The organism is Psychrobacter sp. Rd 27.2, assembly GCF_001921755.1.
GTDB classification, from domain to species: domain Bacteria; phylum Pseudomonadota; class Gammaproteobacteria; order Pseudomonadales; family Moraxellaceae; genus Psychrobacter; species Psychrobacter celer.
On the sequence record NZ_MRYB01000002.1, the window covers coordinates 1 to 57671 of the forward strand.

Sequence of the window (57671 nt, forward strand, 5' to 3'; positions counted from 1 at the left end):
TTAGAGAGCCATGTGGTAAATAGTCTCTTTATTTTAAAGGCTTTATACTTACTTTTCCAGATTAGGGACACGCCCTAGATATAGTCAGTTCAAATTAAAATTGTTATAAATCTAAATGCGCTACTGGTATAAATTTTACTTGCGTGCTGTTATCACAGAGGCTGCGCAAAATTCATCCCAGCAGCGCTATGTCATTTTTAGAATGAATTGACTATAGTTATCTAAACGGGCTAAAAATGACCAAATTTTGCCAACCATCGTCAAATATCTGGTCAATATCCCAATATTAACGGCGCTACTTTCCTTGTTTGACCGGCAATGTATCTCATTCTTATCACCATTTTTACAATAAAGACACGCCTTAGTGTTTTAATATGATTCCCACCGTTTTTTTGCTTATTAGCAACCTATCTTATAAAAGCTTTCATGGCTAAAGTAGAAAACTAATTTCGATGCTTGCCAGTGAAAAATATAAAAAGTAGACATCTAGATCCTGTCTAAAACTATGAAATAGTCAAAAAAAACCAACATTTATAAGTATTTTGGTGTATACCTGTCAGGTGACAGTAGTCTGGGTAAGAAGTGTTACAAACAGTAAAATACTAAAATATGTCTGATGAGTGGTCGTAAATATAGCATCAACGGAGATATTTGTTAAATTATGATGTTATTAAGTATAAATATAGAATAAAAACCATCGCACAATGAGCGTAGTCGGTGAAAAAATAATTATTACCGAATAAGGTATACAAAAGATTGTAAATTTTATTGAAATATTGTCAGGTATATGTATACTTAGGGTCACATTTCAGTAATACAAAATTACATTACAAACGCCCGTTATTAGTGTCGAATCGATATCGAGGCGTAAACGTAACGTTTATTGCTGTCGTACAAAATGCCAATTATTGTTTTAGCGATGTTTTATCTATGATACCGATATCTTTTGTTCAATACCGAAACATTTGTTGGTTATGCATTGGCTTGACCACCTCAGTGTTGTTAGCAGGGTGTACTTCTAGTATGAAAAAAGATACGTCATACGCACCTTCTGCTGCTAGAAGTGTGTTGACATCACCTTCTTTAGCGTATTTAACCAACGAAAAAAATAGTGAAAAAGTGACAGCCGCCCAATGGCAGTTTATGGCTAAAAAGTATTACCAATCAAAAAGTTATGCTAGGGCGTTAAGAGCTGCCAATCAAGCACTTGGTAAAAACAATCAACTGGTAACTGCCCGAGAAATAGCGATGATGTCTGCGTTAAAACTCTCAAAAAACAACGTGAGTGTTTATCATAATAATGAAGTGATGGCTGAGCCCGAAAAAGCGAAAATAAAAGAAACTTTGGATGATGTGATCACGTTGGTCAATACAGAAAACAAGCTGTAGAGACACTACAGTCTTGGCGTGTAGGCTGAAGAGCATGCGCTCTTTTAAAGCTCGTCTTTAGTTTGAAGAAGCGCTTTAGTAGTAATTCTTTTTTATACTCAACAATTAAGTAGTAGGGTGATGAAACACAGTATCAATATAAGGGCTGCAAAAGCCATCATAACAGGCCTTATCATAATGGGGGCAGGCTTTAGCGTTGCTCATGGCGACGATACATTCTCAACGTCTAGTATCATGAAACAGTATGAGGCTATCAAGTCATCAGAGAAGCGGCAGTCCTCTCAGCTATATCCGCTCGTTGAGGCGCTAAATCAAACCGTTACTGCTAATCCTAAAGATCGCTTTGCTTGGGAAGCCTTGGCAAAAATATATTATGACAATGGTTATTACACTTATGCGCTTTACTCGGTAAGCGAAGCTACGAAGTTAGGGGAAAGTACCGCTTATCTTCAAAAGACACTACTAGATAGCAGCGTGCAAGTGGTTGGTAGTCAATTAGAAGCAGGTTATCTAAATGGTAGCAGTGATAAGTTTATCAATGAATACAAAATGACGTTAAGCCAAATATATGGCAACGTTCATGGATTTAACTATGACGAGTCGCTACCCACACCTGTTGTACGTACTAAGAAGTTGACAAATACCAAGCCCGCCCGTGCAAGATCTGCCCATAAAAAAGAGCGTACTAGGAAAAAAAAGTCAGCGCCTCGCCGCACAACCAAAACAGTGATACCGAAACAAAAAGCACCGACCAAACGCACCCCAGTTAAACCCAGCTCTTCAGCACCAACCGATCCATTTGGTATTTTACGTTGATTCGTTTCGTATTTATGGTAATAGGGCTAATTACTAGATTTATTCGCATCAACAACCATCAGAGACTATCAGTAATTGTTAGATAAAAATCCAAACAGCTTAGGTAACGCATATGGCAAATAACGACAGTGTTCAAAAGAAACTGGGTAAAGTACGGGCACCCCGTGTACATCTTACTTATGATGTGGAAGTAGGAGACGCTATTGAGACAAAGGAGATTCCTTTTGTCGTTGGTGTTTTAGGAGAGTTTTCTGGGGATTCAACGCTTGAGCAGCCTCGACTCAAAGATAAGAAGTTCGTTGAAATTGACTTGGATACTTTTGACGAAGTAATGTCAGGGTTAGCGCCCCGCGCAACGTTTAGAGTCAAAAACGAGCTTAGCGAAAAAGGCGGGGAGTTTGCCGTTGACTTAGCGTTCGATGCTATCGATGACTTTCGCCCTGAATCAGTTGCCAATCAGATTGAACCTTTGAAGCAATTGGTCGCTGCCCGTGATCGATTGGCTGATCTGCGCAATAAGATATCTGCAAATGAAAAACTTGAAGATTTATTAGATGAAGTTCTAAAAAATACCGAACAAGTCAAAAACATGGCAGGCAATAATATATCTGATGATGGGAAGTAAGTATGAGCGCTCAATTAATAGCAAACCCTACGGTAACAGATGAGTATGATTTACTCGAAGATATAGTTAATAAAAGTAATATTGCAAAGTCTGATGATGAAAAAATGCGGGCAAAGTCACAAATTGCTGAGTTAGCTAACGAGGTGATGCAAGGCACGGTGACATTGTCAGATAATCTGGCAGCTTCTATTGATAGTCGTATTGCTCAGATCGATGCGCTGATTTCAAAGCAGCTAACCACCGTTATGCATGCCCCAGAGTTTCAAAAGCTGGAATCAAGTTGGCGCGGCTTACATTACTTATGTAGCCAAACACCCTCTGAGTCTATGTTAAAGATTCGTATGCTCAACACGACCAAACGTGAGCTGACCAAGGATTTTCAGTCTTCTATAGATTTTGATCAAAGTACATTGTTTAAGAAAGTCTATGAAGAAGAGTTTGGTAGCTTTGGTGGTGAGCCTTATGCTGCCTTGGTTGGCGATTTTGAGTTTACTCGTCAAAATGCTGATATGTACTTATTAGAACAAATCTCACATGTGGCAGCCTCAGCACATGCACCCTTTGTGTCTGCTGCATCGGCTGAGATGTTTGGGTTGGATTCATTTACTGATATTGGTCGACCAAGAGACTTATCTAAAATATTTGAAACAGCAGAGTATATTCGATGGCGTGCCTTTAGGCAGTCTGATGATGCTCGCTATGTCGCATTGACAGTGCCTAGTTTTTTAGGCCGCCTACCTTACAACCCTAAGGATGGCACAGTGGTTGATGGATTTAACTTTGTTGAAGGTGTTTCAGGATCCAATCATGATGATTACTTATGGGTAAATGCCGCCTATGCTTTTGCATCACGCTTGACCTCAGCATTTTCTGATTACCGCTGGTGTGCAGCGATACGCGGCGTAGAAGGGGGTGGCTTGGTTGAAGGCTTGCCTGTTCATACCTTTAAAACAGATGAAGGTGATTTGGCGCTCAAATGTCCAACCGAGATATCTATTACAGATCGACGTGAAAAAGAGTTAAGCGACTTGGGTTTTATTCCGTTAGTCCATTGCAAAAACACCAACTATGCGGCTTTTTTTGGCGCTCAATCTGTGCAAAAGGCCAAAACCTATCAGAATGATGATGCCAATGCGAATGCTATGTTGTCTACGCAGCTGCAATATATTATGGCAACCTCTCGTATTGCTCACTACCTAAAAGCGATGATGCGCGATAAAGTCGGCAGTTTTTTAGCACCAGGTAACGTGGAATCCTTTTTGAATGATTGGATCTCGCGTTATGTCTTACTCGATGATGGCGCCTCACAAGAAGCAAAAGCGCAGTATCCGCTACGTGAGGCATCAGTACAAGTTGTGGAAGTGCCAGGAAAGCCTGGAGTCTACAAATCTGTGGTTTTTTTAAGACCACACTTTCAGCTCGATGAGTTGTCAGTTTCTTTGCGTCTGGTCACACAACTGCCGCAAACCAGCAACAGCTGATCGTGTCAAACCAGTAGTAAATAAGAACCACTAAAACACATTAATTGTTATTAAAGGGTATGCAATATGAAGGATATTTACATTCAGTTCCGTGGTAAATATAAGATTGATGGCGAGTCTCGTGATAGTGAGCATAAAGGTTGGCTTGAGGTAAATGCTTGGGATCATTTAATTCGCCAACCAAAATCAGCGACAGCGAGTAGTGTCGGTGGTCATACCTCTGAGCGCTGCGAACATGCAGATATGTCATTTGTCAAAGACCTAGACTCAACAAGTCCAAAGCTCTGGGAAGCGTGTTCTGCTGGTTATACATTTGACGAGATCCAAATTGATTTTTATCGTGCAAATGGCGATAAGCGCGTTAAATACCTTGAAATTAAATTAAAGCATGCGCTCATTTCAAGTGTTGAGCCAATGGTGCGTGCAGAAGGCGTACCAACAGAGAAGGTAGGTATCAAATACGCGGCAGTTGAGTGGACTTATACTCAGCAAGATATCGATGGTACGGCAAAAGGTGCGGTGACTAAGAAATGGTCACTTGCCAACAACACTGCGACTTATACGGCCTAACATAGATAAATCGATAGCATCCATATTAGGGCGTGTTCAACACGCCCTAATTGCTCATAAAAAGAAAGGTCATTTTTGAGCCTTTCTTTTTTGTCATAAGAGCACATGGATGAAAAGTGAGAAGTATGAGTTATAGCGATACGAAAAGTGGGTTTCGTCTTAATCTGTTTGAGCAGCTGTTTGATGATCAGCCGCGCTATCATGAGCAGCAAATGGTAGTGCGCCGTCTGAATATTAATGAGCTTAAGGCTTCTGTTGCAAAAGACTTGGAGGCGCTGCTTAACACGCGCTGTGTGATGTCAGATCGTCTACAAGAGTATCCAACTGTCAGTGCCTCTGTGCTTAACTTTGGCATTTTAGACTTTGTCGGTTTGAGTAGTGCCAACCCAGCAGACTGTGACTATATCTGCTGCCAGATTGCAAAAACTATAGAACAGCAAGATCTTCGACTTAGAAATGTTCGAGTATCACTAGATATTGGCGCAGTTGACGTCAACCAGCTTTGTTTTTCTATTGAAGCATTACTTAAGGTTTATCCTGCTCGTGAGTTGGTCAGCTTTGATGCGTTTTTTGAACCCAGCTTTCAGCGTTATTATGTTAAGTGAATACGGCAAGCTCAGTCATATATGCAGATGTTAGAGCCATGGTTATCGATATATTGAGGCGTTATGGATAGTTTACTTCCTTACTTTGAGCATGAGTTGACACTTTTTAATAAGCAATCTAAAGAATTTGCAAAAAAGTATCCTAAAATTGCCAATCGCTTGTTGATGGCACATGATACGGTGGACGATCCTCATATCGAACGCCTGATTCAAGCTTTTTCACTCATCAGCGCACGCATCAATAAAAAATTAGATGACTCTTATGCTGATTTTACAGAGTCGCTTTTATCAGTATTGTATCCTGATTATATCAAGCCATTTCCATCGGTCTCTATTGCTCAGTTTAATTTAGGTGTACACGCACATAATTTAAGCGAACCTATTACTGTGGACAAACACCACAAGTTTTTTACTCAAAAAATAAATGGTACTGCGTGCCAGTTCCAATCTACCCAAGCGGTGACATTGCTTCCCCTTATCGTCAGTGATGTTCGGTTTGAAACACATCAAGAAGTCAGCGACCCTCAGCATGGGTTGCTAAATGGTTGTATCAGCATTCAGTTTAAAGGGCTAAATGCAGGATTTGACTACCAGCAGCTACTACATCTTGGTGTTGATTTATATATAGATCAAGATGCTAGCCAAGGCACGAGCCTTTGGGACTTACTATGGTGTGATGTTAAGCAGACTCACATCATTACTCATAAAAAATATGTTATTGCTGGCAGTCCGTTCAAACCTTTGGGGTTTGAGCCTGAGCAGCAATTACTGCCCAACCATCGCGCTCCCAACTCATCAGCCGCGCTTTTAAAAGAGTATTTTTATTTTCCAGAGAAGTTTAACTTTTTACAACTAGACCTAAGTGATCACAGCTCACAGTTCACTATAGATAGTAGTGGGTTTGAGTTGCGCTGTTATTTTAAATTCGATAAAAAAAACACCATACGTCTTAAAAATTTACAGCAGCTCGACAGCAGCAGTCTTAAGTTGTTTTGTACGCCTGTAGTTAACTTGTTTAAAACCGCTGCTAAGCCTATTTTGGTCACACAGCAGTCGATGTATTATGATTTGGTTCCAGATGCACGTGCACTCTTTCAACACGAAGTTTATGATGTTGAGAAGGTAATTGAGTCAAAGCAGATTAATAACCGACAAGTCCAGCAGGTTTATCATCCTTTTTACGCGCTTACGCACTATGAACAAAAAAACGATGGTCGTTATTATCATGTCAAACGTGACAAAGATATGGCGGACTTTCAGCAAGGGTTTGAGTATCAAATCTTATTCACAGATAAGTCGTCTGTAGCGACAACAGGGTCAGTTAGTATGAGTGCGGTTTTGACCTGCACTAATAGAGACTTACCCTCTCAAATTGTATTTGGTCAGAGCCGCGGAGATCTGTTTTGCGATAGCATGACAGGCTTTAGTAGCGTGTCCTTACTCAAACAGCCATCGCGAACCGCACGGTTTGAGTACACTGGCGATGAGCGCTGGCGGCTGATTTCGATGCTGAGTCTCAACTTTTTATCGCTCGCGTCAAAAGATGCTAAGCTCATTAAAGAGTATTTATCGCTTTATGATATTACTCAGTCAGCTTCTAATGCGCTACTAATAGACGGTATCGTATCAGTTGAGACACGAATTGAAGCACGAAGAATTCAGCGCACTCCGCAGCCAGGATTTGTTCGTGGCACCATTATTGATATTTGTATCAATCGCAGTCATTTTTCTGGAGTAAGTATTCGTCAGTTTGCACAGTTATTGTCTTATGTGCTTGGGTATCATGCCAGCTTAAATAGCTTTGTAGAAGTAATCATATTAGATGCCGTGACCAAAGAGGAGGTTTGTCGATGCCAGCCAAGAAGTGGTCTGACACCTCTTATATAGATATAGCGCCACTGTTTGATGAGCCGCAGCGATTTGATTTGCTGCAAGCGGTCAGATTGCTGCACCGTCAAGCTCAAATTGGAAATGTGCCGATTGAGATACGCTTTCGTTCCTCATTATCCTTGGCCTATCCGCTTGCTGAGATTGAGTCGATGACATTAGTATCTCAAGAGTCGATGGATAACTGTGTTAGACAGGTCGAGATCTATCCTGCGCACATTGGCTTGACAGGCCCTATGTCTGCGCTGCCAGCTTTTTATACTAATCAGCTTGCGATGCGTGTGCGTCATATCAAAGACGGTGCTGCGCCTGAGTTTTTAGATTTATTTAACCATAGATTGACCAGTTTGTACGTAAAAGCCAGCTGGTTTTATAACCTGCCTATACAGTATGAGCTAGATGACAATCAAGACAAGTATTTACTAAGTTTACGGGCTCTAGCACGCCAGCCTACTAGACTCACCAGTATCGACAGTTTGATCGCCTATGCAGGTAGGATTTCGCCTGGTCGGTTGAGCGCTGATCAGCTGGCACATGTGCTGTCTCACTTTTTGAAAATCAAGGTCAGTGTTGAGCAATTCATACCTGAGTGGTTTGATCTACCTGCTACAGAGCAGACAGCTCTCGGCACGCAGCATGTGCAGCTAGGGGTCTCAGCGTTTTGCGGAGCGAGGGTAATTCAGTTTGATAGTAAAATCAAAATTATCTTTCATCAATTAGATGCCGAGCGTTATATTCGTCTGCTGCCGCAGGGCGATATTCATCAAGTTATTACAGAGTTTATACGCAAATGGTGTGGGGTGTGTTTGGCGATTGATGTGCAGCTTGAGCTTGACAAAAAGGAAGTAAAGCCGTTGTCACTATCAGAAAGTGAGTTTGGCGGATTGGGCCGTGGAGGATTTTTGGTATCTCAGCCTGCCTATACAGACTTTAAAGACACTTATTATGCATTACCTGTTCAATAAAAAAGGAAGAGTTTTATGAGTCAATTAAAAGCAGTAATCACAAGGTTGACGCCCAGCTGCCGCAAATGCTTACAACAAGCGGCCCGCTTATGTATCGAACAGGGTAATCGTGATGTAGATGTGCTGCATTTTTTATATGAGCTAAGTCGTTCGCCTTATAATGATTTTAGCCAAATTCTAAAAACCAATAAAATTGACTCTACTTTTTTAAAAGAAGCGTTATTAAATAAGATAGAAGAATTGCCATCTGCTATGGGTGTGACCCCTGTGTTTAGTGTACAGCTCATCACCCTGCTAGAGGACGCTTGGATGCTTGCTAGCAGTCAATATACTGATAAACATGAGCATACTAAGCCTCAAATCGAGATTCGCTCAGGGCATATTTTGCTAGTGTTGCTGGGTTATGATAGTTATCAGGCGCTATTACATGCTTTGCCTGATTCATTATGTTTGATCGATCGTCACGTTTTAAAAAACGACTATGAAAAACAATGCGCTGGCAGTACAGAAAGCAGTGAGGTGGCGAGTTATGCTCATGTAGAGGGCGCTCATCCCTCTCAGTCGCTGGATAATACTCAAGAGCGCTTTGGGGTGGATGATGATAGGGTGTCTACTGAAACGACCACCCCTGCACTGGATAAGTATACCCATGATTTGACAGCGAAAGCCTGTGCTGACGAGATCGATCCTGTCATTGGACGTGAGTTTGAGATACATCAATTAATTGATATATTGATTCGGCGACGCCAAAACAATCCTATTTTGACGGGTGAAGCAGGCGTTGGTAAAACTGCTGTGGTAGAAGGGTTGGCACAAAAGATAGTCTTAGAGCAAGTGCCCGACCAACTAAAAAATATCGTAATCCGCACCCTTGATTTAGGGCTGCTGCAAGCCGGTGCAAGTGTTAAAGGAGAGTTTGAAAACCGCTTAAAACAAGTCATTGAAGAAGTGCAGTCATCGACGCAGCCTATCATATTGTTTATTGATGAAGCGCATACCTTAATTGGTGCTGGCGGGCAGGCTGGTCAAAATGACGCGGCTAATTTACTAAAGCCAGCATTGGCAAGAGGTGAGCTTAGAACCATCGCCGCAACGACGTGGTCTGAGTACAAAAAATACTTTGAAAAAGACGCCGCCTTATCTCGCCGCTTTCAAGTCGTCAAAGTCGATGAGCCTGACATCGAAACGGCGATTGCTATGATTCGCGGGTTACGTCAAAAGATGCAAGCACACTTTGCTGTCTCCATTGATGATGACGCTTTGCAGGCCGCCGTTGAGCTGTCAGCGCGTTATCTGAGTGATCGACAACTGCCTGATAAAGCGGTGAGTTTGTTAGATACCGCTGCTGCTCGAGTGAGCTTGTCTAAAACTGCCTTACCCAACCAACTCGATCAGTTGCATGCTACCGAGCAGCAGATACAGCAGCACATCAGTAGCCTCAACCAACAGCTTGAACGTATCGGTTTGATGGAAGACAAACACAAGGTTAGTCAAAAAATTGCAGTATTAGACGAACAGCGTCAGCTAAACCAGCAGAAAATCCATGAGATGACAGCGTGCTGGCAAGAGCAGTTGGCGCTGAACGCGCAGCTAGATCAACTTGGGCGAGTATTAAATGACAGTATAGACGATGACGGTCAGCCGTTGAGTGCTCAGGCACGGCTGGACACGCAGTCGGATTATCAAGAAGTCGCCCAAGCATTAGAGCGTGCTCAAAAAAAGTATCGATTAGTGCACCCAACTCTGGATCGTCAGGTTATCAAGCAGATTGTCTCTGATTGGACAGGAATACCCCTCAATGACATGGCAGGTGACGAAAAACACCGTCTTTTGAATTTGCAAAACACGCTACAAGCACGGCTGATCGGCCAAGACCATGCTATTGACGCTATCGCTAAGCGCATCCATACAGCCAAAGCACGCCTTGATGATCCCAATCGTCCTCAAGGTATATTTATGCTGGTAGGGCCAAGCGGGGTGGGTAAGACAGAAACAGCGCTGGCATTGTCCGATGTGCTCTACGGCGGCGCACGTAACTTAATCACCATCAACTTATCAGAATATCAAGAAGCACATAGTGTGGCTTCCTTAAAAGGTTCGCCGCCGGGCTATGTAGGGTATGGTGAGGGCGGAGTGCTGACAGAAGCGGTCAGACGTCGTCCTTATAGTGTGCTATTACTTGACGAGGTCGAAAAAGCCCATCCCGACGTTTTAGATTTGTTTTATCAGGTGTTTGACAAAGGGGTCATGGAAGATAGCGAAGGGCGTTTAATCGACTTTAAAAACACGCTTATTATGCTGACTAGCAATGTCGGCTCCTCTACTATTATGCAGCAATGTATCAATACTGATCCTACCGTTACTGACTTTTGCTTACCTGGCAGTGATCATCTAAAACAAGCGATTAATCCGCAGTTGTATAAGGCCTTTAAGCCCGCGTTTTTGGGTCGACTGACAGTGATTCCATATTATCCATTGACAGATGATGCACTTGCGGAAATTATTCGCCTTAAGCTAGACAAAGTCACGAGTCGTATTCGTGCTCATTATGATGTGCCGTGTATCGTCGATTCGGAGGTTATTGAGCTGATATTGTCACGTTGTCATGAAGTGGACTCAGGGGCACGTAATGCCGATGCGATTATTAGCCAAACGTTACTGCCAAAGATTGCCACTCAACTGCTCGCTCATGATGAAACAAAAAGGATGCTCAATCAAATTACCGTCTTTGTTAATGATGAGGATCACATCGATTGCCGTTTAGTTAGTGACTCTATTGTAGCACTCAGTCAAATGGCGCAAGAAAGTCAGAATCAGGAAGCATCATGATGAATGATACGAATATGACGCCCATAAGTACACTTATCGCGCCTATTATGGACTCCCATCACGGTGTAGGCGAGGATTTGACTTTTGATATGAGTCTCGAGGCTATTGCCGCTGCTCGTCAAGAGGACGATCCACTGCTGGCGCAAGGAACTTGGGTGACCGAGCTTAAGGTTGCTGATTGGGAGTTTGTAAAAAAAGAGTGTGCCAGACTTTTGGTGAATAAAAGTAAAGACTTAAAGTTGGCACTCTGGTACGTTGATGCGCTTAGTCACACCAATCATTTGGCAGGTGTTGGTCACGGATTACAGCTATTGCAAGCTCTCAATGATGAATACTGGCTGACGATGTATCCGCCGTTAGATGGTGAAGAAGATAGCATGGATATTAGGGCAGGCCTGCTATCATGGTTCGTCAAAGCGTTGACAGATGATCTTAAGCAGCTGCCTCTTTCTGATAGTAAGAGTAATATTTATAACTATAACTATTATTTAACTGCTCGCGAACACGATAAACAGCGGCAAAAAAACCCAGATGATGATAGTGGTCAGTTGAGCTTAGATGAGTACAACCAAGCCATTAAAGACAGTCATGATAGCTGGCAACGAACCCTTATCACAGAGCTGAGTCTGGTCAAAACGCAGTGGCAACGCCTAACCGATCAGCTAAATGATCTGATGGGAATGGACGCCCCCGTCTTTGCGCCTGTCACTGATCTATTAGACGCGTTAATACAGCATTTAACGCCGCTGATTCCTGAGCAAGTGATGTTAGACGATACATCGACAGAAGCGATGACTGATGATAATCATGAAACAGTACAGGTTCGCGCTAAGACATCCAGTACTGCCGTATCGCAAGGTTTTGAGCCAAACAGTGGTGATCATCAAAGCAACCGCCGGCAAGCACTCAAACTATTAAGGCAAATCCAAGACTATTTTGCGACCAATGAGCCACACAGTCCTGTGACGTTTTTACTTGGCCGTGCCATTGATTGGGCAGATATGCCACTGGACCAATGGCTTTCGCATATCATCAAGAGCGAAGATCAGCTTGCCAGTATTTCTGACATGATTGGTATTCAGCCAAAACGAGAATCTTCTAACGATGGTTATTGATGGGTTTTTCAATTAGACAGTTGTTTGAGCGGTAAGTAAGGTTTGAGCAATTTATGTATTTTATGTAGACAGCATCCCTAAATTTTATCATTTTAAACTTTCAACTTTTGGACTTAGAGAGAAGGGCGCATCATGGTATGGACTCAAACTAAGCGGCACGTGCAACTTACTAGCGCCCATCCTGATATCTCCATGAGTCTGATACAGCAAGCAGACCTTGTTGAGAGTCTGCTCGGCATGCCATTGCCTGATAGCGTCTGGGATAAGCCTGTCTTGATGCCAGCGCCCACCGCCTATCCAAGTCCCTACCACCAAGACCAACGTCAGCTATCTTATCAGCAGCGCCAGCTCGCCCTCTATTGTGGCTACCGTATCAGCCTCACCTTGCTACATCCCCAAGCAGGGCTGGATACCAAAGGCTGGCTAGGGCAAAGTCTTGCTATTCACTGGCATACGGCTGATACGCTACTGCCGAGCCAAATTCGCCACGGTATCATCACCGAAGTCATCGCTTTAGGTAGCAACAGTGGTATGGCCGCGTATCGCATCATCTGTGAACCAGCTCTTAGTCAGCTACGCTTAAGCAGTCACAACCGCCGTCACCATCATTTAAGTCTAAGTGAGCTTATCAAAGATATTATTAGCCCATATAACATAAACGTTGAGATTGACGAGCGCTTAAGTAGCGCTGGCGACTATCATATTCAGCATAGTGTGCAATATAATCAAACCGATCTGGCTTACTTAACTCAGTATTTGGCACTTTTTGGTGTTACTGGCTACTACCGTCATGATACAGACCGTCATACCTTGGTTTTATTACCGCATGATGCCGAAGCCTTGCGCCCAGACGCCAGTGATATTCACAGTACCTTAAGCCAAAACCCGGCCAGTCTTGCTGATAGACAAGATCGTATCACTGCCATACGCCCACAAATAGGCCAGCACATCCAAAACAGCGAGTTTTACCGCTACGACAACCGCCTCGTTGGACTATATAGTGGACATAGTAGTACAGAGCAAACGATAGAATCCGCCAGTCCGAGCATACATAAACGCTTCATCCACAGCCATAGCTATCTAAACGACGACGGACTGGACAAACTTGCGACTCGCTATCAGAAAAGCAAAGTGCAATTGGCTAATATAGGTAGTCTTACAGGCAATATCCGTCACTTGAGTCTACCCAGCGTCCACGACATTGCAGGCAATCCTTATGTCACTGAACCAATAAGCCTAGTCTCCATTCACCACAGTATCAACAACCACATACCAGCGGACTGGCTTGGACATGCGCCCTTTGACCCGATAACCTTGCAGCCCAATACAAACCATGCACATGATAATGAAAACATCCACCATATCAGCGCTTGCTATCTGCCATTTCCGCATCATCACCATATCCCCTTTGGTGAACAGCTGGACAAACTTGGCGCACCGCATCCCAGTCTCACAGGACTCATGAGTGCCAGTATCGTTGATACCGCCAGTGGCAGCGCCGTAGACACTGACCGCAACCACCGCGCTCATATCCGTTACCACTGGCAAAGTGAAGATAGTAGCAACGATAGCAGCCACTGGATACCCATCGCCAGCCACCTCGTCGGCGATCACATGGGACACACCCAGCCTTTGCGTCACGGACAGCATGTCCTCATTGACTTTATTGGTGGTGACATCGCCCATCCGATCATCATCGGCAGCACTCATAATGGGCAGGGTAACGACGACGCCCAGCACAATAGCATTGCCAGCGATACCGACTTCATCGACGCCACCAGCCCCGTTTGGTTTATCAACCAAAGCCATGCGTATCCCATCGACGGCATCAAAACCCAAAGCATTGATAGCAGTCGCACCGGAGAAGCGACTAAAGACCACGCTATCAACGGCTACAACCAGCTGATGTTTGACGCTCATCCTGACAGTCCACAAATCAATCTCTATAGCAGCAGCTACCAGTCGAGTCTCATCCTCGGTCACCTGTACCAACATAGCGACCATACTCGCAGTCAAGCGCGTGGACAGGGCATCAGTGTAGAGACTGAGGCCGCCGCCAATGTACAAGGTAGCACAGGCATACATATCAGCAGTCAGCAAGCTGACAGTCAATCAAAGCAGCATATGAGCCATAACAGCCATAATAAACTACAGACTGCCGACCAACACCAGCAAGCACATATACAATTGGCGAAAACGCATCAACCAGTCGGGATAGAGAGTACCAATAATAAAGGTAAAGATAAGAGTAACCAGCAAGACGTACAAACCCCCTTTGCCGAATTTAGCCAAGACACCAACGACAACAACTTAAATGAATCTGGACAATGGCAACAGCCGCATATACTGATCGACTCCCAGCGTCATCTAGCCTTATTAAGTGGACAACACAGCCAGCAGACCAGCACCAAGAATACACATAGCCACGCCACTGATAACACCCATTATCACAGTCAAACCCAGATGAATCAATTGGTGGCAGGGGATATTCACTACTACAGCAATAAAGCCCAAACTCATACCGCAGCGCATGGTGATGTGACCATACAAGCGCATCAGAACGAGATGCGACTTGATAGTGAACAAGTACTGCGCCTGCACAGTCGAGACAGTGTTGAGATTATCGCGCCTGATACGCTGTTGCTAAAAGCGGCAGGGAGTGGCATTGAGATATCAGGTGGCAATGTGACCTTTATCACGCCAAAGCAGGTCGGGTATAAGGCGAGTAAGGTGGATTGGGGTAGTGGGGGTGGAAGTAATCGAGACGTAAAACTAAAAAAAAGCAATATGAAAAAAGAAGATATGGAAATTCAATATGTGGATGCCTATGGTAATTATCCAAAAAATGAAACTATACGAGTTCGGTTAAATAATGAGGAAATAATTACAAAAGCACTAGATGATAATGGGAAAACTATTATTGAAGCTGCACCCTACGGTTCTATAATTGCAAAACAGACAAGACATAAATAAAAGGTGCTATTATGAGCAATACTCAAACTACATATATTGATTTGCCTGGCGAAAATGTCGTAACAAATCGTCAAAAATCCAAGTTAAAAGTAATATTGAGAAACCATCGCGACATTATCCTAGATATAGATACTGGAAGTGGAGGAAAATTAACTGCACAGTGTGATTCACTAGAAGGTATTTTACCGAAAGATAGTAAGTTTGACAGGAAAACTAGTTTCTACTCTAGAGATAATGAGCGGATAATCAATAGAGGTAAAGCGTTGATTTTTAAAGATGGAAATTCGCAACACTTGTATGTATCAAGAGAATTTGAAGGTGTTTTGACTATATACAAAGGAAGAAAAATCGTTATAAGGATTCCTGTTAAAAAGTTTGATAATACTTCATTCAGTAACGATCCCTTAGAAAAGCCAGCGCCAATTCTGATAAGAATAAATAAAAATAGTGGATTAAGCATACGTGACTGGTCAAATGGTACAGATCGTTCACATGCATATATAAGTCAAATATTCGATACTAGTAACCTAGTCAAAGATATTAGAGCAGATAAAAGTATGACAGGTTGGGAGGACTATGGTAAAGGAAGTCTTATGATTCCAACTATAGAAATACTTACACCAAATGATATACAGAACATTCCAGAAGATATCTGGAAATATTTAGGTGAAGGTAATAAATCTGTATTAAGTGCGGATGTTGATCAATATGGAATCATAACTCAAAACTTGCTTTATAATCAAATTGGGGCATCGGTTGCTTTTACAGCTGATAATTGGAAATGGTTGAAGGAAACTATAAAAAAGAAAAAAAAGGGAGGTTTTGAAATTGTGAAGGTGCACTTCAAACGGGGCACAGTAAAATCAGGTGAAAGGAGACTTTATGCATATTTTTCTGGATATACTAAAAGTAATAACTACTTTAAAACAGGTGTAAGACAACTCTCAAGTAATCCAGTTGTCATGCCTTTTACATCAGGAGCAGGATCAGTATCGGGTATAAAGCAAGCTCTTAAACAAAATTTATCAGGTACCTTTAAGAACAATGCACTAGTATATTTCGTACTAAGTTCTGCAATATCTTTAGCAGAGTGGAAAGCAGATCAGAGTGCTGATGGCTACGACTTAGCTGGAGCTCTTATTTCCAATATCATTAAAGCTATAATAATATCAGCAGCTGTCACTATTCTTGCTGGTACGTTAGTAGCTGTAATTGCCGCCATAGTAGCAGGGGGGTCTGCAGTAGCAATACCAGCAATCGTTATAGGTGCAATATATGTAGGTTTAGGTATTCTAGTAGGATTAGCAGTAGAATATTTCGAGAAGAAATTGACTAATGGAAAAGGGATTAGTAGTTTTATGAGTGTTATGTTGAGAAATATTGGCGAATGGTTAAAAGATACTTTCAAAGAATTGAATACAAAAAGTAATCACTCATACGAAAAATTTGATTACGATTTTTGTAGGGCGTGCTAGAATTATGATAAGTCAAAAGTATGAAAGAATATCCGCAATCAACGAAATATACTCTAAAACTATAATTGGTCTAGGCGTGCTTATAGCTATCATTGGATATATGATTCATGGTATATATAATGTTAGTATATATAATTATCTTGCTGAACTATTAATAGTTTTTATCTTAGCGATATTTGCATATATAAATAGAAAGGGTTTTTATAAAAAAATATTAATATATAGTCTTTTTGTATTACTATTTATTTATAATCTCATATTATTTGGTCTGAGTATAACTTTTATAAATTATTATCTAATACAATTTATTATTTCTTTGTTTATCATTGTTGTAACTTTATACTCATTATTTTCTATAAAATATATAGATTTTAGTTATTTGAAAGAAGAAGGGTTTGATAATAACTATCTATTTTCTATTTTTTATAGAAAAAACCTTCTTTTTAATAGAAAAATATGGTATGTAATGTCAAGTGTCTTATTTCTCTCTACGCTAACTTATTTTTTTAATAGTACCTTAGCATCTTTTATGTACGCATCTTTTCTAATATTGTGCTTGTTAAGTTTCTACTCTTTTATTATTTTTACGGTAGTATATACTTATAAGTTAGATGAATATTATCCAGACTGATTATTTTGTATGGACTAGAAGTTAAAAATGACTAGGATAAAAAGTTTTGTGATTGATGTTTTTAGACTATAGTAAAGCCCGCCCAAAAGTGTTATAAACTAATTATAGTCAGTCTTTTATAAATAAGATACAATGCTTTTAAAATAAAGAGAAAGATATAATCATTATGACTTACTCAGCAGACTTTCGAACGCAAGTTATAAAAAGCGTCAAAGACAAAGACATGAGCATTCGTCAAGCTTGTATTTTCTATGACATCAGCAAAACCACTTTACAGCGTTGGCTGAAAAATCCAAGTATCAAACAAACTCGGGATAAGCCACCCAGTAAAATACCAAATGAAGCACTTCTCAAAGACGTCGCGCAGTATCCAGACGATTACATGTACGAGCGAGCTCAACGTTTAGGCTGTAGCAAGTCAGGCATTGATATTGCCCTAAAGCGCCTTGGTATCAGTCAAAAAAAAGACCTTAGAGCATCCAAAAGTGTGTCCAATAAAAAGAGCAGCGTATCAGAGTAAGCTCAATAGTTTTATGCAGCAAGGCTATCCCATTGTGTACATGGATGAAAGCGGCTTTGAGGCTGAAACCATTCGTTCTCATGGCTATGCACCGATAGGTAAACCCTGTATCGACAGCTATAACTGGCAAGCAAGAAAGCGCACTAACGTTATTGATGCGCTCTATGAAAAAATGTTATTTGCCTTAGATTACTTTGAGCAAAATATTAACAGCAGCATATTCTACCACTGGTGCAAACACACGCTAATACCAAGTCTTAAAACAAAATGTGTGATCGTGATGGACAATGCTAGATTTCATAAGAACAAATGCATTCAAAAACTACTGAACAGACATGGCCATCGTATTCTTTGGTTGCCACCCTACAGCCCTGATCTAAACCCCATTGAAAAGAAGTGGGCACAGGCAAAATTTCTACGTCAAGGCTGGATGGAGAATAATCTACCTAAGCTGTTTCATGATATGGGTTGTATCTCTTTTATTCTAGACTGACTATAACGGTAGGCTTTTTATATCTTGGAAAGTCATATCCTTGAAAGGTAACTCCCATAGGTTGAACATCACCTTCTTGAAACGCTTTGTATTCAGGATTAGCGTTATATAACTCTTCGGCCGTCATATTCAAAGCAATTTCTAAAGGTTTATCAGGCATAACAACCTTTGTTTTAGTTTGGCAAGAAGTAGCTATTAATATGATAAAAAAAGAAGTAATGAACCTTAATCGCTTCAATATATCTATCTACTCATTCAGATCAAACATCAAAGTGCACTGCTTCTTACTATTCTAATTTCTATCATTAAGTCAATCGATTTTTTGGCTGTTATAAGATTTTAAAGCATCATATGTTTTAACCGCATCAAAGCTTGTATTTAAATAACCGATTGACTTTAGTTGTAACATTTCTTCTGATGTTAAATTTGAAATATTATTTACTTTATCTATTATATGACTGCTGACTATTTCTTCAGAAATTAAACGTGCTCTTTTTCGTACTGCGGAGCTTTTTGCCTTATCTGTTGATAAAGCTACAAAATATTCAAGTGGAGCTGCACCATTTTTAAGCATACATATCTTATAGTTGATATCTGAACGATATAATATGTAATCTTTAACTTTTTTTATGTCAATTTCACTTATCTTCTTTAAAGTACTTTCATTAGGTAAAGCTCTGTTTTTTTCTTCAGCAGTGCATAGATCTATAGTGTTCTCGTACTGTTCTATTGCTGATTCTAGAGTAATTTTATCCTCTAATTGTGTCTCTGTTTTAGCACAAGCCGATACTGAAAATATGATTAATATTAATGAAAAGAATATAGTTTTTTTCATGGTATACATCCATCGTAAATAGATTTAAAGAATTTAATTTCATCGTTACTTGCTCCATCATTTTGAAGGTCAATGACAGCCATACCTGCTATGTCTTCAACTTTTCGTCGAGTTATCTTACTCACGTCTCTCATACCTTCTGCAAGCATTGTCCAGTCTGTTGATTTTACTGCAACTTCTGCATTTAAAGTTGTTCCGCCTATAAAGACAGTAGCTACTCCTCCTATACCTAAAAATCTTGTTAGCCAGCTACCAAGTTTAAGACGAGAGTTAATGTCATCTAAATATTCAGATCCCTTTGCACTGAGCACCAAATTATCAAATACAGGACAAGCTTTTAAATTTTTGTTCCCCTTTGTAATCTTCACCTGTTTAGTTTCACCATCTAAGGTAGTTTTATCTGTAGAATATTGAGGCGGTTTTTGCATAACTAATAATCTCCATTCGTTGATAGGTAAAGGTGAACATTAAAGTTTTCCTCAAGTGATGATACAAGGTTTTCAGTTTCACCCTCAGCATTAGTGATTCCAAAATAAATTAACTCTTTTACCTCAGATATTGCACGATAATGAACATGGCTATAAGGGTTACCATCATCATCAGTAAATTTAAATTTAACTTTATAAAGTTCAATAGATCCCCAAGGGTCTTCATTTCTTAGATGCACTTTAATCTTATTGGAGTTAGAGCTAAAGAAAGTTTCCGTATTTCCCTCAGTATCAGTTATGCCTTCAAAAGTCTCTTTTGTATTTTCATTAATAGCAATATACGGTGTATTGGCATAAGCAATATCATTATCGTCAGCAAATCTAAATTGTGCCTTGTACATTGCTCCCGCTATCAAACTCGGCAATACCCCAAGCCCCAGCCCATCCATTCCACCTCCCGCCTTACTATGCTTACCCCCTTTCTCCGTCACCTCTTTGGCGGCGATAGTGATATTGCTACCATCAAGAGTAATACTCGCACCGCCTGCCGTTATCGTCACTTTATTGGTTGCCACGACTTCTACCTCTTTAGTTGAGGAGGCGATGTTCACATCTTGCTTGGCGGTTGCTTCCAGTTTCCCTGTATGGGCGGATAGGGTGATATTGTCTTTGGCATTGGTCATGCTAAATTGACCATCGGCTACTATATTGAGTGATTCGCTGCTGATTTGATTATGGCTATCGCCACTACTGATCATCATGTTCGCTTGAGTCGTAGTAATCATTTCACCCATTGAACGTTGAATGAGCGTGTCTTCACTGACATAGCTGCTATCAGCCGCACTATCAATCAGCGTGAATGGCGTGGATTGATGGGTTTTGGTTTGCTGTTCCTCTGCAATAGTCTCAAGCTGGGCTTTAATCGCTTTATGGTCGTTCACATTACGACCAAGTCCCGTTGCCAGTTGCGTCAAACGCTCAGTTAAATGCTGACCACCTAATGCAGTTTGGGCCAGAGTCGGGGTGTGGTGCTGGTAGTTATGCTGTCCTGTTTGCGCGTGGGTCTGCGGCTGAGTGGATAGAACAAGTGCTTCCCCTGATTTGATACTGATCTGCGCGTTGGTGGCCGCATTGATCCCTTGACGTTTGGCGGTGTCTGATGGATTGATCACGCCCATTTTTAGACTGGCGGATATCCCAGCACTGTCTACTTGTAGCTGAGAGTAAGCTTGCTCTGTACGGTGGTCAGTCACCCATTCAGATAGGCCGTTTTCAGTGTTGCGATAGCCGCTCTCGACCGCTTGCTCATTGTCAGTGGCAAACAGGCTAGGGCGACTTGATGATAATAAGCTACCGGTATTCGTCAGATGCTCACTATCACCGATAGCTTGCATCAGAGTTTGGTCATCTGCTCTATGGGTAAAGTGGCTGCCATAATTGCTTCCTGCTTGGGCCTCAATACGGTTAATTGCTTGGGCGGGGTTATCTAATAAGTAGTTGCTTGTTGGGGTGATAAGATTATAGCAAAACAGTTTGTAGCCACTCCTGCTTTCCGCTGCTATTTTAACTGCCCACAGGAGCAGGCACTAAAGACCGTGCCGTTCCTGCTTTGCGATAACGTCTCTGCCTGAGTTCCTGTAATCCTGGGATCAGCCAAGGATATCCTCTGCAATCAGGGCTAGCGGTGGCATCTGACGTTCGCAGAGGGTGGTCGTGGTTGGAGTTTTTATGCTGAGTAATGCCTATAATTTGAAGTTAAGTTGAATGCTTTGAGTTTGAGATGTTTCTTATTTAACGAACGACAAAAAAACCACCCGAAGGTGGCTTAAATAATTACTTATATTAAGTCATCTAAATCAAGTAAGTTTGAATCATCATCAACGCCAAATGCTGTTTGTCCTAATCTCTTAAAGTCGATGTACTGAATCTCAATCAAGTCGGGTAAAAGATTGAGATGGACAAAGATATTCATCTTATCTATATTTTTGATAGAAGCATTATCACTAATCGCAAGGGCAGGGACAAAGCCAAACATTTCATCGTATTCAAGTGCTCCAAATTTTTTCACACAACGCTTGAATAGAGGTTTGCTATTGTTATCAACCATATCAACATATTTTGTCTCTTTAAAAGCAAAAAATAATTCAATTTTTCTATCTGCTAGGCCTTTTGCAATATCTTTCGCTTCCCCTTTTTCTTGATAAACCCAACCAAGAGTTGGAGTAATTGTATAGGCATGACCTATTTTTTCACCCCAAACGTATAACTTGCCAAAGCCACTACGAGCGATAACATAGTAGTTATCTTGTTTTAGAACGTCCTCACCTAACCAAAGGGCTAGTTCATCTTCATAATCAGTTGGATTGACTATCCAAAACAAGCCTTGCTTAAAGCGGCAGAAGCCCATTTTCTCCCAATAGAAAAGAAGCTTATCAGGCAATTTACCTTTATAATAATCTAGAATTGCCTGATCGGCAGGCTGTTGCCAGTCAGGTTGTCCAAAATCTTCCATAAACAAGTCAAATCCTTCATCAATAATAAAATTATTCATTACAATTTCCTATTTTAATTATCTACAACGGTTTAATTCTACCTTCATTTTGGTTTGCCCGCCTTGAGACTTTTGTGCTTCTTTAGCGGCCTTATCCATCTGTGCAACTCTACTATTTGCTTCAACTTTATTAGACCATTGTCCACCTATGGACTTATTCACATCAGCACGACCCAGTCGATTAATTTTATCTTTACCACCTGCAATCATATCAGGATCATGTAAAGCATTCAGGTCTTTCATTATTTCAGGAGTGCGTTTGTTCGCCAACCGTTTAGCTTCTCTAGGAGATTTTCCTTGTTTCTCATAGCTATTTTTTAAAGACTCATTGATCTTATCTTCATACTCTGTTCTAGCGTTTGCCTGCGCCCCATTACTTTTCGGTCTGCCATGCGTTTTAAAGGCATCACGACCTGTCAAATACTCATCAACAGTTAAGTTGTTCAGTCCAGCTTCTTGGTCTTTTAATTGACGATAGTACTCTTTTTCAAACTTTGCATTTGCTTTACTGTCTTTAGCAAACCTACTCTTTAAGCTTTTACTTGGCTTAAAGCATTTAGGGGTATGTTTTTTCATAACGCCTTTTCTAGCAGGTCTCGACGTGATACTGCTATTATGACTGACTGTTTCGCCAGAAGCTTTTCGGTTGGTTGATGCCAATGCTGTGCTGGGTTTATTACCAGCTGTCCGACCCACACCTGCGCTATTAACACTCGCCGTAGCCGGTGTCATCTTTGACCATCCATCAATCTCATTGATAATTTGCTGACCGAAACGATCAAAGTCCTTTTGAATCTGTATCAGCTTTTGCTTATTAGACTTACTTAAACTGTTTAGAAACTTAGGGGTCAAGATACTATTCAGTAACCCTTTTAGCTTACTAACATCTAACGCTTTCTTTAGCGCTTGCTCTGCATTACCTTTACCAAATTTTCTGATAAAGGCAAATAAATCAGCAGGATTTTTACCGCCAATTTTCACTGCTTTAATGGCACTTTTGACCGCATCACCAACGACAGGGATCAGCCCTATTAATGCTGCTATGAGTAAAAACCACAAAGTAGTATCAGAGGGCTTGTCTTTTAGGTTCATGACTGCCTTGATGATGTCTCGCGCATCAATAAGCTGTCCTGCAATAGGAACTGCACCGATCACAATTTCAGCGAATAGTGCCCAAGACGAGGTGTTTTCACCTGCTAGAAACGAACCTGTCTCTTCTTTTAATGCTTTAAACCAGCCTGTGGGCTTTTCTTGTTTGGCTTTCTTATATTTTTGAGGAGTGTAATCCTTCCCTATGTTACTAATCCCTAGTGCGCCGCCGCCAAAGCCATTACTACTCATATACCATCCTCCATATCTATATCAGGCTTGAAGTCAGCAGGGTCTTCACCATAATAAACATGAGCTTGACCCTTAGGCACACCTTCTAAACGAGCAAAGCCATTTTCATCTAAAATGCCTTCTCTGACAGAGCCATCTGCGAACTCAACTCTATAAGGCGCACTGCTTACTGGAGTCTCATCATCGTGTAGATAATTAAGCTCGATAAAGGTTGGTGGTTCGTCCAAGATATTAGAAGGTAAGCCTGAAACAAATTGACCATCAACACCGCCCCCAGCCTTACTATGCTTCCCAGCTTTCTCCGTAAACTGCTTAGCCGTAATGGTAATATCACCACCATCCAAAGTGATACTGGCTCCACCAGCCGTCAGCGTAATCTTATTCGTTGCTACTATCTCAACTTCCTTAGTCGAGGAGGCGATATTCACATCTTGTTTTGCCGTGGCTTCCAGTTTTCCTGTATGCGCTGAGAGGGTGATATTGTCTTTGGCATTGGTCATGCTAAATTGACCATCGGCTACTATATTGAGTGACTCGCTGCTGACTTGGTTATGGCTATCACCACTACTAGTTAACATATCTTGCTGCGAGGTCATTATCATTTCACCCATTGACCGGTGAATGAGTAGGTCATCACTGACATAACCGGTATCAGCCGCACTATCAATGAGCGTGAATGGCGTTGTTTGATGGGTTTTGGTTTGCTGTTCTTCTGCGATAGTTTCAAGTTGGGTCTTAATCGCGTTATGGTCATTAACCTGTCTACCAAGTCCCGTTGCTAACTGCGTTAAACGCTCCGCTAAGTGCTGACCGCCAAGACTAGTTTGGGTGAGGGTCGGGGTGTGGTGTTGGTAATTATGTTGTCCTGTTTGCGCGTGGGTTTGCGGTTGAGTGGAAAGGGCTAAGGCTTCACCTGACTTGATATTGATTTGGGCATTGGTAGTGGCGCTAATACCTTCGCGCTTAGTGCCATTATCTGCAGGGTTAATGACGCCCATCTTTATCGTGGCACTAACCTTGCCACTATCGACTTGTAGCTGTGAATAAGCTTGCTCTGTACGATGGTCAGTCACCCATTCAGATAGGCCGTTATCCGTGTTGCGATAACCGCTCTCGACCGCTTGCTCATTGTCAGTGGCAAACAGGCTAGGGCGACTTGATGATAATAAGCTACCGGTATTCGTCAGATGCTCACTATCACCGATAGCTTGCATCAGAGTTTGATCATCTGCTCTATGGGTAAAGTGGCTACCATAATTGCTTCCTGCTTGGGCTTCTAATCGATTGATAGGTTGAGCAGGGCTGTCTAATAAATAGTGGCGTGTCGGCGTCATATGATTGCGACTGTCCGTGTCAGACTGGCTATCTGTGAGCCCCGTCGCTGGCGGGAGTGCTTGTCTGCTGTATAGCGCACCTACCCAAGGCGTATCAGCGGTGATCAGTCTGAGCTGGGTTAAGTGAGTACCTGCTTTTAGATCTGAGGCATGGCGCTGCTGATGACGACGGCTGATCGTGAGTCCTGTGACATGAGCGAGGCTATTGCGTGCTAAATGCACGATATGAGTGGCGCGGTAATGCTGATTAAGATGGTTATGACCTACTAGAGTAAAAGTGTCCGCAACGTTTAAATCAGTACAGTGAGCAAGCGCATGGTAGACGCTGTAGCGACTGTGGTGACTATTTGCCATGATAGTAGCGTCATCAATCGTCTCGGTATCAGTCACTGGAGCAAAGGCGGCTGGAGTGTCGATCGTAAGGGTAGACGTATTGGTTTGGCTATCTGCCTCACTATCACTGATAGCTATATTTGCTGACTGGACCGGGTGGGCCACGCTAGCGCTATTAAAGCGTTGCACCGTGACGGTACTCGGCTGGGTGATGATTTGTTCACTAAGGGCTAAGATTGGCGCGTGAGCGCGATCATGTAGCACTTGCTGATAACGTACTGAGCCGATGCTTTGACTGATACCATCTTCATCACTAGGATGAGCTGAAGTAATAATAAGGGTGGGCGGTGCGTGCTCCTCGGTTTGCGCGTGCCTGAGGTAAGCGGTGAGTCCTTGGCGTGAGAGGCGTTCGCAGATATGACTCCAGTCACTGCTTTGCCACTGGGTCATGCGTGCTGGGGTCCAACTGGCGTTTTTCTCACTACTGCTATCAGTACCACTATCATCGATCACGTCTATCTCTTGCATGGCGACGCGTTCTGTTACCATGGCTTGTACCGACAGGTCGGTATCTATCTGGCTGCGCAGATGCTGATGCAAGCGATAAGTGGCGGGCTGTGCGATGAGTCGATAGTAGCCATAGCTGCCATCATGATCGAGCTGGCAAAGGGCGGTGATATATAGATGACGATAGGCATGCCCACTTGGGGTGTCAAAGCTTAGGGTTAAAGAGCTACCAACAAACGCATCTAGCGACATAAATGGTGGGTGATGACGTTCATGAATGTAGATATGCAGCACATAGGTGTCAATACCGTGTTGCTGGCTGTTATTGGCGTTGAGGAGTGCAAGGAGACCGGCTTCATTAGTCGTTCTAATGAGATTCTGCAGCCAATTTTTATGCTGTTTTAGTTGCTGTTTAGCGCTTGCATAAGCAGCTTGGGTATTGCCTTCACTGGCATATAGCCTATCGGCATGCATGGGTACGATAGTGTTGGTTAGGCGTAGCATGGGTACGGTGCTCCTTATCGGTTGTCCCGACTCCTATTATTCGGCCAGAGTGAATTCAATACGGCGATTGCGTCGGCGTCCCTCGTCGCTGTCATTACTAGCGATAGGATCCTTATCGCCTTTTCCCGCGGTACTCAATCTTGTGGCATCAATATTACGACCAATTAGATACTGCTTAACTGCTTCAGCACGTTCGTTTGAAAGCAATAAGTTGGCCTCTGGGTTACCTGTATTGTCAGTATGGCCAGTAATGACAACCGATTTATCACCAATACGCGTAAGCACGCCTGCCATATCATCTAAGATACCCAGCCCTAAAGGTGTCAAGTTGGCACTACCGGACTCAAACTCTACGATACGATTACCCAAGGTGTCATCGATCAAGCGTTGCTCACCTGCTGTGACCACCAACTTATTATCAAGCTGGTAAAGATCTGTTAAGCGAGTGTGGATGCGGTTTTGGATGGCTTGTTTTTGTTCAATACTATTGACTTTGCCATGTAGGCTGATAGTAGTACCATGAATATCAATACGTCCTTGTCTGATATTCGAGATATCACTGTCGATAATGGCAGTCGCTATTTGTTGCCAATTGGTAGGGATGTTGATATTTGAGCGAACTTCTATCTCATCTCGTACAGGTTTATTTGGATATTGGGCCTTGAGTTTATCAAGCAATTGATCTTTATCGGAGCTGGTAGCGACCACCCCTTTGATGACAACGGGTACCTCTACATGGTTGGTGTCAATAAAGGTGTTATCTTGAGCGGCAAAAACTGCAATACTGGCCAGTAACGCAGTTGTAAATATCATGATAGGAGCCCGGCGGGTAAGGGCGGATCGTTGCGAGAGTGCAGATATGCGCATACAAATGCCTTTTTATTTTTTATACTGATAAAACTTAGAGGTCAAAGCCATCAACTATGATGACTGCTCAAATATTATTTTGCCAAAAATATCGTCTTGAATAATTGCCTAACATCATATAAATAGGCATCATCTTGTAATAATATATTGTGAAATCGAGTCAGGCCGATATCATCATCAATAAACTGCTGTGTCCATGAGCTATCGGCGATATTGACCCAGCTTTCATGTTTTGTTGACGTACCTGTCAGTATTTGCATCAATGTAGTGGCGGCCGGTTTTGAAAAACTCATTAGGAGGTGATAATGCCCGTCACGCCAGTAAAAATAGCTGTTAAAGTACAACTGATGCGGTGCATAAAACCCATGAATGAGGTCGTGCCAAAAAGAAGCAAAATAAATGGCTTGCGTCTTGTTATCAGGCAATGACCAGTAAATAGCCTTATTTAGACCATGGAAGCCTTTGGTAAATGTGGGTAAAAACAGTAACCCTGTCGCGATGATCTGCTCAATCAAAGAGGCCTTATCAATATCTATCATCATCGCGCCTTCTTGCAATGTGGTAGAGTTAATAAAGTCGTAATAATGTGTACTGGCATTATGATCAATCGAAACAAAGCTTTGGTTGAGCGTCTCCGTTATCTGTGTGTTGTCGACCTGAGATCGTGCTTGATCTAAGGTTTGATGGATATCATGCCACATGCCCGCTGATTTTATGGGTAAGTATTGCATCCATGCTTTAGGCTTATTGAGGTGCATAAGTCCAAAGCCGATGAATGGGTATTGGCGATTACCACTATCATAGCTAGATATTAGTACGCCAGTCATGATTTTGTTTTCTGCGGTATCAACATGGCTAAAGTGGAGGGCTAATGAAGTATCCATCTCATCCGCTGATTCAGATAGTGCTTGACTGACCCACTGATCAATGACATTGATCTCGCTCATGTGCGAGCGCGAACGAACAAAATCGCCACGACAAGGTAGTTTGCCAAAGTAAACCAAAGGAAGCGTATCAGGTATCATGATGTTGGCTCCTCGATGAGCGCATCGCTTGGGCGGCTGGCGCCGGTAGCGTTATCTGTGTTAGGCGGACTGAGTACGCCGTCATCATGAGCTGTCATGTTTTCAGCTGAGCCCTCATTGCTGCTTATCGGCGTTTGGGTGCTTTGGGGTGTAGAATGCTGGCTATCCTCATCGGTGGGTTTGGCGGTGCGAGTTACACCAATGCCAATGACTTCTTCAGGCAGTTTCATGCCAGTAAATGGGTTGTCTGATTGCCCTGAAGCGTTTGTATTAGCACTACCACTGATGATTCTAAAGCGTACCGAAACCGTCACCCCATCACCTGCCCAAGTCATCTCAAACACATCATTACCAAGCTCAGTTCTTTGTGCTGCATTAATAAAACGCTCTACGCCAAAACTACCAGCTTCTTCTAAGATCGTATAATCCCGACCATCGTAGTCTTTGGCGCGTATGCTTGCTCCGGGTTGACTGCTTGGATTTGGCCATACAAAGGTCGTCCATGCCTGCGTACCCATACGGTACCGTAACTGCTGACCATCTAAAACTATCGTGTACTCGGTCAGTCCACTGACAGGTAGAGGCATGATTTGAAAGGTGGTTTGCTTAGCAGTACTGTTACTATTAGAGGAGTTTGTGCGTTGGCTCCCTGTGTAATTGACAAAGTAGCGTCCAAAATCGGCAACAAACTTAGGATTTAGACCAAGTCCTGCACCATTCCAAATTTTGCTCGATATCTGATCACCGCGGCGAATAATAAAGGGAGAGAGGATCTCATCTACAAACCTTGCTACATAGCCATCATCACCAAAAAACTGGCCAATCTCAGCAGGTGTTGCCTCTAAATTTGCGTTTTGAGTAAAAGGATACTTGCCAGCTAGGTCGTCCAAAAATGGCTTATACACTTGAGCTTGCCAAACTTTATTAATTTCAGTTTTGGTCGGTGTGAGCAGCATGTTAAACGAGCGGGTAAGCGGTTCACTTAATAAGGGCCGAATCAGCTGTTTGATTTGTGAATTGGATTGGCTCAAGATTTGTTCATCTAATATCTGTAAAGATTGAGTCAGCTCGGAGCCCTCACTACTTAGTGTTTGGGAAGCAAAGAGCAGAGCATCAGGGCCAATGTCATCACTTCTCGTGATATTGTTGAATCGTGTCCTAATTCCACCCAAGCTTGTCAAGTAGTTATCTAATAACGATAAATCTTGGTTGTCCTCGCGCGGCGTAACCAATGCATGTATGGCGGCAAACTCTTGTGCTATTGCTCCAGACTTTGTTGCCGTGGCAGACGCTGAGTGTGCGGCGTTATTATTTAGCATTGTCTGAGCTTGTTTTAATTCTGTAGGACTTTGACGCAATATGGTTTGTTTAAACCAATCCACAAATGATCGTTTTGACTCATCAGATTGAGCTGGGTTTTGATAGTTTGCGCTATCCCATTGCGTTTGACGATCAACAGTATCAAATAGAGTAATAAGAGGAGATTGCTTGGTATTTGATAATTGACTTAACAGCATGGCATGATCTTTGAAGTCTTTACTATCTCGTATATATACTTGAGACAAAAAACGTTTCCACTCTGCAATATATTCTTGCTTATAGCGATTGACGAGATACTGGCGGATTTGTTCAGGACTACCAGTTAGTGTCAAGTCATCTTTGCTGCTGGTTGCCAGTACCCAGTCATCTGCGACAATTTTGTTGGTTGCTGCCTTATCAATTTCATTACTAATAAACGATGACCAAGCGTTTTTGGTAAAGGTGCCTGAAATCACATAGCCCCCAAGCAATGCCTCTGTAGGGGTATTTTGAGTTATTTGTGCCACTGTCACTGAGGGAAAGCGCGATGAGGCGCGCATTTTTATCTCAGCATAAACGCGCTCGCGAGCAGGCTGTCCTTTGCTCACTTTGGTCAAAGTCGCGCGTGTATTATCAACTAGAGCCAAATCGTTTTGAATACGAGGGAAGCTGGCGTCATTAGTATGAGATAGAGTGAAAGCTAAAATACGCTCAGCTTGACGAATCATTTTATCACGTTGCATATCGGCACGATTGGCTTCTAGCCAAGTACGCCAAAACCTAGTCATTTGATCGCTGAGATGGCTGGCTTCTAAATGCTCATGATCGCTCAACATTAAGTACGCTTTTAGCGCGTTATAAGCATCTTCTACGTCGGTTGGGTCTGACTGCACGTAGGTATCTATAGCGTCTTTATCATCCTCACTTGTCTGTTTGGCCTTAAGTTTTGACGCATTGGCATTCACCTGTGTCAAAAACGCTTCAATATTTTGTTTGGTCGGCGATAGTACAATAATATTAATACCGTGAAAGTACTCTGCTAACAGTTTTTGTTTGAGAGTATCGCCTTGATATAGCCCAAAACCTAACGATAATGGTCGATCTTTTTCATAAGCCTCTAGTTGTTCAATGCGGCTTTGCAAAATAGCCAATGACTCAAGTTGTGTTTGCAAATCACCATTCGTGTTGTTTTGCATGTGAGCCACTTGTTGTAAATCAGCGATAACACGCTCAGTTAATTGTTTGTTATTAGCATATGACCAAGTCCATAAGCCGGAGGCTGTACACAACAGAACGACGGCAGCAAGCGTAATGACAGCTCTATAACTGCGTTTTGTGCGATTTTTGTACTGCTTGACTAAGTGCTTGTCCTTTAAAACCACCTTTGAAAACAAATCATGTAAAAAGTAAGCGGTGTTGTCGTTTTTATGGTGGTTTTTATCATTAAGAGGCGATGTGGTGCTTGGCTGTAAATGATAGTTTTCCACCATTTGCAGCGTCATTTGACTATTGACCTGACCTTCTTGTAAGGCACTGGTAAAATAAAACCCGCGCAATATTGGCTTGAACTGAAATGGGTTGTCTTCAAACAAAGCATGCATGAGTGTTCGTATCATAGGGCGTAACGACTGAAACTCCATAGGAAATGTCATTAAGCTTGGCGATACGGTACGCTGATGGCGTAATGAAAGCTTGGTTGTGCTCAGATCTTTTAAACCATTAACCAAAATATTAAAGTGTTCTTCAAAGACATCGGTGATATTAATATTGTCGGGATCGTCTGGGTAAGGGATGGTCGCGCCCCATACTTGGTCACGCTCTGCTTGCTCATAGTCCTGAAAAAAATCACGAAAACCTGATACCAAATCCATTTTGGTAAAAACCACATAAACAGGTGCGTACACTTCTAGCTGTTCTGTTAGGTCTTGAACGCGGCTGCGCAGGTTTTTTGCCAGATCCAGTGCATAATTGGGGTCATTTTTAGTCAGCTCGGCGATACTGACCGCGATGATAATGCCATTGATGGGTGCCTTGGGGCGGTTTTTTTTGAGTAAATTTAAAAACGATAGCCACTCTGAACGATCTTCCTCGTAAGCTGAATAACGACCAGCCGTGTCCAACAAAATGCCTTCGGTTGAAAAAAACCAATCACAGTTTCGCGTGCCGCCGACCCCTTTTACTGATAACTGGTTGGTCTTTTCCATAAATGGAAAGTTAAGTCCGGAGTGAAGTACAGCTGAGCTTTTCCCTGCGGCAGGATTACCAATGACCATATACCAAGGTAATTCATACAAAGCCGCTTTGCCAGTTTGATCCCCCAGTTTTGATTGACGGATGGTTTTGATTGCCTCTTGTATTTGCCCGCGAAGTGCTTGTACTTCTTGAGCGTCTTCAGTCTTCGTCACAGGATGCGTGGCTGTGTCATTATCTTCAACCAAGTTTGCCAGATCGTCAGATGCCTTTTTGCGTTTTTTGTACCAATAATAAAGGCCTGCTCCTAATAGTGTACTAATGAGCAAAAGCGCCACAGTGATCAAAAAAGCCTGAAAGGGCAGATAATCGTACAACAATATAAGGGCAACAATGGCGCCTAAAAAGAGTAACACTCGAGGATCATAGATGAGGTGATAGAGCCTTGAAAACATACTTGCTACCTAGTGCGTTTGTGATGCTATAAACAGAAGACTGAAATAATGTAAAGATTATGAGGGTGAGTTACGGCGAAATAGTATGCCATAGCACACAATACGGCTTATGTTTGGTCACTAAAAATAAGAAATCTGATGCGGTGTGATCAGATTGTGTGTGATTAATAAACAAAGATATTGCGATAAACGGTTTTAACCAAGGGTTAAGTGGCATATAATGCCCTAAATGATGTTCATTTACTAGCGCTTGTTGTGCTAAAAGCGCATCTGCTAACGCCATAAAGGTGCTGGTATCATAAGCTTGTGATACTGGATTTATGTCAGACATTAAAATGATATCCATATCAGTCATCACGTTCTTATCGTAATTATTTACTTCGTTGGTTGTGTTGTTTTGATTGTACTCGTCCGCTGACAACCGATGGTGTAAGAGGTACTCTCTGATGATCGCAAGGTCGTGAGCATATTTCCGAGTCTCGTTGTGGGACGGCTTTTGGACTGCTGCCTCGTTGTTTGCAGGAGTCATGGCACAATAAACAGCGTCATCGATGAGAAGCGTTTTTTGGGCAGCGTTATTATAAAACATAAGTAACACACCAGCTTCTGTAGGAATGCTTGATGCATTGACTGTATTTAGCGCTATCCAGTCCTCACTGATCTGTGAGTCTGCGATGAGCAGCATACAGACCTTAGGGGTGTCAGACATGGATAAGGCTGCAAGATAACTGTTGATGAAGTGATCAGGGCTGCCACTACTATCGGTCAAACTGCCATCTGATTCGTGATCAGGAGTGTTGTCTTCTATGACTATGCTATCGATAGTAAAAGCTTCTGTAGGCAAGGTGAGCTCGTAAAGCTGCTCGCTCAAAACACTTTTGAGTATTGACGCATCTGCCTCTTTAGGAAGACATAAAAATACCGATAGATCGATAGAAGGCCTGCTATCAGGCAAAGCTGGCTCCGTTGCCGATGGGGTGTTTTTGACGATGTAGTGTTGCTGCCACTTTGGATGTGCCTCTATTGCAGCGTTATGCTCGTTTTCAGTCGATAGTGTTGCTGATAGATGCTCTGCGATTAAAAAGATAGTCTCACTGTGAGCATGTAATAAGGCCTGCATGATGGCTTTTACTCGTAAAGTAGCATCAGGTGGGACCTCGTCATCATATGTTGCTCGAATAGGATGATCAATATCAGGAATGGGTTTGGTTAATACTGGCATACCGTCGATATCAGATAGTTGGTCGCTTAAGACAGTCAGGTCTTGCTGGTCATTACTGATATCGAGCCAGTCACTGCCTTCTGGTAGGCACACGCTACTTTGAATATACAGGTGATAAGATAAAGGTGTTTGGATAGGCGGAACATTTTCTTCAGACTTATCGGCATTACTGGATGGGTTTTGAGCGCTTTTTTTCCATGTGTTGAGCGCAAAAATAAAGCCCATCAATAATACAGGCACTGCGATAAACCATAAGACAATGTTGACTATAGTTAGCTGCTGAGTGTTGTCTGAAAAATACATCCAAGCCAATAATAGATGAATGACTAGTATGGTGCCTAAAATTTGTCGACTATATTTAACGATCGTTTTTTTTATATTCATCGATTATTCTCAACTCAGCTTGTGGAACTAACGAACAACTGACAGGTATTGTTGCAGGGTATTCTATGATATTTAGAGCATCGTTGCTACAATAGCGCCCTAACTTATCCTGCAATTGTTTATTTTTTTGGTTTTTGTCATTTATATTATGGTCTACCTGATTGCTGTGTTGTTCACTGTGCTTTCTATCGTTGTGATGATCACCTTATTTGATCCGCAGCTATATAGCCGTCTTCGGTACACGCTAAAAGGTCGCGTGCGTGCTGTCTCCGGTTGTTATAGATATCCAAATTTATCGACGCTTAATAAAGCTGTAATGAGTGGCTATCGTCATATTAATAAGAATTTGACCTCCTATCGACAAAAGAGTTCAGTGATAACGCTGCTCTCATCATTGATAATTATAACGACAGCGGGCCTATGTTATTTGCTGCTAAACACCCATTCATTGGCTGTCTATCATGCTGATACTGTCGCTTCTAATGCGAATCTACAGGTTAATCAAATACTGCTGGGTGAGCGGTTGAGCCCTCCACCTCCACCACCTGAAGATTTGTTTGAACAGTTAGATGCCGAAATTGCCAGTTATCGAGCAGAACAGGTAGATATAGGTTATTGGTCCAATACTAACTCTACTATGTCACAATCTGGCTCGTCTTTACTGAGGGCAGAACCAAACATGGATATTCAGACAATGGATGACACAGCAGCCTACTCAGACGATATCTTGTCATCTCACCTTATCAATGGGCATATTAATATTAAGAATGCCGACCGCAATTGGAAAAAAATGAATTCAGACTTTGTTCAGCGGTTACTGACAGTTTACAAAGTCATGAGCGAGCAGTATGGTTACGATATGGTGCTGCTTGAGGGGTATCGCAGTCCTGCGCGTCAAGCAAGGCTACTAAAAAAAGGCAGTCATGTTACCAAAGCTGGCTCTTACAAAAGCTATCATCAGTTTGGGCTGGCAGGGGATAGTGCGTTTATCAGAAATGGAAAAATTGTCATTAGTGAAAAAGATCCTTGGGCCATGCAAGGTTATAGGCTGTACGGCGAAGTAGCGAAATCTGCTGGCTTGGTTTGGGGTGGTGACTGGAAGATGATGGACTTAGGTCATGTTGAACTACGTAAAAAAGGCGTGCTTGGTCGTCCTGATATGGCCGAGATTTTAACCCGTCAATAGCATTACGTGATTACCAGAGCAACAGTCAAGATAACTCATTGATAAAAGAAACAACCATCCATCGTTTTAACCATTAAATAACGTAGTAGGGCAGATAATTAGTATGAATCAAACAAAAAAGCTGGCAGGCGCAATCGCGATTATGAGTGCATTGTCGGGGGTAATGTTGGTCGGCTGTAGTGCCAAGCCTGAGATAACTGCTACAGGAGAGGCGCCATCAGACGGAGCATCGACATTAGCGGGTAGCTTAAAAAATATGATAGCGGACTCTGATTCTAAAGCGGAGCTAGCAGCGCTTAAGGCACAGCTAAAAATGCAGCAACAACGTCTTGAGGTTATGAGTGAAGAGCAGCAGTCTTTGCAAGAAGCGCTCAAACGTCAGCGTATTACAGTTGAGGTTCACCCACTGGCTGATGCCAATGCAGGGCGATCAAATAGCGCTACCGCAAGTACAGCGTACATTGCTTTTTTAGAAAATAAAGAGCAATTGGCAGATATAGAAACACTTGCTTCTAAAGAGTTTAGCGTTATTCCTAATCGTCAGAATAATGTAACGTTGTCTATTCCGCAGGGCATGGATTTTATTGCTATTAAGCTCAATCTAAGATACACAAAAAAGCGTTCACAGTTTGTGATCCCGTTAAGTAGTCTAGATTTTGATACCCCCCTGACTCTCAATATTGGTGCGTGTGATGTGAATATTACCTCAGGAGTCAATCCTGAGCTTGCACCTGACTTTACCCAAAAACTTAATTATTATCAGCAACCATTGGTCAGCTGTTTGTAGGAGATTGTTGTGAGCAAACATAATGTATTGTGGGGCGAGGGTTTGTTTTTACGTCCTCAGCACTTTCAAATGCAGGACAGTTATCATCATGCTCAGCGTGCGCTTACTATGTCAATTACGCACCCTTATACTTATGGTATCGTAGATATACAGATGGACGAGCAGTTATTAGACAGTAATATACTAGCGGCTGAGCATATATTCTGCATACTGCCAGATGGTACGATATATCAAGCACCGCGTACTGATTTGCTGCCAAAGCCACTTACGCTTGAAGGTCAAGACTTTGGTGATGAGCTATATGTCTATTTAAGCTTAGAGATCATACAAAACAATGGCAGTAATATCCAAAGCTCAAGTAATGACAATCCGACAAGATACAGCAAAGAGACCATTGAGGCGTCGGATTTATATACTCAGGCCGCACCCGCCATGATTGATGTGGTCAAGCTCTCACCAAGCTTGCAAATAAACGGTACTAACCAGCCGCCAAGCCAAGACACGATCTCGCTACTGATAGCCAAGCTTGAGAGAACCACACAAGGCATGTACCAAGTGGATTCCGACTATATCGTGCCAAGTCTACATATCAAGAGCAACCCTGCTTTACTCAGTCAGCTGTATCGCTTGATGACTATGATAAACACTAAATCAACTGCCTTATATGATCACCATCGGCAGACCAGTAATGATTTGCTAGAGTTTCGTGCTGCTGATATTGCTTCTTTTTGGTTGTTGCATGCGCTCAATACATCCTACTCGCAGCTTAGCCATCTGTATAACCAGCCAAAGCTGCATCCAGAACGTCTCTATGAAGCACTGTTAAATGTGGCCAGTCAGCTTGCTACATTTAGTTCATTGTATAAAGTAAGTAGCCTACCACAATACCAGCACGATAATGCTCATGAGGCTTTTACGGGTATTATCGCGATTATCCGTGAGCTGCTAAACACCGTTATTGCCAGTAATTTTGTCTCAATTCCACTACAGCAAACCCGACCTTCTTACTATACTGGTGAGCTTAGCGGCGATAAGATCACACGCAGTGCTCAGCTTTATTTGTCAATCAGTTCCTCTATACCTATGCATGAGCTGATTAATTTGGTCCCAAGACGCTTTAAGGTTGCCACGCCTGATGCTGTAGAAAAGCGAGTCTTATCAGCATTGCCAGGATTGCCGATTTCTCATATTACTCAAGTGCCAAGTGCCATACCTGTCAGGCCAGGTTTTAGTTATTTTATGATTGAGCCATCAGGAGAGTTGTATGATGAGATGATGAAATCTGAATCGATTTGTATTTATGTGCCCAATGGTTTTGATGATCTAAAAATTGAACTGATGGCTATTATTTAGCCTAACTTTATCATTTGATAGCGCTATTATTCAGATACACTTTATAAGGCTAAAGCACTATGTCAACAAATCAATTCCCTCCAGCTGCTCCTTCTTTGCTCGACTCCGGTGAGGTTGCGTCTACTGTTTCAACAGATGGTCTAGACAAACGTCTCAGTAGTCAGTCATTAATTGATATAATGTATGACGGGTTTTACTTGGTTTTTTTGCTACGCAATCGCTATTTTAGTAACGAGCCTATAGGTTTTCGTCAAAAGATATATGATTTTTTGAACAAGTTTGAGAGTAGTGCACGAAAAAAAGGGTTTTTGTCTGAGGATATCTATGAGGCAAAATATGCGTATTGTGCTTTAATTGATGAGACCATCATGACCTCACAAGAGCCTGAGTTTCAGTCCTTGAAAGATGCATGGGAGCTAAACCCTTTACAGTTAGATTTGTTTGGTTCGCAAGTAGCAGGTAATGAGTTTTTTGAACGCCTAGATCATCTGCGAGAGCAAGGTGAGAAAAGACGGGCATCATTAGAGGTATATCATTATGCCATGTTGCTTGGCTTTCAAGGTAAGTATCGGTTAGAAGCCCCTGAAAAAATTCGCTATCTTATTTCTAGATTAGGCGATGAGATTGAGCATTTACGTGGTAATAAAAACGAGTTTTCTCCGTTTTGGGCGATTCCTGATCAAATCAAACATACTTTGACAAGTGAGACACCCTTATGGGTGATCGTGGCTGTCTTGGTCACATTGTTGACGGCAATTTTTTCTACGATGTGGTACTTATCCAACCAAACGACAAACAATCAAATAGTAGCCTACAGCCAAGTCATTCAAGAAAACAAAGAACAGGCAAATATTTCAATATTTTTGCCATAACCTATATAGCGAAAGTCAGATCGTTTGGTCGTTTTGAGGCAATGTGATGATATGTTGTCGCTTGACAGCTAACGTCTTGCTTTTGCGATATTTGCTGACCGCAAAAAGCAATCTATATGTTCATGGTGCTCTGCATGTTTGAACACCGTCATAAAACTTATAAAGGACAAATTATGCACATCACGGCAAATTTCGATGCAGGTAATATCGATATTATCAATACACAAAATAAAGACGACATTCAACTGGCGATTCGACCAGACGTTGGGGGCGAGTTTTTTCAGTGGTTTAATTTTCGCCTAACAGGTCAGGCAGGTGAGCAGTACACTTTAAATATCGTCAACGCAGGGGAGGCGTCATACGTTGCAGGGTGGGAGAATTACCAAGCAGTTGCTTCCTACGATCGGGAGTATTGGTTCCGTCTGCCTACCACTTATAAAGATGGCAAGTTGACTATAGTGGCAGATTTGGAATATGACACCATTCAAATTGCCTATTTTGCCCCATACAGTTATGAGCGTCATCAAGACCTGCTGGCGGCTGTCCAAACGCACCCATTGGTAGCGTTGGAGCATCTGGGTGAGACCCTTGATAAGCGTGATTTGACGTTAGTAAAAATCGGTAATGGTGATAGCAGTAGTGAAACACAAAAACGCAATATTTGGATTACCGCTCGCCAGCATCCCGGCGAGACGATGGCAGAATGGTTGGTTGAGGGGCTGATATATGCGTTGCTAGATAGCGATAATGCCACTGCCAAGCAGCTATTAGAAAAAGCTGATGTCTATATCGTGCCAAATATGAACCCCGATGGTAGTGTGCGTGGGCATCTACGGACCAATGCTGCTGGTACCAACTTAAACCGCGAATGGTCTAACCCAAGCTTGGACAAAAGCCCTGAGGTCTTTTATGTAATCAATAAGATGGAGGAGACAGGCGTTGACTTGTTTTATGATGTGCACGGCGATGAAGCGTTGCCATATGTGTTTTTAGCCGGCTCACAGGGCACGCCGAGCTATAATGATCGTCTGGCACATTTGCGTGATAGATTCTCAGAGGTGTTAAAGCTTGCTTGTGCGGATTTTCAGTTTGAATATGGCTATGAGATCGACGCACCAGGCACCGCAAATATGACCGTCGCTACCAACTGGGTAGCCGAGCATTTCGATTGTCTGGCCAATACGTTGGAGATGCCATTTAAAGACAATGATAATAACCCTGATGCAGTGACAGGCTGGTCGCCTGAGCGTTCTATGAGGCTGGGTGAGGCATCGTTGGTTGCGATGTTGGCAGTCGTCGACGATTTACGCTAGTTTTAAAGCTCTAGCCACCGATACTGTTTGAGTCATCAATACCTCTTGTTATTACCATCTAAAAGTAGCGCCTACATGGGCGCTATTTTTTTGTCAAAAAAAAGAGAACAATGATAAAGCGGTAAATACTGCCCTTATCGAGATTGTTATCAAGGCTTTTTCATCGAAGTGTCATAACTGACCGATACACTGCTGAGCTACACAAGACAAGTAATTTAATAAATGACGATTAAATTGACAGTCATTTAAATAGACAGTAAGCGACTAGGTGAGTGAATATGTTAGAGCTAAGACAAGTGACAAAAAAATATGAGGACAAGGTAATATTTGAGGATCTTTCACTCAGGATAAATAAGGGTGAGATAGTGTCCATCTTAGGGCCATCTGGCTGTGGTAAGACCACTTTATTGCATATGATTTTGGGGTTGACCGACATCAATGGTGGCCGCATCGCCTATAACGGCGAGGATATTACCCGCGTCTCCATGAGGCAACGGGGCTTTAATATCGTCTTTCAGGACTATGCGTTATTTCCTAACCTGAGTGTCAAACAAAATATCGAATATGGTCTGCGTAATAATCCTAGTGTCAGTACACAACAAGAAGTCGATGAACTGGTCGACTTGCTCGATATTAAGGCACATCTAAATAAGCGTATTCATCAGTTATCTGGTGGTCAAAAGCAGCGTGTCGCGCTGGCACGCACGCTGGTTATGAAACCCAAAATACTGTTATTAGACGAGCCCTTATCGGCACTAGATGGCGTAATTAAGGAAACCGTCAAACAGCGTATTCGCGAGATTGCAAAGCGCTATCAGCTGACTACCTTGATCGTCACCCATGACCCAGAAGAGGCGATGACGTTATCGGATCGTATCTTGCTGCTATCAGAAGGCAAAGTGGCGCAGTTCGCTCAGCCCACTGACATCATACATAACCCTGCCAATGATTTTGTCACCAATTTTATTCTCAATCAGCTCAATATCAAACGCCGCAATATCTTAAGCTTATTTGCCGACGGAATCTCTGAAACCGACCCGCTAAGCAAATACACGCAAACTCAAAACTATGGCCATCATGAGGCTGATATTAGCTCCCGTCCTACAGACTCTCATACTCTCACCGCTCATGATAAACAACAGTCAAAAAACGCGGTAAAAGGCTAAGCTGATAAAAGCCTGTAGTAACTGTATTGGTGACTGAAAGACTGACGATAGATGTCATTTAGTAAAAACCTGACCATTTGATTGTTTTGGACGTTTATGAAGCTGAGTAACCCACCCCAAGCAAAAGCCATTTGGCTATTTTTGACGATTTTATTCATCGTTTTTTTATTTGTACCCTTAGGTAAGATGCTGGCGCTGTCACTAAATGTCGGCGATGGTATCGGCTTGGACAATTATACCGCCATCGCAAGTAGTGAGGGCTTTCAGCAAGTGATGCTTAATAGCTTTTTTGTAGCGACGATGAGTGCGATGAGCGCCACCATGCTCGCTTTTATCTTAGCTTATACCGTGCACTGGACCAATTTACCAAAGGGCTTTAAAAAGGTCATCAAGGTTGCCGCCTTATTGCCCATGTTGTTGCCCACGGTGACTTATGGTTTTGCTATTATTTATACCTTTGGCAAGCAAGGATTATTGACTCAAATACTTGGCTTTCAGTTGTTTGAACATATATATGGCTTTCAAGGAATGTGGCTTGGCTATACCATTTATACCTTACCCATCGCCTTTTTATTACTCAATAATACCTTTCAGTATTTAGACAAAAAATTCGTTATCATCTCAGAATTAATGGGCGACTCGTCTCTGCGCCAGTTTGATATGACAGTTATTCGCCCGTTAATTGGTACTTTTGCCGCGGCCATGATTCAGTGTTTCTTTTTAGCCTTTACCGACTTTGGCATTCCGGCGTCCATTGGCGGGCAATATCAAGTCATCGCTACTGAGCTTTATACCCAAATATTAGGGGCGTCGCCTTCGTTTGAAAAAGGGGCAGTGGTCGCATTGTTTATGTTCATTCCATCGATATTGAGTATTGCCATACTTTGGTATGTCGCGCGATTTAATGTGCGTTATGATTCGGTTGAAAATATCGACCTGCCTTCTTCGAAAATCAAAGACCGAGTGTTAGCGCTATTGTCGAGCGCTATCTTGTTCTGCTTACTGATGGTCTTTGCGGTGATATTTATCATTCCATGGATCAAGACATGGCCTTATCAAATGCAGTTCAGCACAGAAACCGTCAGCAAGGTCTTAGAGTCTGCCAATCTCATGCGCGTCTACAAAAACTCGCTCATCGTCGCGGTGTTGACGGCTGTCTTTGGTACCTTAATCACTTACTTTTCAGCACTGTTGTGCGAACGCTCTGGCTTATTTAACATCGGTAAATTCAGCATCCAGAGCTCAGCATTGGTGACTAACACCGTACCAGGGATGGTGGTGGGTATTGCGTATCTTATGATGTTTTCAGGCTCTGCTGTTGCCAATACTATTTTTATTATCGTGATAAGCAACATCATTCACTACTTTGCCACCCCTTATCTGATGAGTAAAAACGCGCTGGCTAAGATGAATCTAGGCTGGGAGACGACGGCGAGCTTACTGGGTGATTCGTGGTTTGCGACGCTGCGGCGCGTGGTGATTCCCAATTCATTCTTTACCTTAATCGAGGTGGCGTCCTTCTACTTTATCAGCGCCATGGTGACGATTAGTGCAGTTATCTTTATCTCTGGTGCCAAAACCATGGTGCTTACCACCAAAATCGTCGAATTGCAGCATTTTGCGCGATTTGATGAGATTTTTATCTTATCGCTGATGATACTGCTGACCAATATCTGCGCCTTGATACTGTTTGCCAGCATTCGTCATCTATATAGCAGACGACTCTACGGTACACCGAAAGCAACAGACGATACGATTATTGCGCCAACGACTGCTTAAGCATGGTTATAGGCAGTTCAAAATAAAAGGGATACGTTAAAAATTGCGTTCTGCTGGTATAAATTTTTCTCGCTTGCTGTGCGCTTTGCACTCCAGAGGCTTCAAAAAATTCATCCCAGCAGTACTGTGTTCTTTTTAGGTTAAAACGACTATAGCAATTGATAACTATTTAGCTATCGAAAATATACCCAAACTTTACTCATTAAAACTCAATAAAATCTATAGGATAAAAAATGCTCTCATTTAAAACGCTAATAATAGGTCTCACGTGCGGCATGATTTTGACTGGCTGTAGCTCAGCCGCTTCTAAGGACAATAGCGCAGACGAAGTCATCATTTATAGTAACGCTGACGAAGAAGCGGTAGAAGTCATCCAAGAAGTACTAGATCAAGCAGGCTATGAAGGTCAATATATCTTTCAGTCCTTTGGTACCGGTGAGCTTGGCGGGCGTTTATTGGCCGAAGGTAAAAACACAGAGGCAGATCTTGTAACTATGAGCTCGTTTTATTTAGAGAGCGCGCAAGCAAAGCATTCGATGTTTAAGGATGTCAGCTTTGAGGTCAACCCGAAAATCGCAGTACCTAGCTACTATGCGCCCATTCTAAGCTTTACTGGCGCGATTATTTTAAATACCAAAGAGATGGCGGCGCAAAACCTGCCTAGACCAACCAGCGCCAAAGATTTGGCAAAGCCCATTTATAAAAACAAAATTGCGATGGTTGATCCCAATGGCTCGTCGACCGGTTGGTTATTTGTGCAAAATATTACTGCTACCTATGGCATGGATGCCGAAGGACAAACACTCATGAATCGTATTCGTGACAACGCGGGGCCAAATTTAGAATTATCAGGGTCAGGTCCATTGAAGAAAGTCATGGCAGGTGAGGTGCCCATTGGTTTTGGTATGCGTCATCAAGCCGTCGTTAATAAAGCAGAAGGGCTACCTATTGATTATATTGATCCTAGCGAAGGCAACTATACGCTGAGTGAGTCTGTCGCTGTCATCGATAAAGGCGATAAAACCAATCCGAATGCAATGAAAATGGCTGAAATCGTCGTCAAAAATGCGCGCCCCCAACTGCTAGAGATATACCCAAAAATCATCTATGACGGCGAAACGGTGGCATCTGAGAACCAAATCAAAAATGTAAAAACCTATGCTGAGCCGCTTACTGCTGAGCTATTAGATAGGCATCGGGCGTTTTTTCACGGTCAAAAGCTATAAGTTAGGCCGCGCTTGCTGAATATTAACATTTGTCAAATTATTCAAAGTACAGAGTAGAGAAAGTCATGATGGAATCAATAAAAAAGCTCTCTGAGAAAAAATACGATGTGGTAATCGTCGGTGGTGGTATTGTCGGTCTTGCCAGCGCTTATGCTGCGGTGAAAAAAGGGCTGAGTGTGGCACTGGTCGAGCGTGAGTCACAAAACAAAGACGCGTCGGTGCGTAACTTCGGTTTTGTCACCGTCAGTGGGCAGCAGCGCGGGACGCATTGGCAACGAGCCATGCATACGCGTGATGTCTGGGCAGATATAGCCACCAAAGCAGATATCGAGGTGGTACATCGAGGCCTGCATATGCTCATTCAGCGTCCAGAAGCGATGGACGTGGCGGAGGCGTTTTTACAGACAGAGATGGGCAAGGATTGTCGGTTACTGACGCAAACTGAAATAGCTAAAAATGCCCCTTATCTGAAAGACGGCTTGGGCGTGCTGTATAGCCCTCATGAGATCAGAGTCGAGTCAAAAACCGCTATCAGTAAATTGGCCAACTGGTTACATCAAGCACACGGCGTGGATTTTTATAATAAAACCACTGTGCAATCGATTGAGCTACCTATGATTTATACCAGCCGAGGTACGTTGCAAGCAGAGCATTGCGTGGTCTGTCCCGGTGCAGATTTTCATAGCTTGTATCCTGAGACGTTAGCGCAGGCGCAGGCCAAGCTTTGCACACTCAATATGATGCGCGTCATGCCAAAAAAACCATTTAAGCTAAATGCCGCGGTGATGTCGGATTTGAGCTTGGCTCGTTATGATGGCTTTGCCCAATTACCTGAAGCAAAAGGGTTGATTGCTTTATTAGACGATGTCCAGTCAGCTGAGCGCAAAGCAGGCATCCATCTGATCGTGGTGCAATCCTCCGACGGCTCTCTCATCATTGGTGATAGCCATGACTATAGCGATAGAGAATTGCCATTTAGGGATGTGCGTCTTGATGATTTAATCATTAAAGAGTTCCATCAAGTGATGGCTATTGGCGAGATTGACATCGTCCAGCATTGGCTAGGTGTCTATCCTAGCGCAGACGATGTGGCATTTAAAGACACTCCAGAAAAAGGCGTGGTTGTCGGCTCTGTCACTGGCGGCACTGGTGCCTCGACAGGCTTTGCATTTGGTGAAGAATTAATTGATCTAGTATTGGAGTCAAAACAATGAGTACAGATATGAGTAGTATTAAAGCGCAATTCGAGCATATTAAGCTATGTGTGTTTGATATGGCAGGCACCACGGTCAACGAAGACAATTTGGTGTATAAAACGGTACGTGATGCGATCAATCAAGCGCTTAGCGATGAGGATAAAAGCGCTCAAGAAGTGGGTCTGGATATTTGCTTGGCCTTCGGTGCTGGCAAGGAAAAACGCCAAGCCATTACTGACATACTAAATGAATTGAATATCGCGAAAGATGATGTTGAATCACTTACCGATACCGCATTTACGATATTCAAAACCCGATTGGCAAAGGCTTATACCGCAGAGGCTTTGGCTCCTTTTGAGGGTATGCTAGAGCTGTTTGATCGGCTAAAAGCAACGGGTAGAAAGGTAGTCTTAAACACCGGCTACGATGCAATTACCGCCAATAACATCTTAGCTATTTTAGGATGGTCGGTGGGTAATGAGATTGATGCGCTGGTGACCGCCGATGATGTGACTAATGGCCGCCCTGCGCCAGATATGATTACGTTAGCGATGGACAAGTTTGGGGTAAAAGATACCCAGCAAGTGCTAAAAGCGGGGGATAGTGGTATCGATATTGAAGAAGGTGAAAATGCCAATTGTGGCTTATGTATAGGCGTATTAACTGGCGCGCAAACCCGTGCCCAGCTTGAGACGTCCTCACCAGATATCGTGTTGGATAAATTGACTGATTTGGCTCAGTTACTATAACAAAGCGCGACTGTCACAAAAAATCGCTCATATTTAGCCTAACATCTAAGTAAATGCTTGAGTGAGAAATGGCCAATGAGGTGATGAGTTCAGATAAGTGGTGATATAATGCCGCCATTATCGATATTTTATAAAGAGGTTGCAGGATGGCTCGTACCGCTAGCGCATTACATATTTTAGTAAAAGACAAAGAGTTGGCCGAAAATATCATTGCCAAGCTTAAAAAAGGCGCCCAGTTCGATGTGCTGGCCAAAAAGCACTCAACCTGTCCTTCAGGTAAAAAAGGTGGCAACTTGGGTGAGTTTAAAAAAGGTCAAATGGTAGGGCCCTTTGATAAAGTATGTTTCACTGCTGAACTTTTCACCCCGCATTTGGTAAAAACCAAATTTGGCTGGCATGTGGTGAAAATCCTCTATAGGACATAAATGTTTTGGCTTATAGAGCATGCTGCGCTTCGCTGTTTGGCCGTTACAACAAAAGCAGACCTGCAATAGGTCTGCTTTTATCATTATAAGGTGTGTAAGGATTTAGTTGCTATACGTTTAAAACTGATAGTTAAGACCTAATTTATACGAGCGTCCTGGCGCAGGATAGCGACCGACAGGACTGGTATCGATACCGCGGAAATAATACTGCTCATCAAATAAGTTATTGATACCAAATTGCACAGACAGCTTTTCGTTGTCGGTATCTTGCAGTGTTTTTTGTAGGCTCAAATTCCACACTTGGTAAGCAGGCGTTTCTCCAGCCGCGCCGTCTGCACTTTCTGCCACTGTGTTGGCATTGTCGGTGTAGGCTTTGTCATAGTAGACCCCAGATAAGGTGGCGCTGTAGTCTTGATAGTCGTAACTGGCATGCCAGCCCAACTGGTGCGGCGAGCTGTAGGGCAGCTGATTGCCTTTATTTGCGCCTTCTTGTAGCGTGGCATCGAGATAGTTGTAGCTCAGACCAACACTTAGATTGTCGTATTTTTTCGGGGTGTAGGTGATAGCCGTCTCTATCCCTTGGTGCAGCGTCTCTCCGATATTATCAAAGCTTTGATCGCGGCTATTCCATTGCAGCTGGTCTTTAAAGTCTATGCGATACAGTCCCAAGTTGGCTTGCAAATTATCGGTGGTATAGCGCGTGCCGACTTCATAGTTCCATGCCAGCTCACTGCCTTCTTCTCCATTGCCGCGAATATTGGCAATTTGCGGCGTTCTGAGCGACTTTTGCGCATTGGCGTAGACCAGCCAGAGCTTGTCATCAGATTTGGTGAGCGCATATGAGGTGGTCAGCCCAGGTAGCCATTCTGTGATGGTATTGTCTGTTTGTGTGTTATTGCCAGCGTCATTAAACGTCATTTTGGCATTCTCATAACGAATGCCAGGCGTCACCTTTAGGCGCTCATCCAAAAAGCTCAGCTCATCACTTAGATACGCCGCCCATGCATCGGTCTGTAAGTTCCAGTCGCGCGGCGTGCTTGTCGTACCATCCGCCAGCTTGGTTTGGGTGAGTTTATAATCGATGTCTTCATTGACGTAGCGCACGCCACTGATGAGGTGGTGCTTGATATTGTCATCGTCGCCAAGTTTTATAGAAAACTTTGGCTCCACGCCATATACGTCAAACTCACGAGGGGAGGTGCGTAGGCTGTCTGAGGCAACCGCTGGATCTGCCCAGTGCACGCCGTCATTGTTAAATTGTGAGTTAAACCCCCATTCAAAGTTACGCGTGGCATGATGGCCAAAGGTAGTGAGGTCTAACACTGCTTCGTCACCGATATTTAAGTAGTTTTTGTACTTAGCATGCCAGCGTGTTGATTTGCCTTGATAGGCTTCAAATGGTCGCTGGCTTTGCTCGACATCTTGCTCGTAGGCGGCGGGCGAGAGTGCGCCTGGCATCTCTGTATCAGCATCATAATATTGCAAAAACCCTTCAAGCTCTTGGTTTTCGTCGATATACCAAAGCGCTTTGGCCTGCAAGTTGGTGACTTCGGTGTCTGAGTGGTCTCTAAAGCTGTCACCTTTGATACCATTGGCCTCTAACTGTATGCCAACGTCATCATTTAACCAGCGGCTATGGCGGGCATATAAGCTGGTCAATGGCTTGCCGTTTTGTTCAAAGACGGTCAAATCAGTACCAATCTCAGTTTGTGTCTCATTAGCAATCGGTTTGGTGACAAGGTTAATCACGCCGCCGACATTGTTTGGACCGTATTGGGTCGCCGCGCCGCCGCGTACCACATCGATACGCTCAATATTGTCGAGGGTCGCTGGAAATATAGACTGACCCGTATGACCATAAGGTGCCAAGGTCAACGGAATGCCATCCATCAAAAACTGTGCCTGCCCACTGCGGCTGGCATGCAGACCACGTATAGAGATGTTAGGTAGCACGCCTGTGCCTGTTTCGTCATCAATCTTGGCACCTGGGATAAACTGTAATGCACCGTCAATGGAGTTGCTCACGGTTTTTTTAATAAAATCGTTATCGATCACTGTGCGATTGCCGGCAAAGGCTTTTACCTGATTGGCACTAGAGTCACCAAGCGTTTCTGCTGTGACGATGATGGGCGCTGCGGTAAAAGAGGGGGTTTCAGTTTTTGTTTTGTGATTAATAGTGCTGGCTGTAGGGGAGGCATCCAAATCTGAATTTAAGTCCGAATTTACGTCTAAGTCTGTGGGCGACTCAATACTCGCCTCCTCGTCAGCAGGCGTCAGCTGGGCATAACTTTGCTGATAAATACAAAGCATCGCCAAACAAAGTGCCGAACGTTTAAAAAAAATAACCATATTTATTCCAAGTAGTTAGCGTATATTTGCAGGGATTAAGAATGAACAGTGTTGCTAAAGCGTTGCAATTATAAACAGTAATAGTTATCATTTGCAAAATTATTATCATTGATGTATACAAAAAATCTAGATTTATTGACAACGGCTGTTTGCTAAATTATTGGGAGTGTTTCAATAAAAGAGATTAAAGCACCAATTATTGTTTAAAGGCTGTTGTTTAAAAAACCGTTGTTTTAAAAACTATTGTTTTAAAAATCGTGCCCTTAAACGCTGCTCGCTAGGCGTTGGCACGCTCATTCATTTTTCACGCATTCTATGGCCTATATATGACGACTAACTCCCCTAAGCGGCTCGTGATCGCAGTTCGTACGCAACTTTGGTTAACCATCACAATGACAGGTTTGATGATGGCGGTTAGCTCGTCATCGCTTGCGCAAGAAACAGCCAGCCTGCCAGTAGATACTGAGCCAAATACCCAGCCCTCTGTAACGCTAGCGCCCATCATGGTCACAGCAAAAAAATATGAAGGCTACGCCGCTTATAACCCCACATCAGGCACCAAAACCGATACCGAATGGCTGGATGTGCCGCAGTCGGTATCGGTGGTCACTAAGACCGAGCTGGAGGATAGGGGCACGGTACGGGTTTTGGACGCGGTCAAAGGCGTTGCTGGTCTCAATAACACGCTGGGTGAGGGCAGCCGAGATGAGTTTGTGCTGCGCGGATTTAATGGCTTAAACGATGTGTATAGCGATGGGATGCGTGATGATGGCAAACTGCAGTCCTATCGTAGCCTCGCCAATGTCGAGCGCGTCGAGGTGGTCAAAGGCCCGGCAGGCGCTTTATATGGTCGCGGCAGTGCTGGTGGTATCATCAATCTTGTCAGCAAAAAGGCAGAAGGCGATGAGTTTGATAAGGTGCAAGCGCAAGTAGGCAGCGATGGCTTGGCAGTAGCGCGCATCGATAGCTCGCATAAGCTCTCAGATACTCTCAACGCGCGGCTCAATGCTGAGTATCGCCGTGGTGATTCTTTTGTCGATCATGTGGATTCAAACGATGTGTTTATTGCGCCGACAGTTCGCTGGCAGCCAGATGATCAGCAAACGCTAGATTTCTCTTTTGATTTTACGCGTCAGCATCTTGTGCCTTATCGCGGCGTACCCGCCAGAGATGGCAAGCCTGTTGATGTGCCTGTCCATACTTTTTATGGCGGCACCAACGATTATCAAGATTCGGACACTTGGCATGCCAATGTCAATCATGAGTTTGATATTAACGATAACGTTAAATGGACCAATCGCGCCTCATACAGCCATATTACTTTAGAGCAAAAAGGCACTCGTCAGTCGCCAGCGGAGGTGACTGACAACCAAGTTGGGCGAACCGTAAATAACTTTGGTTATGATCCACGCACAAGCAAGACGGTGCAATCTGAGCTGGCTTGGAATACCGGCAATCATGAATTGCTCTTTGGTGCCGATTATAATGATATCGACATTGACTTGACGCTCGCCACGGATAAAAACATACCGCCCATATCTGCCACTCATCCAAGCGCTGGTGCGACACCCAACCCAGGTTTTCCTAAATTTCGTAAAAACAGCACCCAAAGTGTCGGTGTCTTTGCCCAAGATGTCTATCATATCGGCGACTGGTCGCTGGTCGGCAACGTTCGCTATGACAATATCCAACTGGATCAAAACTTTCAAGGTCAAGACAGCGAGCTAAATGATGATAAGTTCAGCTACCGCGCAGGTATTGTCTATAACTTTACCGATGCCACCTCCGCTTATGTGACCGCCGCACGCTCATGGCAGCTACCTTACTCAGGTATTTATATCAATCCAAAGCTTGCCGCGCTGTATCAGACTGATCTCAAAGAGATAGGTGTTAAGACGTATCTACACAATGACGATATCATGCTCAACGCTGCCGTCTATCAGATTGATAAAGAAGACCCAAAAACCAATGACAACCGAGAAGTGATTGATAAAGATGAGTTTCGCCATCGAGGCCTAGAGCTGGAAGCGCGCGGCAAAATTCGGGACAACTGGGATATATCGGCAGGCTATAGCTATCTGGATGCGGAAGATAAAAAGACAGGGCTGGTGCCAAATGATGTGCCAAAGCAAACCTTCTCACTATGGAGCGCCTATCAGCCCACTGACCAGTGGCGCGTGGGCGGCGGTGTCAATTATGTCAGTGATCGCTACGCGGGCGACGCCGAGGCCGTCAAGCTGGATGGCTATACCACGGTGGATTTGATGGCCGCCTATAGCGCAGGCCAGCACAATGTACAGCTCAACCTAAACAATGCGCTGGATAAAAAATATGCCTTTGGGGCGACCAATGGCAGCTCAGGCAAAAACCAAATCGGCTTTGGCGCACCCAGAACGTGGCTGTTAACGTATAACTATGAGTTTTAACGCCCAACCTATTTTATGATAGTAAGACAGGTTATTTATGAATCAACGCCCAAAGCTCACGCTTATTTTGCCTTTATTGGTCATCGTATTGATTGTCGTTGGCGGCATTGTTTTTATTATCACTCAAAAAAACAATATGACGACAACGCCATCATTGAGTACTGATAATGACATATCGGTAGCAGCCACTCAGTCAAATGTCAGTAGCAGTAATAGCAGTCGCGACAATCATGCTGTACAGCTACTAACCGACACAGAGATCAAAGCGCGGTTGCCCAATCTAAGCAACTATCCGAGTGAGCCAAAGCGCATTGTGGTTTTGGAATACTCATTTTTAGGGGATGCGTTAGCCTTAGGTCTGATGCCGGTTGGTATCGCCGATGATAATAAACCGGACAGTATTATTCCTGAGTTTACTCAGCAGCTATCTGGCTATACCTCGGTCGGTTCGCGTTATCAGCCAAGCCTTGAGGCCATTGCGGATTTACAGCCTGATCTGATCATTGCTGATGACGAGCGCCATACCGTCATCGCCGATGAGCTAAATCATATTGCGCCATCGATCGTACTAAAGAGCCGCGGTGAGAGTTATGCAGAAAATATCCAAACGGCGCAATTGGTCGGGCATATCGTTCACCAAGATAAAAAAATGGCGCAAGTTATCAATACCCATCTAAAAAAGATGGTAGATCTACAGTCGCAGTTGGCAGCCACTCCGCTTGCTAACCACAGCGTTCAATTTGCCATTATCAGTGATAAGGGCATGTGGCTGCATGGCCCAAGCTCCTATGCTGGCAGCTTGCTTGATTATCTCAATATCAAAAGCCCCATTCCAGAGCAAACGGATGAGGCGTATATCGCAACCAGTCTTGAGCAGTTAATAGCGGCCGATCCCGATTGGCTATTGATTGGGCGTTATAACGAGCACACCATTTATGATGAGTGGAAATTCTCGCCGCTGTTTCATCAGCTAACGGCGGTCAAAAACGATCAAGTCATCGAAGTCGATCCAAACTATTGGGCGCTCAATCGCAGTATGCAGTCTGCTGAGCACATGGCAGCTGAACTGCTTGAGATTGCGTCAAGCTCAGGCAAAGAAGGTTTAAGCCCTTCTGTAAAAGAGTCCAATTAATGCGCCATTACAAGACTGTTTGTTTAAAACAGGGCGGCTTTTATGGTTGAGACAAAACTGAGCCGCTCCTTTTCTAGACCGCTAACACCCTCCTTTGCAAAGCGTCCGATAACACGGGCGCTATTGTGGTGTGGATTGTTCATTATTTTGCTAATAGGCTGTTGGCAAGGGTTGACGGCGTACTCAAAGTTTGACCTATCGCTGACGGATTTATTTTCGTTATTGACGCAGCACAATACTCAAGCCTCATTAGCCGCGCAATTATTAATAGAGATTCGTCTGCCACGCGTGCTTGTGGCGATGATAGTCGGTGCCAATTTGGCGGTGGCAGGGCTGTTGATGCAGGTGATGACCCGTAACTCGCTTGCCTCTCCTGCGGTATTGGGTATCAATGCTGGGGCGGCGTGTGTGGTGGCTTTATCCTCCATTGGTTTGGGGTTTAGCTTTTTAACGTCTACCTTTTTACAAGCGCTGGTCGGGTCAGTGCTTTCTTGCGCCCTTGTTGCAGGATTGGCAGGATATTTCTCCGGTCGTCCGGTGCATCCTGTGCGTCTGGTTTTATCAGGCGTGGCTATCAATGCGCTGCTGGTCGGTATGACGCGCGCGGCGCTGATCACCACCGATGAGCAGGCGTATGGGGTGCTATATTGGCTGGCAGGTTCTATTGCCAATACGCGCTGGGAGTCTATTCCGATGCTAGCGGTGATATCGCTGCTGGCCTTGGGTTATGGCTGGTGGCTGTCGCCTAAGCTAAATGTCTTGGTGCTGGGCGATGAGGTGGCAAGTAGCCTTGGGGTCAACCTGCGTGCATTGCAGTGGTCGTGTGGGGCATTGATTACCATACTCACGGCGATCAGTGTGGCAGTCGCAGGCCCCATTGCCTTTGTGGGTTTGATTATCCCGCATGTTGCCAAGCGTCTGTTAAGGTTGGTATCTAATATGGCTTATGAGCAGCTATTGCCCTTATGTATGCTACTTGGCAGTATCTTGATGGTATGGGCAGATGTCTTATCAAGGGCTATCGCTTATCCAGCAGAGACACCAGTGGGGCTATTAACCGCGCTGATTGGTACGCCAGTTTTTATTGCGCTGGCATGCAGGCGACGGCTTGATAGCTAATTAAGGCCGTGAAATCAAGCAATCCTTTATCTAGAAATAAAAGTAAGCAATAGATGACCATAAAAACCAACGCCTCTGCATCGCTCTTACACTCATTATTTGCTCGTAAATCGGCAAGTAGAGCAGTGGTGCTCATTATAATGCTGCTATTGATACTAAGTATGAGCAGTGTGTTTTTTGGTGCCAGTGAATTAACGTATGGGCAAATCTGGCAGCATTTACAGCAAGGCTTTAGTGGTGACAAAGACTTTATTGTCTGGCAGCATCGTCTGCCGCGCACGCTATTGGCCATATTGGTGGGTGCAAGCCTTGGTCTGTCAGGCTCATTGGTGCAAGGGGTGATTCGTAACCCGCTGGCATCCCCTGACTTGATGGGCATCAGCGCAGGCGCGGGGTTTTGCGCGACGCTTTTACTGGTGATGATTCCTACGGCCCCTACTTGGTGGCTGTCTGTCGCAGCGCTACTTGGCGGACTATTAGCCTTTTGTATTATCATGCTATTGGCACAGATATCACAGCCTACGCCTGCGCGCTTGGCACTGATAGGTGTCGCCATTAGCGCGTTTTTAGCCAGTGGGATTAACTTTTTATTGGTGCTTTATCCTGTTGAGATTAATACTGCGATGATTTGGTTGACCGGTAGCTTGTGGGGGCGCAGCTGGCAACACATTCCGATGCTAACGATGATATTTGCCGTATTAATGGTCATCAGTATGTATCTGGCATGGCGTTTAGATGTGTTGGGACTGGGTGAGGAGACAGCCTATCATTTGGGTGTGTCCGTCAAACCGTTGGAGTTTAGCGCCTTGCTCATCGCGGTGGTGATTGCAAGCCTAGCGGTCTCGGTGGCTGGGACGGTCAGCTTTATCGGGCTGCTTGCGCCGCATATCGCACGATTGCTCTTTGGGCATCAGCACCGTATCTTATTGCCAGCGTCCGCGCTAATAGGTGCCATTATATTGGTTTTGGCTGATGTATTGGCACGCAGTTTATTTGCGCCAATTGAGTTGCCAGCTGGCGTCTTAACCTCAGTGATCGGTGCGCCTTATTTTATCTTTTTGCTATCGCGCTATAAGGGGTGGTGATGCTATCGGTGAATGAACTCCAACTTGGCTACCATGGTGGTCAACGTATTATTAAAGACTTATCACTTGAGCTGCCAGAAAATAAAGTCATCGGGCTGATTGGTCCAAATGGCTGCGGAAAATCCACGCTATTAAAAGGCTTGTGCCGCTTAATTCAACCGCAGTCAGGCAACATTTTACTTAGACAACAAAACATGGCGCAATTAAACAATCGGCAGATTGCCCGCCAGATATCGGTATTGCCGCAAGTGCAGACCAATCCTGAAGGCTTGAGTGTCAGACAGTTGGTGGAATACGGCAGGACGCCTTATGTATCGCATTGGGGCAAGCTGAGTGCGGCGGATAGCCAGATAGTAGATAGTGCCATGCATGAGATGGCGATTGACGCTCTAGCTGACACGCCGCTTGATGCCTTGTCAGGCGGTCAGCAGCAGCGCGCATGGATTGCGATGATTTTGGCGCAGGATACTGACATTATCATGCTTGATGAACCCACCACCTATCTAGATATCTCCTATCAAATAGAGCTGATGCGGCTCATTCGAGCACTAAAAGAAAAGGGGAAAAGCATTATCGTTGTGCTGCATGACCTTAACCAAGCAGCGAGGTATTGTGATTTATTGGTGGTGTTAAAATCGGGGGAGCTGCAAATGATGGGCACGCCTTGCGAGGTGATGACAGAGGTGATGCTGGCTGAGATATTTGACGTGCAAGCCAAAGTGATTACCGATCCTGTTGCAGGCTCGCCGATGTGTGTGTATTTGTAGCAGACCAATATTATGATTAAAACGGCTTCGGGTTTAATCGGCCAATGGTTTTATTGTTTTTACGGTATCCTATTTCGCGGTATCGATGAATACCGTTAATAATACTGTAAAAAATTTCGTTTACAAGCGTATAATGCCGTAAGTTATCGGGGTCTATTGTAACTTGTCGGAGATTGAACCCCTTAGTTTTCGAGGTTTGGCGAGGATTATTGAGGGTTGTCGATAGCATTGTTGGCGCGCCCACCACGCATCGACTAATACACCTTAATCCTTAAAATATAAGGTCTATAGGATTTGTTTTATTAATTTTAACAACAAATTTAACAACTTATATAACGCCATCAACTTGCCATCCGCTCAATGTTATCTTTTATATCACAAGCGACCTTATTTGATAACTCTTTTTCAATATCATAGTTGTCAATGATAGTTAAAAACGCTTCAGCGACTGATGCTACTTGATCAATCATTGCTTGAGCTTTATTTTTCTTAATATCAGCTGCTTTAGCCAGTTTCAGTAAGTCAGATCGAGTAGGGTGCTTCGCTTCACCTGTCACATCCATTTGATGATAACCATTCATTCCTGAGTTATATGCCAAATCATAAACGGGCGCTAATGACCACCTGTCAGCTTTGTCCATCATAAAAGAGAAGTTTTTGCTATGGTCGTCTTTATTATTAAAAATCACATTAAATACCGCATGTCTAAAACCGTCTTCTACCGCGGCTTGTGACCCAGTTAACATACGCACACAGCGCAAATACTGCAGATAATCTAGCGATGGGATGCGAAAATCAATGTCTAATAAGCCTGCCAGCGTATGAGTATGCACGCGCTGATCGCCTATTCGGTCAAAACGTTCAACCCCAAACGCGGCATAGTCGTTATTAATATCAAAATAGTGATGCGCTGGCATGTTAAGACCTGCTTGTTTTGCCATATCAGCGTAAAGCGCTTCTAATAGACAGACGCTTTTGTGCTCAGACTGAGCAGGGAACTTGATAAGCCAAGGCGTTGCCAGTGGGTTTGCGCGGGTTAAATCAGTAGTGATAAAATCATTTGCCTCATCATATAAAACCAACGCTTTTGGTCTAGCGCCTTGAGGGGAGCCACCAATAACGATAAGCTCAGCCAATATATCACTGTCTTGACCCGATAGGATGGTTTGATTGGCAGCCGCAAGCTTCGCTAAAGTCAGATCCGGCATATCAATAGCATCAGATAAGTCATGCTCAGGTTCAAAGCTAAGCGCGCCCATGGCTGAATCGCCAATATAAGCCAAGCGATCTAAAACATTAATTTGCTGTATAGGTTTATCCATAACTTTGCGAAAAAACCTATCCATCAGCAGCAAGCCCCAACCATCAGGCAAGCTATCTGATAACAGACCGCAAAGATAATGACTGGTCGCATGACTGCCATAATAAGGCGCACTGCGTAGTGGCATCTCGATAGGCGATATCTCTAAACCATCAGCAATCCATGCGGCATCATAGCCAAATACAGGGCGGCGTCCGTCCATAGTAAGCTGACCGATAAGACGCTTAGATCCAAAGCCTTTATAGTAGACATTAATAACAGATATTGGTTGGTACATAGCGTTACTCGCTAGCTTTATTTGATGCTCGCAAGCGTGGGTTTTGTTTAGCGATAATGTCTTCAATACTGCTAGGTTTGATGTCAAACAACCCGGCAAAATGATTAATCATACCAAGTGCAATGGCAAGCCGGATTACATTATCTAGCGTGCCACCTTGTCCCGACTCAATGCGAGCCACTGTACTGATACCAACACCTGCTTTTTCTGCTAGAGTAGCTTGGGTTAGATTGAGTACCAATCGCTGCGTTTTTAGGCGCTCACCCAAAATGACAGCTATCTCACTTGGCGTATAAAAATCAAATCGCATATTACGTTAATCGCTCATAATTGGATGGTTAAGTGCTATTATAGCATTTAAAAACTCAAATATGAATGATGGTGTATATAAGTAATAAGTTGACAGCAAATTATATTGCTCTAGCACTCATTTTTAGTGTCATGAATCATGCGGAAAATATTAAAATATAGTTTTAGGGGCCGTCCTAAATAAGTAAAATTATTTAGGACGGCCCCTTTTATTTAACAACATTGTAGAGGTGCGAGTAGGTAATGACAAATGTTTAATAAGGACTGATAACTAGGTATGATAGGAATTTAAAGGTCTTGAGGTAATGCGAGGTGATGTCTAAATACAATAATTGGTGCGCCCACCAAGACTCGAACTCGGATCGGTCGCTTAGGAGGCAACTGCTCTATCCTGTTGAGCTATAGGCGCGTTGTGGAGAGACATTGTAGAAAAAAGCCGCGCCAAAAGCAATGAGCAATCTACAAATAGGCAGATTATCTTTATTTGCCATTACTGAGCGCGTCGGCGACGTCTACGGGGTTTTCACCTGAGGCTTGTTTGGCGCGTGACGTTGGATTAAATAAATCATCTACGCTGTTTTTATAGCCATCGATATTATAATAATCGTATTTTTTTAATATATCCTGTCCTGCGCTCGATAGCAAAAAGTTACGAAAGCTGATGGCAATGCTATTATCGGACAAAATCACCCCATCTAAGCTTTTTTCATCTGTTAATGCATAGCTAAATGCATTTAAACTGCGCGCTTCTTGATTGTCTGTTTTGGCTTTAGTGGCACTTTGATTCATCTCTGTATCTGCCGCTTGGTCATGAGAGGCGGTACTGGCTTGCTTTTTATTAAACGCATTTTGCATCAGCGTTAGCTGGGCTTGCAAAGGCTCAAGGCGTTTGGCTGTCAAGCTGCTGTGGGCGATGATGATGTCTGTACCGATGTTTGAGGCAGGATGCTCGGCGGTCATGTCGCTATCTGCTAATTGCAAGAGTGCATGAGAGGGCACATAATTGGCCAAAACTTGTACGTGCGGATAGCGAGACTCAAAGCTGACAATCACATCATCCAAAGGCACTTGTAGGCGCTCTTCTGCTTGCACATACAAGGTGGAGGTTGATATATCGTCTTCTTCACTCTCTGCCGTTATGGCTGACGCTTCATTATTGTTTGCCATAATCGGCAAAGGGTCTAT

45 protein-coding genes and 1 tRNA gene (1 of these 46 running past the window's edge) are annotated in these 57671 nt (G+C 43.4%); 30 read left to right on the forward strand and 16 right to left on the reverse strand.

What is annotated here, in order from left to right:
- The first annotated feature begins 1023 nt into the window (after positions 1-1023).
- From BTV99_RS02395 to BTV99_RS02465, 14 genes are all read left to right on the forward strand, one after another.
- A complete protein-coding gene (locus tag BTV99_RS02395; protein WP_075100780.1) occupies positions 1024-1389 on the forward strand; it encodes a hypothetical protein in 366 nt (121 codons plus the stop codon).
- A gap of 120 nt (positions 1390-1509) precedes the next feature.
- Positions 1510-2205: a hypothetical protein gene (locus BTV99_RS02400; RefSeq protein ID WP_178377922.1), complete on the forward strand. Its 696-nt coding sequence runs from the start codon at positions 1510-1512 to the stop codon at positions 2203-2205.
- A 112-nt stretch (positions 2206-2317) separates the two neighbouring features.
- A complete protein-coding gene (gene tssB / locus BTV99_RS02405) occupies positions 2318-2830 on the forward strand; it encodes a type VI secretion system contractile sheath small subunit (RefSeq protein WP_075100782.1) in 513 nt (170 codons plus the stop codon).
- A 2-nt stretch (positions 2831-2832) separates the two neighbouring features.
- A complete protein-coding gene (tssC, locus tag BTV99_RS02410) occupies positions 2833-4311 on the forward strand; it encodes a type VI secretion system contractile sheath large subunit (protein ID WP_075100783.1) in 1479 nt (492 codons plus the stop codon).
- A 66-nt stretch (positions 4312-4377) separates the two neighbouring features.
- Positions 4378-4881 carry a type VI secretion system tube protein Hcp gene (locus BTV99_RS02415; protein WP_075100784.1) on the forward strand — a complete coding sequence of 168 codons (504 nt, stop codon included), beginning with the start codon at positions 4378-4380 and terminating at the stop codon, positions 4879-4881.
- A gap of 125 nt (positions 4882-5006) precedes the next feature.
- Positions 5007-5486 (forward strand): type VI secretion system baseplate subunit TssE, encoded by a 480-nt coding sequence (tssE, locus tag BTV99_RS02420; protein ID WP_075100785.1) that lies wholly within the window; start codon positions 5007-5009, stop codon positions 5484-5486.
- Positions 5487-5549: 63 nt separating this feature from the next.
- On the forward strand, positions 5550-7373 hold the full coding sequence (tssF, locus tag BTV99_RS02425; RefSeq protein ID WP_075100786.1) for a type VI secretion system baseplate subunit TssF: 1824 nt from the start codon (positions 5550-5552) through the stop codon (positions 7371-7373).
- Positions 7337-8338, forward strand: a complete 1002-nt coding sequence (gene tssG / locus BTV99_RS02430) for a type VI secretion system baseplate subunit TssG (protein WP_075100787.1) — start codon at positions 7337-7339, stop codon at positions 8336-8338. The genes tssF and tssG overlap by 37 nt, the downstream gene beginning before the upstream one ends.
- A gap of 15 nt (positions 8339-8353) precedes the next feature.
- Complete coding sequence (tssH, locus tag BTV99_RS02435) at positions 8354-11167, forward strand: type VI secretion system ATPase TssH (protein WP_075100788.1); 2814 nt, start codon at positions 8354-8356, stop codon at positions 11165-11167.
- Entirely contained in the window at positions 11164-12282 is a 1119-nt protein-coding gene (gene tssA, locus BTV99_RS02440) for a type VI secretion system protein TssA (protein ID WP_083608488.1), read from the forward strand. The genes tssH and tssA overlap by 4 nt, the downstream gene beginning before the upstream one ends.
- Before the next feature lie 132 nt (positions 12283-12414).
- Positions 12415-15255: a type VI secretion system Vgr family protein gene (locus BTV99_RS02445; protein ID WP_075100790.1), complete on the forward strand. Its 2841-nt coding sequence runs from the start codon at positions 12415-12417 to the stop codon at positions 15253-15255.
- An 11-nt stretch (positions 15256-15266) separates the two neighbouring features.
- Entirely contained in the window at positions 15267-16730 is a 1464-nt protein-coding gene (locus tag BTV99_RS02450) for a hypothetical protein (protein WP_075100791.1), read from the forward strand.
- 797 nt (positions 16731-17527) lie between these two features.
- On the forward strand, positions 17528-17881 hold the full coding sequence (locus BTV99_RS02460) for an IS630 transposase-related protein (protein ID WP_075100793.1): 354 nt from the start codon (positions 17528-17530) through the stop codon (positions 17879-17881).
- Complete coding sequence (locus BTV99_RS02465) at positions 17847-18374, forward strand: IS630 family transposase (RefSeq protein ID WP_198411578.1); 528 nt, start codon at positions 17847-17849, stop codon at positions 18372-18374. The genes BTV99_RS02460 and BTV99_RS02465 overlap by 35 nt, the downstream gene beginning before the upstream one ends.
- Here the strand turns inward: BTV99_RS02465 and BTV99_RS13390 are convergent.
- The 11 genes from BTV99_RS13390 to BTV99_RS02515 form a co-directional block, all read right to left on the reverse strand.
- Complete coding sequence (locus BTV99_RS13390) at positions 18361-18534, reverse strand: hypothetical protein (protein WP_172953089.1); 174 nt, start codon at positions 18532-18534, stop codon at positions 18361-18363. The genes BTV99_RS02465 and BTV99_RS13390 overlap by 14 nt on opposite strands.
- A 150-nt stretch (positions 18535-18684) precedes the next feature.
- Positions 18685-19209 carry a hypothetical protein gene (locus tag BTV99_RS02470; RefSeq protein ID WP_075100795.1) on the reverse strand — a complete coding sequence of 175 codons (525 nt, stop codon included), beginning with the start codon at positions 19207-19209 and terminating at the stop codon, positions 18685-18687.
- Complete coding sequence (locus BTV99_RS02475) at positions 19206-19637, reverse strand: hypothetical protein (protein WP_075100796.1); 432 nt, start codon at positions 19635-19637, stop codon at positions 19206-19208. Before BTV99_RS02475 ends, BTV99_RS02470 begins: the two co-directional genes overlap by 4 nt.
- A gap of 2 nt (positions 19638-19639) precedes the next feature.
- Positions 19640-21031: a DUF2345 domain-containing protein gene (locus tag BTV99_RS02480; protein ID WP_075100797.1), complete on the reverse strand. Its 1392-nt coding sequence runs from the start codon at positions 21029-21031 to the stop codon at positions 19640-19642.
- Positions 21032-21474: 443 nt separating this feature from the next.
- The gene (locus tag BTV99_RS02485) at positions 21475-22188 is read right to left on the reverse strand and encodes a GAD-like domain-containing protein (RefSeq protein ID WP_075100798.1); all 714 of its coding nucleotides are present in this window, start codon (positions 22186-22188) and stop codon (positions 21475-21477) included.
- 18 nt (positions 22189-22206) lie between these two features.
- Positions 22207-23529, reverse strand: a complete 1323-nt coding sequence (locus BTV99_RS02490; RefSeq protein ID WP_075100799.1) for a polymorphic toxin type 15 domain-containing protein — start codon at positions 23527-23529, stop codon at positions 22207-22209.
- The gene (locus BTV99_RS02495) at positions 23526-26207 is read right to left on the reverse strand and encodes a DUF2345 domain-containing protein (protein ID WP_075100800.1); all 2682 of its coding nucleotides are present in this window, start codon (positions 26205-26207) and stop codon (positions 23526-23528) included. Before BTV99_RS02495 ends, BTV99_RS02490 begins: the two co-directional genes overlap by 4 nt.
- A 36-nt stretch (positions 26208-26243) precedes the next feature.
- Positions 26244-27020, reverse strand: coding sequence for an OmpA family protein (locus BTV99_RS02500; RefSeq protein WP_172953090.1), 777 nt, complete (start codon positions 27018-27020; stop codon positions 26244-26246).
- Between the two features lie 128 nt (positions 27021-27148).
- Complete coding sequence (gene tagF / locus BTV99_RS02505; protein ID WP_075100801.1) at positions 27149-28099, reverse strand: type VI secretion system-associated protein TagF; 951 nt, start codon at positions 28097-28099, stop codon at positions 27149-27151.
- The gene (gene tssM, locus BTV99_RS02510) at positions 28096-32004 is read right to left on the reverse strand and encodes a type VI secretion system membrane subunit TssM (RefSeq protein ID WP_075100802.1); all 3909 of its coding nucleotides are present in this window, start codon (positions 32002-32004) and stop codon (positions 28096-28098) included. Before tssM ends, tagF begins: the two co-directional genes overlap by 4 nt.
- 109 nt (positions 32005-32113) lie before the next feature.
- Positions 32114-33649: a hypothetical protein gene (locus BTV99_RS02515; protein WP_075100803.1), complete on the reverse strand. Its 1536-nt coding sequence runs from the start codon at positions 33647-33649 to the stop codon at positions 32114-32116.
- 148 nt (positions 33650-33797) lie between these two features.
- Here BTV99_RS02515 and BTV99_RS13175 point away from each other — a divergent pair, with 148 nt between their 5' ends.
- The 11 genes from BTV99_RS13175 (at position 33798) to BTV99_RS02570 (ending at position 45701) form a co-directional block, all read left to right on the forward strand.
- Positions 33798-34835 carry a M15 family metallopeptidase gene (locus BTV99_RS13175; protein WP_218607336.1) on the forward strand — a complete coding sequence of 346 codons (1038 nt, stop codon included), beginning with the start codon at positions 33798-33800 and terminating at the stop codon, positions 34833-34835.
- Positions 34836-34938: 103 nt separating this feature from the next.
- Complete coding sequence (locus BTV99_RS02525; RefSeq protein WP_075100804.1) at positions 34939-35622, forward strand: hypothetical protein; 684 nt, start codon at positions 34939-34941, stop codon at positions 35620-35622.
- A gap of 9 nt (positions 35623-35631) precedes the next feature.
- Positions 35632-36975 carry a type VI secretion system baseplate subunit TssK gene (tssK, locus tag BTV99_RS02530; RefSeq protein ID WP_075100805.1) on the forward strand — a complete coding sequence of 448 codons (1344 nt, stop codon included), beginning with the start codon at positions 35632-35634 and terminating at the stop codon, positions 36973-36975.
- 59 nt (positions 36976-37034) lie between these two features.
- A complete protein-coding gene (gene icmH / locus BTV99_RS02535; RefSeq protein ID WP_075100806.1) occupies positions 37035-37847 on the forward strand; it encodes a type IVB secretion system protein IcmH/DotU in 813 nt (270 codons plus the stop codon).
- Positions 37848-38020: 173 nt separating this feature from the next.
- Positions 38021-39160, forward strand: a complete 1140-nt coding sequence (locus BTV99_RS02540) for a M14-type cytosolic carboxypeptidase (RefSeq protein WP_075100807.1) — start codon at positions 38021-38023, stop codon at positions 39158-39160.
- A gap of 278 nt (positions 39161-39438) precedes the next feature.
- Entirely contained in the window at positions 39439-40326 is an 888-nt protein-coding gene (locus BTV99_RS02545; protein ID WP_083608492.1) for an ABC transporter ATP-binding protein, read from the forward strand.
- A gap of 96 nt (positions 40327-40422) precedes the next feature.
- Positions 40423-42105 carry an ABC transporter permease subunit gene (locus tag BTV99_RS02550; RefSeq protein WP_075100808.1) on the forward strand — a complete coding sequence of 561 codons (1683 nt, stop codon included), beginning with the start codon at positions 40423-40425 and terminating at the stop codon, positions 42103-42105.
- A gap of 233 nt (positions 42106-42338) precedes the next feature.
- Positions 42339-43331 (forward strand): extracellular solute-binding protein, encoded by a 993-nt coding sequence (locus BTV99_RS02555; RefSeq protein ID WP_075100809.1) that lies wholly within the window; start codon positions 42339-42341, stop codon positions 43329-43331.
- Between the two features lie 65 nt (positions 43332-43396).
- Positions 43397-44545 carry a TIGR03364 family FAD-dependent oxidoreductase gene (locus BTV99_RS02560; RefSeq protein WP_256713712.1) on the forward strand — a complete coding sequence of 383 codons (1149 nt, stop codon included), beginning with the start codon at positions 43397-43399 and terminating at the stop codon, positions 44543-44545.
- Positions 44546-44553: 8 nt separating this feature from the next.
- Complete coding sequence (locus tag BTV99_RS02565; protein WP_075101017.1) at positions 44554-45276, forward strand: HAD family hydrolase; 723 nt, start codon at positions 44554-44556, stop codon at positions 45274-45276.
- Positions 45277-45422: 146 nt separating this feature from the next.
- Positions 45423-45701: a peptidylprolyl isomerase gene (locus BTV99_RS02570; RefSeq protein ID WP_075100811.1), complete on the forward strand. Its 279-nt coding sequence runs from the start codon at positions 45423-45425 to the stop codon at positions 45699-45701.
- A 117-nt stretch (positions 45702-45818) separates the two neighbouring features.
- Here BTV99_RS02570 and BTV99_RS02575 read toward each other — a convergent pair whose 3' ends face one another.
- Positions 45819-48050 (reverse strand): TonB-dependent siderophore receptor, encoded by a 2232-nt coding sequence (locus tag BTV99_RS02575; RefSeq protein ID WP_075100812.1) that lies wholly within the window; start codon positions 48048-48050, stop codon positions 45819-45821.
- Positions 48051-48376: 326 nt separating this feature from the next.
- Between BTV99_RS02575 and BTV99_RS02580 the strand changes: the two genes are divergently transcribed.
- From BTV99_RS02580 to fecE, 5 genes are all read left to right on the forward strand, one after another.
- The gene (locus BTV99_RS02580; RefSeq protein WP_083608493.1) at positions 48377-50476 is read left to right on the forward strand and encodes a TonB-dependent siderophore receptor; all 2100 of its coding nucleotides are present in this window, start codon (positions 48377-48379) and stop codon (positions 50474-50476) included.
- Between the two features lie 37 nt (positions 50477-50513).
- Positions 50514-51608, forward strand: coding sequence for a Fe(3+) dicitrate ABC transporter substrate-binding protein (locus BTV99_RS02585; RefSeq protein WP_075100813.1), 1095 nt, complete (start codon positions 50514-50516; stop codon positions 51606-51608).
- Between the two features lie 42 nt (positions 51609-51650).
- Positions 51651-52727, forward strand: a complete 1077-nt coding sequence (locus BTV99_RS02590; protein ID WP_075100814.1) for an iron ABC transporter permease — start codon at positions 51651-51653, stop codon at positions 52725-52727.
- 140 nt (positions 52728-52867) lie between these two features.
- On the forward strand, positions 52868-53812 hold the full coding sequence (locus BTV99_RS02595) for an iron ABC transporter permease (RefSeq protein ID WP_075101019.1): 945 nt from the start codon (positions 52868-52870) through the stop codon (positions 53810-53812).
- Positions 53812-54579 (forward strand): Fe(3+) dicitrate ABC transporter ATP-binding protein FecE, encoded by a 768-nt coding sequence (fecE, locus tag BTV99_RS02600; protein WP_075100815.1) that lies wholly within the window; start codon positions 53812-53814, stop codon positions 54577-54579. Before BTV99_RS02595 ends, fecE begins: the two co-directional genes overlap by 1 nt.
- 341 nt (positions 54580-54920) lie before the next feature.
- Here fecE and BTV99_RS02605 read toward each other — a convergent pair whose 3' ends face one another.
- From BTV99_RS02605 to BTV99_RS02620, 4 genes are all read right to left on the reverse strand, one after another.
- Positions 54921-56177, reverse strand: a complete 1257-nt coding sequence (locus BTV99_RS02605) for a type II toxin-antitoxin system HipA family toxin (RefSeq protein ID WP_075100816.1) — start codon at positions 56175-56177, stop codon at positions 54921-54923.
- 4 nt (positions 56178-56181) lie between these two features.
- Complete coding sequence (locus BTV99_RS02610) at positions 56182-56487, reverse strand: helix-turn-helix domain-containing protein (RefSeq protein ID WP_075100817.1); 306 nt, start codon at positions 56485-56487, stop codon at positions 56182-56184.
- 332 nt (positions 56488-56819) lie between these two features.
- Positions 56820-56895, reverse strand: a tRNA-Arg gene (locus BTV99_RS02615).
- Positions 56896-56966: 71 nt separating this feature from the next.
- Positions 56967-57671, reverse strand: the 3' portion of a protein-coding gene (locus tag BTV99_RS02620) for a hypothetical protein (RefSeq protein WP_075100818.1). It continues 99 nt past the right edge of the window; 705 of the gene's 804 nt are visible here — the last part of the coding sequence; the start codon falls outside the window, past its right edge — the gene reads right to left on this strand; its stop codon occupies positions 56967-56969.

Excerpts from the sequence above, each read along its gene's own strand:
- tssB (WP_075100782.1), top strand. The coding sequence starts at position 2,318 with ATGGCAAATAACGACAGTGTTCAAAAGAAACTGGGTAAAGTACGGGCA.
- BTV99_RS02485 (WP_075100798.1), bottom strand. The coding sequence starts at position 22,188 with ATGAATAATTTTATTATTGATGAAGGATTTGACTTGTTTATGGAAGAT.
- BTV99_RS02400 (WP_178377922.1), top strand. The coding sequence starts at position 1,510 with ATGAAACACAGTATCAATATAAGGGCTGCAAAAGCCATCATAACAGGC.
- BTV99_RS02555 (WP_075100809.1), top strand. The coding sequence starts at position 42,339 with ATGCTCTCATTTAAAACGCTAATAATAGGTCTCACGTGCGGCATGATT.
- BTV99_RS02605 (WP_075100816.1), bottom strand. The coding sequence starts at position 56,177 with ATGTACCAACCAATATCTGTTATTAATGTCTACTATAAAGGCTTTGGA.
- BTV99_RS02445 (WP_075100790.1), top strand. The coding sequence starts at position 12,415 with ATGGTATGGACTCAAACTAAGCGGCACGTGCAACTTACTAGCGCCCAT.
- BTV99_RS02415 (WP_075100784.1), top strand. The coding sequence starts at position 4,378 with ATGAAGGATATTTACATTCAGTTCCGTGGTAAATATAAGATTGATGGC.
- BTV99_RS02470 (WP_075100795.1), bottom strand. The coding sequence starts at position 19,209 with ATGAAAAAAACTATATTCTTTTCATTAATATTAATCATATTTTCAGTA.
- tssF (WP_075100786.1), top strand. The coding sequence starts at position 5,550 with ATGGATAGTTTACTTCCTTACTTTGAGCATGAGTTGACACTTTTTAAT.
- BTV99_RS02500 (WP_172953090.1), bottom strand. The coding sequence starts at position 27,020 with ATGATATTTACAACTGCGTTACTGGCCAGTATTGCAGTTTTTGCCGCT.
- BTV99_RS02595 (WP_075101019.1), top strand. The coding sequence starts at position 52,868 with ATGCTGCTATTGATACTAAGTATGAGCAGTGTGTTTTTTGGTGCCAGT.
- BTV99_RS02450 (WP_075100791.1), top strand. The coding sequence starts at position 15,267 with ATGAGCAATACTCAAACTACATATATTGATTTGCCTGGCGAAAATGTC.
- tssH (WP_075100788.1), top strand. The coding sequence starts at position 8,354 with ATGAGTCAATTAAAAGCAGTAATCACAAGGTTGACGCCCAGCTGCCGC.
- BTV99_RS02575 (WP_075100812.1), bottom strand. The coding sequence starts at position 48,050 with ATGGTTATTTTTTTTAAACGTTCGGCACTTTGTTTGGCGATGCTTTGT.
- BTV99_RS13175 (WP_218607336.1), top strand. The coding sequence starts at position 33,798 with ATGGTCTACCTGATTGCTGTGTTGTTCACTGTGCTTTCTATCGTTGTG.
- BTV99_RS02460 (WP_075100793.1), top strand. The coding sequence starts at position 17,528 with ATGACTTACTCAGCAGACTTTCGAACGCAAGTTATAAAAAGCGTCAAA.
- fecE (WP_075100815.1), top strand. The coding sequence starts at position 53,812 with ATGCTATCGGTGAATGAACTCCAACTTGGCTACCATGGTGGTCAACGT.
- BTV99_RS02490 (WP_075100799.1), bottom strand. The coding sequence starts at position 23,529 with ATGAGTAGTAATGGCTTTGGCGGCGGCGCACTAGGGATTAGTAACATA.
- BTV99_RS13390 (WP_172953089.1), bottom strand. The coding sequence starts at position 18,534 with ATGCCTGATAAACCTTTAGAAATTGCTTTGAATATGACGGCCGAAGAG.
- BTV99_RS02515 (WP_075100803.1), bottom strand. The coding sequence starts at position 33,649 with ATGAATATAAAAAAAACGATCGTTAAATATAGTCGACAAATTTTAGGC.
- BTV99_RS02525 (WP_075100804.1), top strand. The coding sequence starts at position 34,939 with ATGAATCAAACAAAAAAGCTGGCAGGCGCAATCGCGATTATGAGTGCA.
- BTV99_RS02550 (WP_075100808.1), top strand. The coding sequence starts at position 40,423 with ATGAAGCTGAGTAACCCACCCCAAGCAAAAGCCATTTGGCTATTTTTG.
- BTV99_RS02565 (WP_075101017.1), top strand. The coding sequence starts at position 44,554 with ATGAGTAGTATTAAAGCGCAATTCGAGCATATTAAGCTATGTGTGTTT.
- BTV99_RS02610 (WP_075100817.1), bottom strand. The coding sequence starts at position 56,487 with ATGCGATTTGATTTTTATACGCCAAGTGAGATAGCTGTCATTTTGGGT.
- BTV99_RS02480 (WP_075100797.1), bottom strand. The coding sequence starts at position 21,031 with ATGCAAGCTATCGGTGATAGTGAGCATCTGACGAATACCGGTAGCTTA.
- BTV99_RS02495 (WP_075100800.1), bottom strand. The coding sequence starts at position 26,207 with ATGCTACGCCTAACCAACACTATCGTACCCATGCATGCCGATAGGCTA.
- BTV99_RS02585 (WP_075100813.1), top strand. The coding sequence starts at position 50,514 with ATGAATCAACGCCCAAAGCTCACGCTTATTTTGCCTTTATTGGTCATC.
- tssE (WP_075100785.1), top strand. The coding sequence starts at position 5,007 with ATGAGTTATAGCGATACGAAAAGTGGGTTTCGTCTTAATCTGTTTGAG.
- tssG (WP_075100787.1), top strand. The coding sequence starts at position 7,337 with ATGCCAGCCAAGAAGTGGTCTGACACCTCTTATATAGATATAGCGCCA.
- icmH (WP_075100806.1), top strand. The coding sequence starts at position 37,035 with ATGTCAACAAATCAATTCCCTCCAGCTGCTCCTTCTTTGCTCGACTCC.
- BTV99_RS02590 (WP_075100814.1), top strand. The coding sequence starts at position 51,651 with ATGGTTGAGACAAAACTGAGCCGCTCCTTTTCTAGACCGCTAACACCC.
- BTV99_RS02580 (WP_083608493.1), top strand. The coding sequence starts at position 48,377 with ATGACGACTAACTCCCCTAAGCGGCTCGTGATCGCAGTTCGTACGCAA.
- tssC (WP_075100783.1), top strand. The coding sequence starts at position 2,833 with ATGAGCGCTCAATTAATAGCAAACCCTACGGTAACAGATGAGTATGAT.
- BTV99_RS02475 (WP_075100796.1), bottom strand. The coding sequence starts at position 19,637 with ATGCAAAAACCGCCTCAATATTCTACAGATAAAACTACCTTAGATGGT.
- BTV99_RS02570 (WP_075100811.1), top strand. The coding sequence starts at position 45,423 with ATGGCTCGTACCGCTAGCGCATTACATATTTTAGTAAAAGACAAAGAG.
- BTV99_RS02395 (WP_075100780.1), top strand. The coding sequence starts at position 1,024 with ATGAAAAAAGATACGTCATACGCACCTTCTGCTGCTAGAAGTGTGTTG.
- BTV99_RS02545 (WP_083608492.1), top strand. The coding sequence starts at position 39,439 with ATGTTAGAGCTAAGACAAGTGACAAAAAAATATGAGGACAAGGTAATA.
- tssA (WP_083608488.1), top strand. The coding sequence starts at position 11,164 with ATGATGAATGATACGAATATGACGCCCATAAGTACACTTATCGCGCCT.
- BTV99_RS02560 (WP_256713712.1), top strand. The coding sequence starts at position 43,397 with ATGATGGAATCAATAAAAAAGCTCTCTGAGAAAAAATACGATGTGGTA.
- tagF (WP_075100801.1), bottom strand. The coding sequence starts at position 28,099 with ATGATACCTGATACGCTTCCTTTGGTTTACTTTGGCAAACTACCTTGT.
- BTV99_RS02540 (WP_075100807.1), top strand. The coding sequence starts at position 38,021 with ATGCACATCACGGCAAATTTCGATGCAGGTAATATCGATATTATCAAT.